This is a genomic window from Clostridium sp. SM-530-WT-3G, assembly GCF_012843905.1.
GTDB lineage: Bacteria > Bacillota > Clostridia > Clostridiales > Clostridiaceae > Clostridium.
In genome coordinates this window covers 1-46,870 of sequence record NZ_JABAGC010000024.1, presented here as the reverse complement: position 1 = coordinate 46,870, position 46,870 = coordinate 1, and the positions used below count along the sequence as shown (strand labels likewise).

General features: G+C 29.1%; 43 protein-coding genes, 1 pseudogene and 1 riboswitch. Of the genes and pseudogenes, 13 read left to right on the top strand and 31 right to left on the bottom strand.

Annotated features, from left to right (window positions below; all coding sequences use genetic code 11):
- Window positions 1–175: 175 nt before the first annotated feature.
- The 7 genes from HF850_RS09815 to HF850_RS09790 form a co-directional block, all read right to left on the bottom strand.
- Window positions 176–1,411 carry a U32 family peptidase gene (locus tag HF850_RS09815; protein WP_169105260.1) on the bottom strand — a complete coding sequence of 412 codons (1,236 nt, stop codon included), beginning with the start codon at window positions 1,409–1,411 and terminating at the stop codon, window positions 176–178.
- 401 nt (window positions 1,412–1,812) lie between these two features.
- The gene (locus tag HF850_RS15820) at window positions 1,813–2,244 is read right to left on the bottom strand and encodes a hypothetical protein (RefSeq protein WP_243159459.1); all 432 of its coding nucleotides are present in this window, start codon (window positions 2,242–2,244) and stop codon (window positions 1,813–1,815) included.
- Between the two features lie 21 nt (window positions 2,245–2,265).
- Complete coding sequence (locus tag HF850_RS15815; protein ID WP_243159458.1) at window positions 2,266–2,541, bottom strand: hypothetical protein; 276 nt, start codon at window positions 2,539–2,541, stop codon at window positions 2,266–2,268.
- Between the two features lie 45 nt (window positions 2,542–2,586).
- Entirely contained in the window at window positions 2,587–2,907 is a 321-nt protein-coding gene (locus HF850_RS09805) for an MATE family efflux transporter (protein ID WP_243159457.1), read from the bottom strand.
- 261 nt (window positions 2,908–3,168) lie between these two features.
- On the bottom strand, window positions 3,169–3,858 hold the full coding sequence (locus HF850_RS09800) for a forkhead N-terminal domain-containing protein (RefSeq protein ID WP_169105258.1): 690 nt from the start codon (window positions 3,856–3,858) through the stop codon (window positions 3,169–3,171).
- Between the two features lie 299 nt (window positions 3,859–4,157).
- On the bottom strand, window positions 4,158–4,337 hold the full coding sequence (locus HF850_RS09795; RefSeq protein WP_169105257.1) for a hypothetical protein: 180 nt from the start codon (window positions 4,335–4,337) through the stop codon (window positions 4,158–4,160).
- A gap of 251 nt (window positions 4,338–4,588) precedes the next feature.
- Window positions 4,589–5,179, bottom strand: coding sequence for a hypothetical protein (locus HF850_RS09790; RefSeq protein ID WP_169105256.1), 591 nt, complete (start codon window positions 5,177–5,179; stop codon window positions 4,589–4,591).
- 224 nt (window positions 5,180–5,403) lie between these two features.
- Between HF850_RS09790 and HF850_RS09785 the strand changes: the two genes are divergently transcribed.
- Genes HF850_RS09785 through HF850_RS09765 form a run of 5 tightly spaced genes read left to right on the top strand, consistent with a single transcriptional unit; the run spans window position 5,404 to window position 8,855 of the window.
- On the top strand, window positions 5,404–6,486 hold the full coding sequence (locus HF850_RS09785; protein ID WP_169105255.1) for a hypothetical protein: 1,083 nt from the start codon (window positions 5,404–5,406) through the stop codon (window positions 6,484–6,486).
- Window positions 6,487–6,510: 24 nt separating this feature from the next.
- Window positions 6,511–6,816: a hypothetical protein gene (locus tag HF850_RS09780; protein WP_169105254.1), complete on the top strand. Its 306-nt coding sequence runs from the start codon at window positions 6,511–6,513 to the stop codon at window positions 6,814–6,816.
- A gap of 25 nt (window positions 6,817–6,841) precedes the next feature.
- Window positions 6,842–7,042 carry a hypothetical protein gene (locus HF850_RS09775; RefSeq protein WP_169105253.1) on the top strand — a complete coding sequence of 67 codons (201 nt, stop codon included), beginning with the start codon at window positions 6,842–6,844 and terminating at the stop codon, window positions 7,040–7,042.
- A 36-nt stretch (window positions 7,043–7,078) separates the two neighbouring features.
- On the top strand, window positions 7,079–7,507 hold the full coding sequence (locus HF850_RS09770; RefSeq protein WP_169105252.1) for a hypothetical protein: 429 nt from the start codon (window positions 7,079–7,081) through the stop codon (window positions 7,505–7,507).
- A complete protein-coding gene (locus HF850_RS09765; protein ID WP_169105251.1) occupies window positions 7,500–8,855 on the top strand; it encodes a hypothetical protein in 1,356 nt (451 codons plus the stop codon). Before HF850_RS09770 ends, HF850_RS09765 begins: the two co-directional genes overlap by 8 nt.
- An 88-nt stretch (window positions 8,856–8,943) precedes the next feature.
- On the opposite strand, the gene HF850_RS09760 is transcribed toward HF850_RS09765, so the two are convergent.
- The 13 genes from HF850_RS09760 to HF850_RS09700 form a co-directional block, all read right to left on the bottom strand.
- Window positions 8,944–10,248, bottom strand: a complete 1,305-nt coding sequence (locus HF850_RS09760; RefSeq protein WP_206151640.1) for an NCS2 family permease — start codon at window positions 10,246–10,248, stop codon at window positions 8,944–8,946.
- Between the two features lie 128 nt (window positions 10,249–10,376).
- Window positions 10,377–10,477: riboswitch (purine riboswitch) on the bottom strand.
- Window positions 10,478–10,780: 303 nt separating this feature from the next.
- The gene (locus HF850_RS09755) at window positions 10,781–11,431 is read right to left on the bottom strand and encodes an SMI1/KNR4 family protein (protein WP_169105250.1); all 651 of its coding nucleotides are present in this window, start codon (window positions 11,429–11,431) and stop codon (window positions 10,781–10,783) included.
- 193 nt (window positions 11,432–11,624) lie between these two features.
- Window positions 11,625–13,619 carry an FAD-dependent oxidoreductase gene (locus tag HF850_RS09750; protein WP_169105249.1) on the bottom strand — a complete coding sequence of 665 codons (1,995 nt, stop codon included), beginning with the start codon at window positions 13,617–13,619 and terminating at the stop codon, window positions 11,625–11,627.
- Window positions 13,620–13,966: 347 nt separating this feature from the next.
- Complete coding sequence (locus tag HF850_RS09745; RefSeq protein WP_169105248.1) at window positions 13,967–14,917, bottom strand: flavodoxin domain-containing protein; 951 nt, start codon at window positions 14,915–14,917, stop codon at window positions 13,967–13,969.
- Between the two features lie 135 nt (window positions 14,918–15,052).
- A complete protein-coding gene (locus tag HF850_RS09740; protein ID WP_347564425.1) occupies window positions 15,053–16,423 on the bottom strand; it encodes an MATE family efflux transporter in 1,371 nt (456 codons plus the stop codon).
- Between the two features lie 247 nt (window positions 16,424–16,670).
- The gene (locus HF850_RS09735) at window positions 16,671–16,841 is read right to left on the bottom strand and encodes a hypothetical protein (protein WP_169105223.1); all 171 of its coding nucleotides are present in this window, start codon (window positions 16,839–16,841) and stop codon (window positions 16,671–16,673) included.
- 261 nt (window positions 16,842–17,102) lie between these two features.
- Window positions 17,103–18,665 (bottom strand): phytoene desaturase family protein, encoded by a 1,563-nt coding sequence (crtI, locus tag HF850_RS09730; RefSeq protein ID WP_169105246.1) that lies wholly within the window; start codon window positions 18,663–18,665, stop codon window positions 17,103–17,105.
- 77 nt (window positions 18,666–18,742) lie between these two features.
- Entirely contained in the window at window positions 18,743–19,261 is a 519-nt protein-coding gene (locus HF850_RS09725) for a chromate transporter (protein ID WP_169105245.1), read from the bottom strand.
- A gap of 124 nt (window positions 19,262–19,385) precedes the next feature.
- Window positions 19,386–19,928 carry a chromate transporter gene (locus tag HF850_RS09720; RefSeq protein WP_169105244.1) on the bottom strand — a complete coding sequence of 181 codons (543 nt, stop codon included), beginning with the start codon at window positions 19,926–19,928 and terminating at the stop codon, window positions 19,386–19,388.
- A 428-nt stretch (window positions 19,929–20,356) separates the two neighbouring features.
- The gene (locus tag HF850_RS09715; RefSeq protein WP_169105243.1) at window positions 20,357–20,749 is read right to left on the bottom strand and encodes an HsmA family protein; all 393 of its coding nucleotides are present in this window, start codon (window positions 20,747–20,749) and stop codon (window positions 20,357–20,359) included.
- 343 nt (window positions 20,750–21,092) lie between these two features.
- Window positions 21,093–22,538 carry a sodium:alanine symporter family protein gene (locus HF850_RS09710; protein ID WP_169105242.1) on the bottom strand — a complete coding sequence of 482 codons (1,446 nt, stop codon included), beginning with the start codon at window positions 22,536–22,538 and terminating at the stop codon, window positions 21,093–21,095.
- 276 nt (window positions 22,539–22,814) lie between these two features.
- Window positions 22,815–23,792, bottom strand: a complete 978-nt coding sequence (locus HF850_RS09705; RefSeq protein WP_169105241.1) for a pyrroline-5-carboxylate reductase — start codon at window positions 23,790–23,792, stop codon at window positions 22,815–22,817.
- Window positions 23,793–23,972: 180 nt separating this feature from the next.
- Window positions 23,973–25,157, bottom strand: a complete 1,185-nt coding sequence (locus HF850_RS09700) for a pyridoxal phosphate-dependent aminotransferase (RefSeq protein ID WP_169105240.1) — start codon at window positions 25,155–25,157, stop codon at window positions 23,973–23,975.
- A gap of 464 nt (window positions 25,158–25,621) precedes the next feature.
- Between HF850_RS09700 and HF850_RS09695 the strand changes: the two genes are divergently transcribed.
- Window positions 25,622–26,167, top strand: a complete 546-nt coding sequence (locus tag HF850_RS09695) for a hypothetical protein (protein WP_169105239.1) — start codon at window positions 25,622–25,624, stop codon at window positions 26,165–26,167.
- Window positions 26,168–26,247: 80 nt separating this feature from the next.
- On the opposite strand, the gene HF850_RS09690 is transcribed toward HF850_RS09695, so the two are convergent.
- From HF850_RS09690 to HF850_RS09675, 4 genes are all read right to left on the bottom strand, one after another.
- Window positions 26,248–27,429, bottom strand: a complete 1,182-nt coding sequence (locus HF850_RS09690) for a M20 family metallopeptidase (protein WP_169105238.1) — start codon at window positions 27,427–27,429, stop codon at window positions 26,248–26,250.
- 346 nt (window positions 27,430–27,775) lie between these two features.
- On the bottom strand, window positions 27,776–28,471 hold the full coding sequence (locus HF850_RS09685; RefSeq protein ID WP_169105237.1) for an arginase: 696 nt from the start codon (window positions 28,469–28,471) through the stop codon (window positions 27,776–27,778).
- 48 nt (window positions 28,472–28,519) lie between these two features.
- Complete coding sequence (locus tag HF850_RS09680) at window positions 28,520–28,864, bottom strand: arsenate reductase family protein (RefSeq protein WP_169105236.1); 345 nt, start codon at window positions 28,862–28,864, stop codon at window positions 28,520–28,522.
- A 226-nt stretch (window positions 28,865–29,090) separates the two neighbouring features.
- Window positions 29,091–29,261 (bottom strand): hypothetical protein, encoded by a 171-nt coding sequence (locus tag HF850_RS09675; RefSeq protein WP_169105235.1) that lies wholly within the window; start codon window positions 29,259–29,261, stop codon window positions 29,091–29,093.
- Between the two features lie 471 nt (window positions 29,262–29,732).
- Here HF850_RS09675 and HF850_RS09670 point away from each other — a divergent pair, with 471 nt between their 5' ends.
- Together HF850_RS09670 and HF850_RS09665 are read left to right on the top strand one after the other, a co-directional pair.
- A complete protein-coding gene (locus HF850_RS09670; protein ID WP_243159460.1) occupies window positions 29,733–30,581 on the top strand; it encodes a M15 family metallopeptidase in 849 nt (282 codons plus the stop codon).
- Window positions 30,582–30,663: 82 nt separating this feature from the next.
- Window positions 30,664–31,791, top strand: coding sequence for an amidase domain-containing protein (locus HF850_RS09665; protein ID WP_169105234.1), 1,128 nt, complete (start codon window positions 30,664–30,666; stop codon window positions 31,789–31,791).
- Window positions 31,792–32,014: 223 nt separating this feature from the next.
- On the opposite strand, the gene HF850_RS09660 is transcribed toward HF850_RS09665, so the two are convergent.
- From HF850_RS09660 to HF850_RS09645, 4 genes are all read right to left on the bottom strand, one after another.
- Window positions 32,015–33,409, bottom strand: coding sequence for a peptidoglycan binding domain-containing protein (locus HF850_RS09660; RefSeq protein ID WP_169105233.1), 1,395 nt, complete (start codon window positions 33,407–33,409; stop codon window positions 32,015–32,017).
- A 297-nt stretch (window positions 33,410–33,706) separates the two neighbouring features.
- Complete coding sequence (locus HF850_RS09655) at window positions 33,707–34,843, bottom strand: hypothetical protein (RefSeq protein ID WP_169105232.1); 1,137 nt, start codon at window positions 34,841–34,843, stop codon at window positions 33,707–33,709.
- The gene (locus HF850_RS09650; protein ID WP_169105231.1) at window positions 34,836–35,327 is read right to left on the bottom strand and encodes a sigma-70 family RNA polymerase sigma factor; all 492 of its coding nucleotides are present in this window, start codon (window positions 35,325–35,327) and stop codon (window positions 34,836–34,838) included. Before HF850_RS09650 ends, HF850_RS09655 begins: the two co-directional genes overlap by 8 nt.
- Window positions 35,328–35,489: 162 nt before the next feature.
- Complete coding sequence (locus HF850_RS09645; RefSeq protein WP_169105261.1) at window positions 35,490–35,924, bottom strand: iron dependent repressor, metal binding and dimerization domain protein; 435 nt, start codon at window positions 35,922–35,924, stop codon at window positions 35,490–35,492.
- Window positions 35,925–36,104: 180 nt separating this feature from the next.
- On the opposite strand from HF850_RS09645, the gene HF850_RS09640 reads away from it, so the two are divergent.
- A complete protein-coding gene (locus HF850_RS09640; RefSeq protein ID WP_169105230.1) occupies window positions 36,105–36,356 on the top strand; it encodes a FeoA family protein in 252 nt (83 codons plus the stop codon).
- 166 nt (window positions 36,357–36,522) lie between these two features.
- Window positions 36,523–38,670 (top strand): ferrous iron transport protein B, encoded by a 2,148-nt coding sequence (feoB, locus tag HF850_RS09635; RefSeq protein WP_169105229.1) that lies wholly within the window; start codon window positions 36,523–36,525, stop codon window positions 38,668–38,670.
- 128 nt (window positions 38,671–38,798) lie between these two features.
- Here the strand turns inward: feoB and HF850_RS09630 are convergent, their stop codons facing one another.
- Both HF850_RS09630 and HF850_RS09625 read right to left on the bottom strand, forming a co-directional pair.
- On the bottom strand, window positions 38,799–40,439 hold the full coding sequence (locus HF850_RS09630; RefSeq protein ID WP_347564426.1) for a ribonuclease J: 1,641 nt from the start codon (window positions 40,437–40,439) through the stop codon (window positions 38,799–38,801).
- Window positions 40,440–40,728: 289 nt separating this feature from the next.
- Window positions 40,729–41,157, bottom strand: coding sequence for a hypothetical protein (locus tag HF850_RS09625; RefSeq protein ID WP_169105227.1), 429 nt, complete (start codon window positions 41,155–41,157; stop codon window positions 40,729–40,731).
- Window positions 41,158–41,508: 351 nt separating this feature from the next.
- Here HF850_RS09625 and HF850_RS09620 point away from each other — a divergent pair, with 351 nt between their 5' ends.
- Both HF850_RS09620 and alr read left to right on the top strand, forming a co-directional pair.
- The gene (locus tag HF850_RS09620; RefSeq protein ID WP_169105226.1) at window positions 41,509–43,056 is read left to right on the top strand and encodes a PLP-dependent aminotransferase family protein; all 1,548 of its coding nucleotides are present in this window, start codon (window positions 41,509–41,511) and stop codon (window positions 43,054–43,056) included.
- Window positions 43,057–43,252: 196 nt separating this feature from the next.
- Window positions 43,253–44,419 (top strand): alanine racemase, encoded by a 1,167-nt coding sequence (gene alr / locus HF850_RS09615; RefSeq protein ID WP_169105225.1) that lies wholly within the window; start codon window positions 43,253–43,255, stop codon window positions 44,417–44,419.
- Window positions 44,420–44,636: 217 nt separating this feature from the next.
- On the opposite strand, the gene hdcC is transcribed toward alr, so the two are convergent.
- Window positions 44,637–46,097, bottom strand: coding sequence for a histidine-histamine antiporter (gene hdcC, locus HF850_RS09610; protein WP_169105224.1), 1,461 nt, complete (start codon window positions 46,095–46,097; stop codon window positions 44,637–44,639).
- Between the two features lie 361 nt (window positions 46,098–46,458).
- On the opposite strand from hdcC, the pseudogene HF850_RS15810 reads away from it, so the two are divergent.
- Window positions 46,459–46,633: pseudogene (locus HF850_RS15810) on the top strand (IS1595 family transposase); the annotation flags it as partial.
- Between the last annotated feature and the right edge of the window lie 237 nt (window positions 46,634–46,870).

Sequence of the window (46,870 nt, the reverse complement as noted above, 5' to 3'; positions counted from 1 at the left end):
AAAACCCAAGCTTATTTTAGCTTGGGTTTTGTTGCGTTCAAAAAAGGAGCTACGCACTTTAGTGCGACAGCCCCTTTAATATAATTATTTTATTTCTTACTTCTATCACCGCGACAGAATATAATTGAGAACTATTTTCTTCACAACATTCTGCTAAAACTCATTTAATAAAATCTTAAGCCTTTTTCACTCTTAAAATATCATGTTCATGTAATTCTACATCTGAACCTAAATCAATCCATAAGATTTGTTTAGCATGTGGTGCACTTTCTTGAGGTTCACCATCTTCAGTGTAGATTCCTTTAACTTCACATAATATATTAGAACCATCTGGTTTCATAAGCTCTATAGTTTCTCCAACACTGAACTTATTCTTTTGTTGTATCTTACATTGACCTCTTTCATTTACATCTAAAACTTGGCCTAAGTAAACATAATTTGTTATATGAAGATTTGCATCATATATTTGTGCATCTGCACCTACTTTTCCAAAGTAGAATCCTGTAGTAAAGTTTCTGAAAGTACATTTTCCTATTTCATCCTTATACCATTCAAGATTTGCTTTGTACTTTTCAGGAGATTCTAAATAATCATCAATTGCTTTTCTATAAGTTCTTGCAACCGTTGCAGTATACAATGTTGTTTTCATTCTTCCTTCAATCTTAAAGCTGTCAATTCCTGCTTCAATCATTTCTGGAATATGTTCAATCATGCATAAATCTTTTGAGTTAAATATGTAGCTTCCACGTTCATTTTCGTATACTGGGAAATATTCTCCTGGTCTCTTTTCTTCCATAACAGAATAATTCCATCTGCATGGGTGTGAGCATTCCCCTCTATTTGCATCTCTTCCAGTCATATAGTTACTTAATGAACATCTTCCTGAATAAGCCATGCACATTGCTCCATGTATGAAGCTTTCTATTTCCATTTCTTCTGGGATGCGTCTTCTTATTTCTGCAATTTCTGCTAATGAAAGTTCTCTAGCTGCAACAACTCTCTTTGCTCCAAGTTCCCACCAGAATAAAAATGTTTCATAGTTTGTATTATTTGCTTGTGTACTGATATGTCTTTCAACATGAGGTATTATTCTTTTTGCTAATGAGAATATTCCTGGATCTGCAATAATTAAAGCATCTGGATTTAACTCTCCAAGCTCTTTAAGATATTCTTTAACCTGTTCCATATCCTCATTATGAGCCAATATATTAACAGTAACATGCACTTTTACATTATGACGATGTGCATATTCTATTCCTTCTTTTAATTCTTCCATTGAAAAATTAGTTGCTTTAGCACGTAAGCTGAATACTTCTCCACCAACAAATACTGCATCTGCACCATAAGCTACGGCTACCTTTAAGTTTTCAAGATTACCTGCTGGAATTAATAATTCTATATTTCTTCTCATAGTATTTACCTGCTCTCCTTTGCAAACTTTATGATAAACTAACTATCTCAAAACAGTCAGTTCAATAATTCATATATAAAATAAATTTTTTTACTATTAAATTATTATAGACTTTAATAATATAACATTAGTTTCTTTTTGGCTACTACTATACATTAATTAATGTACTAAAAATATAAATCTATACTCTTTCTATAATAATTAATATCCAAATAAAAAATTAATCTGCACCATTTTTTAAATAATACAGATTAATTCATTAATTTTAAATATATTTTTTTGATAATTTAATAATATTTTTTTCTCAACATATAATTATAATCTTTAATGTCATCAACATTTATCTTTTATTCTAAATATAATAACCGATTCAATCCTTTAATTTTCTTTCAATTTTAAATCTATATATCTTCTTTCTTTATATTGAAGATACGCCTTTTCCCTGGAGTTCTAAGGCATTGATTACATGTAATACATTTTGGTACATCATACTCTCCATCCGACCACTTATTTATTAAATCAGGCTCCCTAACTAAAGTACGACACAAACCAAAGTATTTAATATTATGATCATTAAGAAGTTCATTCATTAAATCACCGCTTCTATTACCACCAGTAAGAATAACTGGAATCGAAATAGCTTTAGCTAACTTTTTCGCATGTTCTCTAAAATATGACTGCTTATCTTCAGATGATATTATATGCTTTCTTATTGCATCTAAATTATGCTCTGCAACATATTTTGAAAAATCATTTCCTCCAGAAACTTCAATTGCATCAATTCCTGCCTCTTCAAGTATCTGAGAAACTTTAATACTATCCTCGCTAGTCAATCCACCTTCCTCCATAAAATCTTAAGAATTGTACTTTATTAATATAGGGTAATCATCTCCTACCTGTTTTCTTATTTCCTTATATATTTCTAAAACAATTCTTGAACGATTTTCAATACTTCCACCATATTCATCAGTACGTCTATTATAATATGGACATAAAAACTGGCTTATAAAATATCCATGTGCTCCATGAATTATAACTCCATCAAAACCTGATTTTTTAACTCTAACAGCTGCTTTTCCAAAAGCTTTAACTAACTCATTTATATATGTAGTATCAAATAAATCTTTCATTAATTAATCACTCACAATCCTGTAGTTTATTAAGAATTATTTTACTCAACTTATAAGAATATATGCACTACTACCATATTTATAAGCAACTTCTTCATTTTTAGCACCTAAATTTCTACTTATAAGACTGTTAGCCCCCATTCCTACTCCAAATCCTACGGCTTGTATTATAGACATAAGTGAAAATACAACTCCTACTGCCGCCGCTGCACTTGTTCCAATCTGAGCCACAAAATAAGTATCTGCTGTATTATAAATTGTAGATATAAGCTGACTTAAAACCGTGGGAATAGCTAGTGATGTTATTAACTTAGGTATTGGCGTTTCAAGCATCATTTCATATTGTTTTTCTTTATTACTCTTCATCATTAGTACCTCCTACTTTTTACAATTTTAAATTATATTACTTATTGCACTTAATTTCTTTATATCCATAATTCAAAATTCAGTATTTTTTTCACTAAACAATAGTAATCCTTAAACTTTCTTTTTAAAATCCCTAAAAATACAATAATAGCTGTAAACTACTTACCATAAAAATGTACTGTAAGCATAAAGCTCACAGTACATTTTATATTAGAAACTCAATTATCTAATGCTAAACTTTTTTCTTATGTGTATCAAAAATTATAGTGGTAAGAATGGGTTTCCTGGATATATAGGATAAGGTGGATATCCTGGGTATATAGGATAAGGTAATAATCCTACTCTATTTATTCTTCTTATAGGATAATTTCTATGTCCATATCTCCTATATTTATTGTATCTATTATAGTCTCTAACTCTGCGTTTCATATTTCCGTTACTAGTAGTACTATTTTTATTATACATATTACTGCTAGTATTCATATTACCATTAGAATTCATATCAGACATGGTACCATTACCACTGATATTGATTCCTCCCATGCTATTCATGCCGCTACCGCCTGCACTCATTCCACCCATAGCAGATGGATTCCCCATGTTATTCATATTACTGCTACCAGTGTTCATTCCGTTCATACTAGATATATTGTTCATACCATTCATACTGCTACCAGTTGTATTCATGTTATAATCCATTTGATCCATGTTATTAATACCGCTATTATATGTCATTCCGTCTATGTTAGTCATACTTTCAATATCTTCTTCGTCAACCTGCATATCTTGTGGAACTAATATTCCTACATTTTCATCATCTACTCGGTCAATAATACCATTAACCATGCTTCCATCATCTAGTATCAACATAGCATCATAATACATACATCCTATGCATTTATTTTTTATTGCTCTCATATCTCTTTCTTTGTCAAATCTTTCAAATGCCATTTTTTAAAGCACCTCCTTTTTCTTTAATATACTATTTCAAAATTCTCACTTTTGTTACTTTTTTTAATAAATAAGAATTGTTTTTTCAATAAATTAATTGAATCTTCTTAGTTTTCACACCTTCCAAGAACATTCACCTAAACTTCTATTTCCAATCACCCTTATTTCCATATGACAAAAAACCTTAATACCATTCGGATTCAATCATCTCAAATTTATAGTTTCTGCACAACAAAAATGACCTGACACATTACTATGCCAGGCCATATTAATCATCTATTTAAACCTAAATATAATTCCTACATCATCCCTAGTCTCTTTAGTTCATCTATATCAGCATTTTCAAGCTTTTCTCTAATATCTGTACCACTATTTTTAACTCTTACAGGCACTAAATTTATTTCACTGCTATTTCTATCAATTAATATTAAAATAAAACTTATTGCAAATAAAATTGCTACTAAACCTACTATAATCATAGTTAAAACCTCCAACCCGTTTCTACATTTCTATTATAATATAGAATTATGTCAAATTTATGGCTATTTACAAAAAAAGTATAACTCAAAATATTTATATCCAATATAAAAATTCACATAATATTCGATATTTTATCCTTTCATTTTATAAATCAATAATAATATTTAAAATCAAATAAGAAATCACTAAAAAATAGCGTTATTTTGTCACACTATTTATTTAGTGATTATATCTAAATTTATAATTTTATTTAGTTGGTTACCTTCTTTTTTCCCCAGGTAAACTGTTTTTGTACTTTAGAAGCTTTTATTATAGGCTGCTTAACCCCATCATACATTTCAGATTCAATAGTTCCAGTAACTAAAACCCATTCATCATCCTTTGGCATTTCACCATCATATGTAACATTTATTCCAACTGTAACTTCATCTGTATGGTCTTCATGAGGCATATCATAATACCTAAGAACAGAAAAATTATTACCATTTACATTTCTAACAAAGCCTTCTATAGTTATACTCTTACCTTCATATGCACTTACATTATCAAATATTTTATCCAAGTCAGTTATAAACCCTTCATCCTTAATTACAATTTTATCTGAAGTTTCACTTGATGATGAATCACTTGATGATTTGTTTTCAAGATCATACTTTTTCTGTTCTTCAATTTCATCCTGCTGAGCCTTTTTCTTTTCTTCTTCTGTCATATTCGATGAACTGGTAGAACTATTATTTGATTGTGTAGTGCTTCCATTTTTATTTTCATTAGAACTACATCCTGTCATTATCCCTAATGTCATGCAGCCTAATAATAATAATCCGATTATTTTCTTCTTCATATGTCCATTCCTTTTTCAAAATCTGTATATATTTATCTCAATTTAAACACTAATGTTATCATTACTATGTTTTTTATATTATAGCATAATAAAACATTACTAATGTATTTATTATATGCAATTCAAGTTTTTTTGTATTAAATATTAAAAATAAAATTCATTAACATATTTATACCTCTTAACATATTATGTATTATACTTGATCAAACTAGGAGGATACTTTAATGAACAATATACAAAACCCCAATCTTATTGCTTTTTCTGAAAGTATTGAAAAGTATCTAAAACAGGATTTTCAAAATATTAAAGAAAGCTATTTTAATGACGAAAATAATCTTCCAAATATTGATAAATTGCTTCTTGATAATAAAGATAATATTCCTGTTATAGAACTAACCCTTAATCAAAAAAACAGTCAAGAAATTCTTGACCCAGAAACTGACAATGAAACTCTTTTTAATATGGAATCTAATTTACCAGATTATAAAGACACTATTGAAAAAGAAATTGATAAAGAAAATATTTTTGAAAAAACAAATGAAGAATTATATGGAGATGATTTTAAGATGAAAAATGATTTTGATTACGAAAAATTTTACAAAGAACCTATGAATTGTAAATATGATGACAAATATGATGATAAAAACATGTGCATTTATGGATGTAAATGTGATGATAAGTGCAAACACGGCTACGATTGCAAATATGATGATGACTGTAAATCTATATATAGCAGAAAACCTTGTAAAGGTTCAGATGATATTTTTGAACCTGTATGTTGCAATGCTATCTGTAATGTTCCTAGAATGGACATGATAACTATGGTTGCTGAAGGTCAAGGAACTATTGGTAATGCAGATGCTGAAGCAGACGCAGGTGCTGAAGCTAACGTCGTTAAGGGCTTCAAATGTGGTAAAGGCTGTAAATGTGGCAAAGGCGGTACTGGTAAAGAAAATAAAATTGCTTTTAAATTCTTTATTGGTAAAAAACACAGTAAATATATAGGCAATATGTGCTTAGTAAATTATGACGAAGAAATGTTCTTAACTTCTGATAAAATAGAATGCTTCCACAGCCCTAATCATACTAAGTTTGTTGCAATATTCCACTTTGAAGAAGGAGAAAATATGAGTAGAGAAATAGCTGTTTATGGAACTACTCAAATTTGCAGTATACCTCCTACTTTATTTATCTATAGTGCACCTCACTGTGGTGAAGATGATGAAATTGCTATGGGTGGATCTTTAACAAACGGTACAATTACAATAGCAACAAGCGAAGAAAATAATGGAATGATGATGAATTAGTTTAATAATTAAGGAGGAATAATCATGGTAAATACTTTAGAAGATACTGAAAGTATTTTTACTAGCTTAAACCATGCAAAAAGTAAGAAAGATACAAATTTCGTATTTATATTAAAACCAAACCAACTTAATATATTAGGTCAGGTATTTAGACCAGTATTTAGCGGTAAAATTGCTGAATTAACTGATTCTTACCTTGTTATAGAAAAAGTTAATATAAAAATGCCTAATGCACCTGAATTCATCTTTCCAACATCATTAACTATTCCGTTAGAGCAAATAGCTGTTTTCTTTGAATATGATTCTGATAAAAGATTTCCATTATATTAAAGGAAGTGATTAAATTCTTGAAAAAATGTTATTTAATAAATTAGAAAACTGTAAGAAACAAGATTCAGTAATATTTATGCTAGAAACCTTCCCTTACTTTATAGTGGGTCATATAGTATTTGTTACAGAAGACTATGTTGGAGTAAAAGCTGAATTCGGTACTTCTGATGAATTATTAGGTACTATCTTCCGTATTAATATTTCTACTATAGTTGCTTTTGGTTAGTATTCTATACTTGAAATATTATGAAAGGAGGAACTTATGATAAGACAATTTGAAGTTTCTGCAATAGAACTCCCTATCGTTTATAATAGATACGGTGATGTTGATCCTAATGGACTTATGTATGTACTTCGTGAAAATGAATATAAAGTCAAAGACTTAGTTTCCAAATGCACAGATACGTATATAAACCTAGTTCAGCCTCTTGTAATAAGAGCTAATGTAGGAGACATTGTAGAAATTAAATTTACTAATAAACTATGTTTTCCTGCTTCAATGAGCGTTGCTGGTCTTTTATATGATATTATGACCTCTGACGGTTCTGAAGTTGGAAATAATGAAAATTCTGTAGCCATTCCAAATGAAACAATAATATATAGATGGCATGCAGATGTGGAAGGATGCTTCAAATTTATGGATTTAGGTAATACTTTAAGTTCTGAAATAGGAAGCAGTGTTCATGGCTGATATCCATAATCCTTTTACACCTGATTTCAGAGAATTCGTAACAATATTCCATGATGAAGCTCCTGTAAAAAATAGATTTTGTGAAACACCAATGGACCCTATGAGTGGTGGTCCTGCTATGACTCACTCTATTAATTATAGGTCTGAGCCTATGAGAAATAGAATGCATTTAATAATGGAAGGTATTGTATGTCCTGAATGTGAAGGTGAGGAAGTTCACCATGATTCATGGGCATTTGGAGATCCTCCAGAAACTATTCTTCCAAGAGCATATGTAGCAGACCCAGTAAGATGGCATGTAGTTCATGGTGCAGCCAAGGAAACTCATGTGTTCCATCTTCACCTTCATCAATGGTATGACGAAAGAAATCATTCTGATTCAAGGCTTGTAGATTCAAGAGGATTTGGTCCTGGACAAACATTTTCTTTTGATATTCTCTATGGTGCTGGATCACTTCAGAAAGCTTATGGAGATGTAATTTACCACTGTCACTTATATCCTCACTTTGATGAAGGTATGTGGGGAATATTAAGAGTTCATGATGTATTAGAAGATGGTTCAAGATGCTATCCTGATGGTTCTCCTCTAACTCCGCTTGTTCCACTTCCAGATAGAAAGCCTCCAAGAAGACCTACTCCTAAAAGACCTGGATTCCCATTTTTTATTCCTGGAAAAGTTGTATGTAAATCTCCTGTACCTCCTATTGGGTGGGATCGTATTCTTCCTATAACTCAATTAGAAAAAAATGCTCTTGCTCCTAACTGGAAGGAAGGTGCTTTATTTACAAATGCAACTCCTAAAAATGCACCTATAAGAAGATATGATGTAGTTGCAATACAGATGCCACTACTCTACAACACTGCAGGATGGAATGACCCTGAAGGAAGACTATATGTACTTGCTGAAGATGAATATGCTGTCACACATGGTTTAAAGAAACCAGAACCTTTGTTTATAAGAGCTACAGCTGGTGAATGTATAGAAATTCATTTTACAAATAAACTTCCTGAACAAATTGGTCCTAATGCATTTGAGCATTTAGTTAATACTCTATTCTGTGGAACACATGTTCATTTGGTTAAGTTTGACCCACTTTCAAGTGATGGTTCTAATGTAGGTTGGAATTACTTTACTGGTGCAGCTCATAATCAGACTGTAATCTTTAGGTGGTATGCAGATATAGATCTGAAGACTATATTCTTCCATGATCATTTATTTGCAAATACTAATCAGCCTCATGGTTTATATGGTGGATTAATTGTTGAAAATGCTGGCTCTAAGTTCTTCAGTCCTGAAGGCCATGTTCTATATAAAGCTGGTACTCAGGCTCTAATAACAAAAATATAACCCATTAGTTATTTATTAAAGTATATTTTTTCTCTTAGAATACATACTTTAATCATGAACTAATGGGTATAATAAAATAATTATTTAATTATTTAACAAAGAAATAAATTAAGAATAATACTGTAAGAACATACATAATAGGATGTATTTTCTTAGCCTTTCCTTTAAATACCATAAATATTACATATGTTAAAAATCCACATGCGATTCCTTCTCCTATGCTATATGTAAGAGGCATTAAGATTATAGTAAGGAAACTTGATATTGAAATTTCAGGTTTACTCCATTCAATTTCTGAAAGAGATGAACATAAAAGTGAACCTACTATTATAAGTGCTGGTGCTGTCATTTGTGATGTTACCATTGATAAAAGTGGTGAGAAGAATAAACTCACTAAGAAACATCCTGCTGTAACAACACTTGAAAATCCTGTTTTAGCTCCTGCTGCTATCCCTGATAATGACTCCATACATGAAGTTGTATTTGTAGTACCAAATATTGCTCCAAGACAAGTAGCTACTGAATCTGAAAGTAAAGCTTTTGAACCATTTTCTATACTTCCGTCTTTCTTAAGAAGACCAACCTTAGAACCTACTGCAACAAGAGTACCTGCTGTATCAAAGAAATCCATGAATAATAATGTGAATATTACCATAGCCATTTGTGGTGTAAATACATCTTTAAGATGAGTTATAGCCACTCCAAATGTAGGTGCCATTGATGGAGGTATTGATACTATTGAGCTTGGGAAACTTACTAATCCAATAGCTAATCCAGCTATAATAGATACTATAAGTCCACAGAATATAGCTATTTTAATTCCTCTTACCATAAAGATACCCATTACTATAAGTCCAAGTATTGCTACTAAAACTCCTGGATCTTTTATATTTCCAAGTGCTACATATGTTGAATCACTTCCAACTATTATTCCTGCATTTTTAAATCCTACAAAAGCAATAAATAATCCTATCCCTGCTGATACTGCATATTTCATATTTTGTGGAATTGCTTGTATTATGTATTGTCTAAGTCCACTTGCTGAAACTATTACAAATATTATTCCTGATACAAGAACTCCTGCAATTGCAGTCTGCCAAGGTATATCCATACCAATACATACACTGAAAGCAAAGAATGCATTAAGTCCCATACCTGGTGCTAAGACCATAGGAAACTTGGCTATTGCCCCAATTATAAAAGTACCAATTGCTGCTGCAAGTGCTGTAGCTACAAATACACTTTCTTTAGGCATTCCAACTTGTGATAATATTTCTGGTATAACAAAAAGTACATAAGCTATTGTAAGGAATGTTGTAACTCCCCCAATAAACTCAGATTTAAAATCCGTGTCCTTTTCTTTGAAATTAAAATAATTAGAAATAAAATTCATACATACTGCTCCTTTATCTTAAGTTAACGTAACTATGCATAAAGGATAAAATTGAAATGATTTTTAAGATTCAATATAAATAAAATGCTTTCTTAATACATACTAGCCTTAATTATTTTTCTATATTGAAAATAAGAATCCAATATCGTAGTCAGGCCATAACGGTGACCTGGTAGAAACTGTTGATCCATTCTATCAACTTTATACGATAGCTTTTGTTTTATTTATGTTTTTTATATTTTTTTAATCCTACTGAATTTAAGTATGATAATAATATAATTATACTACCTTGTCTACATTTTTCAGCTTGTAAATATTTGTTTTATTTATAATTTGATTTTTATAACGGTTTATTTTTAATAATTTTATTATTCAATAATATATTTCTTAAAAAACAATATTTATTCCACTATATTTTTACTATTTTAAAAATACACGTTATATATAATCTATATATAATACAGACTATAATTTATAAATAATTATATAAAAATGAGCATTGGCCTTCTAACCTCTGCTCATTTTAAATATTTTATTCTTCTATTTTATAGAACTTATTAAGTAAGTCCTCATCAGAAGAATTATCCATTTCCTCTTCTATTTCATTCATAGTCTTATCAATTAATTCAATATCCTTATTTTCAAACATATTCTTATGTTCATCATTTAAATATTGAGCATGTGCAATAATATCTTCATCTATTTCCTGCTCTTCTACAATTACAGCAAAGCACATCTGCCATGTTAAAAACTTCTCAAAATCTGACCCATAGCTTATAATATCATTTTCATCATTTCTATATAAAATTATATCTCTGAACTCCTTATCTTTATAAGCAAAGGCATATACATCTCCCCCCTCTGTATGAGCAAAAGGGATAAGTGAAAGCCCAAATTTTTTACTCAGCAAATCAGTGTTAGTCCAGTTTCCTTTTGATTCAGATTCTTTTAATCTAGTTAATATATAATCCTGTTCTTCTTCAATTTCATCAAACAATAATGGCTCCCAGTCTACTTCCACTCCCCACATAAATGTTCCATGGGAATTTTCTAATTCTTCTCTATGTTCATCTATCCAGGAGTCAGGCTGTGTCATCCATTCCATAGCACCAGTGTCATAAATTTTTCTAAACAACTCTGGAAACTTAATTCCTTGAGACTTTTCTAATTCTTCAAGTTTCATATATATGTCATCCTTTCATTCATTTAATACATTCTACTTATTTTATATTACATACATCTTATGTTTACCACAATTATTTATAAATACTCAATAATTAAGAAATGGTAAATAACAGTAAGTTTTTATCAATAAAAAAGCCACCCATAAAATGAGTGGCTTTTTCTATATTAATTTTTACTTTTAACTTATATTATTAAATATGGTTTGCAACTTCGAATGCATCCCAGATTGCATACATTATGTTAGATACTTTTCTAGCATCTCCAAGTAAATGAATGTTTGGAACTTCAAATTCAAGTTCTTTATAAAGACTGTTTTCTTCCTTATATCCAACTGCTAAAATTACTGAATCACATGGAAGTTCTTCTATTCCATTTGCAGTTTCCATTATAAGTTTTCCATTTTCATATTTCTTAACTTTTGAATTTGCCTTAACTTCTATATTGTTAAATGGAATTAATCTTTCAAGCATATCCTTATTAGCTGAGCATAAAGGTCCATTTACAGCAAGAATCTTATCTAATGCTTCAACTATAGTTACTTTCTTACCTTTCTTAGCAAGGTCAAGTGCTAGTTCACATCCAACTAAGCCTCCACCTACAACTACAGTATTATCTCCACAGTCTTTTTTACCAGTTAATACATCTGCTGCTGTAAATACTTTTTCATCATCACCAAGTGAGAATACCTTTGGAGTAGAACCTGTAGCTATGATAACTACATCATAATTACCGCCTAATACTTGTTCCTTAGTAACTTCAGAATTTAAGTTAACTTCAACATTTAATTCTTTTAAAGTACGTGCATACCAGTCAGCTAATGCTATATCATCTTCCTTAAAGTCAGGAGCTCCACCTGGAATTAAGTTTCCACCTAATCTATCGCTCTTTTCAAAAAGAACTGGTTCATGTCCTCTAATAGCAAGAACTCTAGCAGCTTCACATCCAGCTACTCCACCACCTACTATTAATACTCTCTTCTTAATAAAAATAGGATTATAAGCATTTATTCTTTCTTTACATGCTTGAGGATTTACAGCACAGTTTAACATTGAGTAATGTTGAACTCTTCCCATACATCCTTCTTGGCATGATATACATGGTCTTATTGAATCAACTTTATTAGCTCTTAATTTATTTACATAGTCAGGATCAGCTAATAATGGTCTTCCAAGACTTATCATATCGCAAGTTCCATCTTCAATAGCTTCAAGAGCCATATCTGGATTATCCATTCTTCCTGCACATATGATTGGAACATCTACAGTTTCCTTCATTAATTTTGCAAAAGGTCTATAAAGTCCTTTTTCTTGGTACATTGGTGGGTGACTCCACCACCATGAGTCATATGATCCAGCATCTACATCTAAAGCATCATATCCATATTCAACTAATAATTTAGCTGCTTCAATACCTTCATCTAAATCTCTTCCCTTTTCTACGAATTCTTCTCCAGGAAGTGCTCCATCTCTAAAATCTTTAATAAAGCTCTTTGGTGAATATCTTAAAACAACTGGGAAATCTTCTCCACAAGTTTTCTTAATTTCTTCAACTATTTCTTTTGCAAATCTTAATCTATTTTCTAAGCTTCCACCATATTCATCAGTTCTATGGTTAAATAATGAAATAGCAAATTGATCTATAAGGTAACCTTCATGTACTGCATGAATTTGAACTCCATCAAAGCCTGCTCTTTTTGCATTAGCAGCTGCTTCACCAAATTTTTTAACTATTGATTTTATTTCTTCTACAGTTAATGCTCTACATGTTTTATCAAGCCATCTGTGTTGTATTGCTGATGGAGCCACTGGTGGATATTCTCCAACATTTGTAGGAATGGTAACTCTACCAAATCCACCTGACATTTGTAAAAACACCTTTGCATTATAAGCATGTATTCTTTCAGTCATTTCTCTTGATGTTCTTACAAAGTGCACCGGATTATGTGTTGGACATGGAGTACTTGGCATACTATGTTCTTCAACTTCATTATCAACAAAAGTAACACCTGTAATTATAAGACCAGTACCACCTTTTGCTCTTTCTGTATAGTAATCAATTCCTCTTTGATTAAATCCACCTTCAGCATCTGCTAAACCTAATGGTCCCATTGGTGCTAAAGCAAATCTGTTTTTTATTTCACAATTACCAATCTTAATTGGCTCAAATAATTTTTTATACTTATTCATAGTTAATCCCCCTTAAACGTTAACAAGTATTTAATCTAGTTAAAAAACCTAAATACCGCCTTGCCGAGATTGATTTTATTCCGTTTTTTATAACATGTCAATATTGATATGTTTCTATTTAGAGGATTTTTTTTAGGAAAATTGGATATTTTTTTAACAATCTTTAGTTTTACAATTATATTCCGTCTTTGTTTTTATAAATTTTATAATTTTATTATATATATTTTTTATATTTATTATTTTTTTTAAAATCAATCTACTAATTTCGACAATTATATTTGCAAAAACAGGCCCTAATCCTGTTATTATACAGGACTAAGACCTATTATATATATATTAAAATAATACTAATAAGTTTTTTCTAATTTCTGCTTTACATCTACTTCAAACTTTTTAAAATCCGAATTCAAAAATTCAAACTTAACTGGATAAACCTTTAAAAGATTTAGATTTACAGGAAGTTTATTTATATTTTCAAATTTCAATTTCTTTACTTCAAGCAATTCTTTATACTCATCACTACCAATTGAAATAAGCTCAGCTTTTCCAGTTATCTGAAGGCCTTTTAAGTTTACCATTCCACTGTAGTCATCATATATACAGATTGAAACATTTGGATTCTGTAAAATTCCCTTAAACTTTAATCCACCTTCAGTAAAGAAATAAAAACATCCGTTAACATATGAGTACTCAATAGGAGTTGACCTTATAAATTCACATACTCCAGATGTAAGTGTACATGTATTTTTGCTAGATATATAATCATCTATTGCTTTCTGAAGCTCATATTCATCTAGCTTTTTATTATGTTTTTCTAATAACTCTTTTATTATACATGCTTCTTCGCATACTTCTTCCACCTTGAATTTTCCCATATCCATAAATTTTATATTATGCTCTCCAAGGAATTTTTCCAATACTCCTCTATCCTCTTCCGTAAGCTTGTTTATTCTCAATTCGCCTTCAATAAACTTTGTAAAATCAGCTTTTCTTCCAATTGCATCTTCTATTAATTTTCCATAATTATTTATATCATTTTCCATGAGACCTACTCCCACTAATCCTAAAGACTTTCCATTTAATGATTTATTTAAATCCTTAAGATACTTCATTGTCTTTTGTCCAGTGATATAGCCATGAAATGCAAATACTGAAATAACATTATCATACATACTGATATTCTCTGGTGCATCATCAATACTATAAACTTTTGCATTTCCAATAATAAGTGCTAAAATTTCTGCCGTCCTCTTTGATGTCCCATAATATGTTTCATAAGTAATAATATTATTCTTCATAGTAATCACCTCATAAATAAATATTGAACATCTTTACTTTTTATTCTTAATTATTGTAATAACTTCTGTTTATGTTAAATTATTGTGATTTTTTATATGTCCTATTTACATAAACTATACTCCCTTTTACCATATCTAATCAACTGCTAATTCACTTAATTTTAATTCTTTAAGGAATGGTAAAGTACATGGAATGGTGATAAGGCATACAAGCATATCTGATATAGGTTGTGCTATCTCTATACCTTTTAATCCAAATATATTAGACATTAAAAATATTACTGGAATAAAGCATACTCCACTTCTAAGAGCAGCTAAGAGTGTTGCTATTTTGCTTTTACCTATACTTTGGAACATCATATTACTACATACTGCTATAGGACAAAAAATCATACCTATAAGCTGTGCTCTTAATGCAACTGTTCCTATTTTAATAACATCTGAATCATCACGGAATATTTGAATTATGTTTCCACTATCCATCATAGCTATTCCTGTTATAACTGCTATAATACATGTACTAGATGCGAATGAAAATATAAATGCTTTTCTTACACGCAAATATTTTCTTGCCCCATAGTTAAAAGCAGCAACTGGCTGAAGCCCCTGGGCCATACCAAGACAAATAGAAAATATAACACTACAAACTCTTGATACTATACTCATTGCAGCTACTGCAGCATCTCCATAAAATCCTGAGAATTGATTAAGCATAGTAGTTGAAATACAGCTTAATGACTGTCTTGTAAAGCTTGGAAAACCAGTTTTAAGTATTAAAATAACATCATTAAAATCTTTAGTAACTTTTGTAAACTTAAATTTGCTTGTTGTTTCTCCTCTTAAAAACATACAATATAATATTATTGAACTTATATACTGAGATATTGCAGTAGAAAGTCCAGCACCTGTCATACCCATATTAAATCCAAATATTAATATAGGATCTCCAATAACATTAAGAATTGCTCCACTAGTAAGCCCAATCATAGCAAGAGAAGCTTTTCCTTCATATCTTAGAATATTATTCATTACACATCCAGAAACCATTGCTGGTGCTGAAATTAAAATATAAAAGCCATATATCCTTGAATAAGGAAGGATAGTTTCCGTACTCCCTAAAAATCTCATTAAAGGATTTATAAATATAATACCTATTATTCCTATTGCTGCCCCTCCCAATATAGCTAAGAAGAAGCTTGTTGAAGCAAATTTTATTGCATTATTGCTATCTTTCTCTCCTAATTTACGACTTATTATACTTCCTGAACCATGGCCTAGCATAAACCCTAATGCCTGAAAAATTGCCATAATTGAAAATACTATTCCTATTGCTCCACTAGCACTAGTCCCCAGCTTACTTACAAAATAAGAATCAGCCATGTTATATAAATTAGTAACCAGCATACTTATTATAGTTGGAACTGAAAGCGCTCCTATAAGCTTTGGCAGGGGTGTTTCCGTCATTAGTTCATATTGTGGTACTTTTGCTCTTTTCGTTAATATCACGTTTTCCATCTCCCGTCTTTTTTACAACAAAAAAGCACATAGTTTTAACAACGCTACCAACATTATTAAAACTATACGCATTATAGTCCCACTAATTATATTCCTATTTTTTATTATTTTCAATTTATTTTACTTATACTTTACCTTTTGTTAATATTACTTTTCATCCAATTATAAATTTATTTTCCTAATACAACTAAATTATCAATTTTATAAAATTTATTCTTTGTTAAATTTTTGAATTTTTTTAAGATTCTTTATCTAACTTTTCAGTTAATCTATTAAGTTCATCTATAGCTGCAACAAGCTCTATTTCATATTCTTCAAATCCATCTCCTTCATCTTCTGCAATCTGTTCTTCATAAAATCTTATTTTAGCTTTTAATTTTTCAATTCTATCTATATAATCATTACTCATATGTCTTTTCTCCTTTGTCTGCTTCACACATTACTTTTACATAAATCTATATTAAAGTCTTATATTTAATACATTTTTATATAAAATTTTAAACGACAATAATTATTATTTAATTACTTTTATTATAACATTATTCAATTAAATTGTAAACAATTATTTCAGTTAGCAAGTAACAATGAACAGTTAACAGTTTATATTATTAAGATTTTACCCAAATAAAATTATCCTCCCTACTAACTGGTAACTGTAAACTGTTAACTACTAACTAAAAAGATTGTCTTTACATATGACCTCTGCCAACACTTTAGTCCCATTAATTATTATAAATACTCCATTGCCAGGATGGGTAGATGAGCCTATAAAGTATAAACCATCAATAATTTTTTCTTTTATAGGTGGTCTAAATACAAGGCTTTGATTTAATTTATGGCTCAATCCAAATGCACTTCCCTCATATGCATTAAATATATTTTCTAAATCCTCAGGTACAAGGTAATCCTCATACTCTATATATTCTTCTATATTTTCAAGTCCTTTAATTTTCTTAATTTCATTAATAGTCTTATTTCTTAATTCACTTATATTTTCTTCATTCCACTTTATATCTTTATAAAATAAATTAGGAACTCTCACCATTATATTCATAACAGATTTTCCTTTACTGCATAATGTATCATCAACTGCACTTGGATAATAAATATAGGCAGATGGACACTCTGGAATTTCTCCTTCAAATGCCTGTTCTATAGATTTTTTTAGTTCACTGCTTATATAAATATTATGTACATTAAGGTCATTAAACTTTTTTGAAAGCCCTAAATATATAATAAATACAGAACATGAAGATCCCTTTATTTTAACTATCTTTTCTCTTTCTAACTGCTGTTCTATATTTTCATGAAATAAATTTCTTACTGCATATGGATAATCTGCATTACATACCACTATATCACTTGTATATATTAAGTCTTCTGTTTTAACTGCTGTAACTCTATTATGTTTTACTATTATCTGTTGTGCTTCAGTATTTGTTTTAATCTTTCCACCCATTTCGTGAATAAGCTTTACAAGGGCTAAAATATACTTATAAACTCCACCCTTAATATATGAAACACCGTAGTTGTGAGTAACTGCAGGTATCATAGTATATATATTGGAACTTTCATAAGGATTCACTCCTATATACATTGTTAAAAATAAAAGATAATCCTTGAATTTCTGATTTTTTATGATTTTAGATATATATCTGTCTGAAGTTTTAATAGGTCTTATTTTATTTAATGATTTTAAAACGTCCTTATTTAAAAGTTCCCTGAAATTAATCATTGGCCTACATAAAAGCTTTCTCTGTGCTATAAGATATTTTCTAAGCGACTTATTTTGAAATTCTTTGTACTGTTCAAAAAGGTTTGAATTAAAATGATTTCTATATTTCTTAACTTTATTATTAGCCAAATTAATTTTAAAGCTTTCACTTTCATTCTCTAGCTTATCAAGCTCATGCTTCATCTTATCTAAATCTTCATATGCATAAAACTGAACTCCATCATAATAATTAACATTGTAAATAGGATCTAATTTTATAAATTCGAAATAGTTTCTATAATCTCTTCCTGCATAATCAAAGACTTCACTATATGTATATGGTGTCATAAGTATACTGGCAGTAAGATCAAATCTAAATCCCTGTGCTTCTTTTACATTAACCTTTCCACCAATAGTACTTTCCTTTTCAAGGATTGTTACATTAAAACCTTGCTTTAAAAGCCTGACTGCAGTACATAATCCCCCTATTCCGCTTCCAATAATAACTACATTCTTCATTCTTATCAGTCCCTATAAAATTATATTTTTAGTTTTCTCTTAAAATACAATAAATCCTGATTTCTAAATACCGACAATTATCTAAAAATAATAAATCCTGCAATCCCTGAAAGTATTGCTAATGTTATAGGATTCATCTTAAATCTAAAGCTTAATATAAATGCTACAATAAATATAAGTACACTTTGAACATTTGCAAAAACATCATCTTTAAGCATTATGGCTGCTGCCGCTATAAGTCCTATTGCACAAAGTCTTATGTATTTTAATATTCCACCTACATACTTATTATTTCCATGTTTATCTAAAAATAAAGATAATATGTATACTATAATTATAGATGGTAGTGCAACTCCTAATGTAGCTGCTGTGGAACCTAAAATTCCTGCTGTTTTGTAACCTACATAAGTTGCAGTATTTATAGCAAGTGGTCCTGGTGTAACCTGACTTATTCCAATTATATTGGCAAATCCCTCTGAAGTAAGCCAGTGATTTGTCTCTACTACTTCACGACTAATAAGCGGAAGCATAGCATATCCTCCACCAAAACTAAATAATCCTATTTTAAAGAATGTTAAAAATAATCTTATTAACATTTTGCTTCTCCTAACATAATCATATTCTGTATATTTCTTAAAATCTGTATTTATAAAATACTTCTCTTATAATTACACATTTTAAGTTCTGGTAAATCATAATACTAATTTGTCATATTAATGATTAATTTTTATCTTTATGAATCATAATATCAACTATACCTATTGCTATAGCTCCTAAAACAATAAGGATAGGTGTAACATTAAACCCTGCAACAAGAACTGCTGCTAATACAGGTATTATAAAATTTTTCTTATTTATTTTGGCTGTTTTACTTAGATTTATTACTGGAACTGCTATAAGTGCAACAACAGCTGGTCTTATCCCCTTAAATACTCTCTGAACTATAGAGTTATTTTCTATATTTAGGAATATTGATGCTACTAATATTATTATAATAAATGATGGTAATATAGCTCCTAAAGATGCTACTATAAGACCTTTTACCCCTTGTACCTTTTTCCCAACAAATGCACTTATATTTACAGCAATAGGTCCTGGTGCTGACTGTGAAAGTGCAACCATATCAAGAAATTCATCTTCTTTTATCCACTTCTTATCTTCTACAATTTCCTTTTGTATAATCGGAATCATTGCAAATCCTCCACCTAAAGTGAAAGCTCCTATCTTGAAAAAAGAAACAAATAATTCTAGTAAAATTTTCATAAGATTCCTCCAATTCTAAAGCTATCTGTAAGCATATATAAAATTTATATGCTACACAGCTATTTTAATTTATATTGTGTAATCAAATCAATTCTTACAGTATTTAACCATAATACAGTTTCTATAAATTACTCTTAATATGTGTGCAAATCAATATGAATTATTCTAATTTTTTAAAGAATGTTCTTATATTAAAGAAAAAAAATAATAGTATAACATTGGTTAAACTAATACCTTAGATACAAAAGACAAAGCTCTGCTCATCTTTTAGAGTTTTGCCTTTTAATTTATATATAAACTTTTTCAACTAAATCTGATACATGATTTTTCTTTATTTACTACTGAACTAAAAAATCCATGCTTACAGAACAAAATTTACACTCTCTTAAACCTTAATTATCCATATATAATTTTATTATCAAACATTATTATTTCATCATTCCTATAGCCATTCCTATGAAATACGGAACAAGCCATATTCCCCAAACTATTATACTGAATTTATGGAATTCTCTCTTCTTAGTTTCATCATTCTTCTTTAATACATATGTAGCCCATAAAGCGTGAAAAATCATAAGTATGATTGCAAGTAATCCAGTAATTTGGTGTATTGTCACTGCACTTACATCTACAACTACTGAGTTTTTAGCTATAAGACTCATTAAAAATGTTCCTGTTGAATCGCATATGAGTCCTAAATAAAAAAATACTAAACAAGTTAAATTCAATTCTTTTGCTTTTCTTTCTCCAAATACTCCAATAGTGTAAAATACCAATGCCAATGTTATAGTCACTATTGCAAAAATCAACTTCATATTCATCTTTTGTTCGTCCTCCTTAATTACATCTTCAAATTAGAATTATTTTTGTTATTTACTTTGTTTAAATAACCAGTCTCTTACCGCTGATAATTGATAAGCATAAACTAATTATATCAAATTATTTTTAAAACATTGTGATTGAATTTTTAAATTTTTCTAATAAAAATACAAGATATATTTAAAAAAGAAAATTAAGTATGAATTTTTTATAATATATAATGAACTACTTATCATAACACTAGAAAAACTCTTTACATTTCTGCATTTCTTCACAAAAAACTCCTTATAATAATTCAGCATTTTTTAAATAAATTCCTCAGAAATAAATTGAGCATTAAAATTATTATGCTAATTCACCTGAACCAATCATATCTTTATTTTTCTTATTTTCTTCTTTCTCCGCTTTGATAACAGCTTGGAATTCCTTAACATCCTTAGCTACTACACCACTTAATGCAAGTAATGATACTAAGTTTGGAATTGCCATAAGACCATTCATAACATCTGAGAAATTCCATACAATTTCTAATGTTGTAGTTGCACCAATATATGAAACTAATGAGAATACAATACGATAAATAATACAGTATTTTGGCTTTTTAACTAAATATTCAAATGCTTTTTCACCATGATATTCCCATCCTATAATTGTTGAAAATGCAAATAGTGCTATACCTAAACTTACTAAAAATCCACCAAACTTACCCAAAACACTTGAAAATGCTAATATTGTAAGTGCTGATCCCGTAACGAGTTCACCTGTTAATGGATCTACTGTTCCTAAAACTCCTGAACCTGCAATTGCAAGACCTGTAATAGTACAAACAACTATTGTATCAAAGAAAGTACCTGTCATATTAATATATCCTTGACGAACTGGATTATCTGTTGTTGCTGCAGCTGCTGTAATTGCTGCTGAACCAAGACCTGCTTCGTTTGAAAATACACCTCTTGCAACACCCCATCTTAAAGACTGCATCATACTTACCATAATAGTACCGCCAACACCACCTGCAACTGCCTTAATATTAAATGCCATTGAGAATATTGCAGCTACTCCACTTGGTATATTACTTATATTACCTAAAATTACTATTAATCCAGCTATAACATAAAATACAGCCATAGCAGGTACAACTACTTGTGAAACCTTTGAAATATTTTTAATACCACCAACAATTATTAATAACGCTAAAGCTGTAATTACTAAACCTGTTACCCAAGTTGGAATACTGAAAGTCTGAGTTAATGCAGATGAAATTGAGTTAGCTTGAGTTAAGTTACCAATACCAAATGAAGCTAACACTGTAAACAATGCAAATAAGAATCCCATAAAGCTTCCAAATGCTTTATTTTTAAAAGCATGTTTCATAGTGTACATTGGTCCACCAGACATTTCACCATTTTCATTTACTTCACGATACTTGATAGCAAGCATACATTCTGCAAATTTAGAAGTAAGCCCAAATGCCGCTGAAATCCACATCCATACAAGTGCTCCAGGTCCACCAAGAACCATAGCTGTTGCAACACCAACTATATTACCAGTACCAATTGTTGCAGCTAAGGCTGTCATAAGTGCTGAAAATGGTGAAATATCACCGCTTCCTCTTTTCTTAGTTCTTGCCTCCTTACTCAAAACACTCTTCAAAGCATAACCCAAGTTCCTCCAAGTGAGAAATCTTAATCTCACTGTTAAAAAAATACCTGTTCCAACCAAAAGGACTAGCATTACAGGCCCCCATACAAAATCATCAATGGCTGATAAAATACTTGAAAATAGTTCCATTATTATTCCCCCTTTTAATTTATAATTACTGAATTTCTAATAATCATCTCGAAACTTTAATTCTAATTCTACTAATCTACTATCTTTGGCATTACATATTCACAATTAAAAATACTAATAAAAAAATCCATAATTACAGAACATAGTTTAGACACCATTGTCCTGTAATCACGGATTTCTTTTTTCCAGTTATTTACTTTTTATTAATTATTATTATATCATATTCAAATTATTTTTCAATTAGAATTAAAATTATTTTTATAAGATTTATAAGTTCTATTTACTTTGTTCAAATAACCAGTCTCTTATTGATGATAATCTATAAGCATAGTCATCTGCCACATCATTATTTCCCATTTCTGAATCACCAGGTTCCATTACACTTCCTTTTTGGAAACGGATCATATTTGCATTTGTTCCTTGCGCAATCATATCTTGCACATCTTTATTTTGTGCTTCTAAAGATTCTTTAGCACTCCATGTTTCATAAGTATAACCTATTCCCTCATCATCAAACATATTCATTACTTCTTCCTGGCCACCAGATGCCTTTGTATCACCTTCAGCTGTAACATAGAAGAACTTATCATTTTCAAGTGCCTTTAATACAGAAACGTCCCAATCACTTGAAACAAAGAAATAAGCTGCAAATAAATCTGAGCATTTACTACTTAAATACATTGAAGTCATACATCCCATACCTTGCCCTGTAGAATAAATACGATTGTTATCAATACTATATTGTTGCTTTAATTCATTAATCAATTTAACTGCTGCACCCATTTGATTAGATGCACTCCAATTATCATTAACAGGTCTCTCACTAAATGCTGGTACTAATACAAAAGATTCATGCTTTGATTGATCTTCATCTGTCACCCATATATTAGCCCCATAATACTGTTGAACAAGTTCTTCTGCAGTTTTTCCAATGCTTGTTTCATCTGGAATAAACATAAGAAGTGGATATGTCTTGCTTGCATCATAATCCTTTGGTACATATAAGTCATATTCAAGGGTAGCTCCTGTATCAGGATCTTTAAAGCTAAGTTGTTGGAATTTGCTAGAATTTTCACTTATTACATTTTGAAATTCTGAATTGTCTTGTGTACTAAGTGATGCAGTACTATTATTTTCACTTTGACTGCTGCTTGAAGCTGTAGAATTGTTACTTTTTGTTGTTGCTATTGAGCATCCATTTAACCCCATACACACTACTATACCTAATGCCATTAATAATTGTATCTTTTTCATAAAAATATCCTCCCAAAAATGATATTCTGTTAATCTAAAATTGGCAGGAATTTTAAAGCTATTTTTTTATAACAGAACCTTCATCTTTTGTTTTTATATAGGCTTTTTCTTTTTATTATAGCTAAAATTTTTTAAATTATTTTGACTAAATTTTTAATAAATTTTTAATGAAAAAACTGTTTATCTATATTCTTCTACTAATTTTTTAAATACAGGGATAGATTTTCTTATGGTTTCTGTGTTTATACAGTATGAAGCTCTAAAGTAACCTGGACATCCAAAATCACTTCCTGGCACTAATAGCAAATCATACTTTTTAGCTTTTTCACAGAATGCTTTTTCATCTTCTTCAAGGGCTTTAGGAAACAAATAAAATGCTCCATCTGGCTTTACACATTCAAACCCTGCTTCAATTAATCCATTGTATAATAAATCTCTATTTAGTTTATACGCTTCAACATTTGAAGGTACATCTGCACACCTTGCAACAACCTTTTGAAATAATGCTGGAGCATTTACATGGGTAAGAACTCTTGCTGCACCTGCAATACTTGCAAATATAACATTATAATCTGGAAGTTCGTCTGGAATTACAATATATCCTATTCTTTCACCTGGAAAAGAAAGAGATTTACTATATGAATAACATACCAATGTATTGTCATAATACTTTGTAATATATGGCACATTTACATCATCATACGCAATTTCTCTATAAGGCTCATCAGATATTATAAATATAGGATGTCCGTATTCTTTTTCCTTATCTCTTAATATATCTGCTAATTTTTTTATTGTATCTTCATTATAAACAGCACCACTTGGATTATTAGGTGAATTTACTATTACTGCTTTAGTATTTTTATTCAAAATCTTTTCAAATTCCTCAAAATTAATTTGAAATTTTTCTGTATCTGCTGGAACAACCTTTAGCTGTGCTCCTGTTGATTCAACAAAGCATTTATATTCTGGGAAGAATGGTGCAAATGCAATAAATTCATCATCCTTTTCACTTAATGCTTTAAAACAGATAGTTATTGAAGCCGCTGCACCTGCTGTAAAGAATATATTTTTGCCTTCAAAGTTTGTCCCAAATCTTCTATTTATACTTTCAGCTATAAGCTTTCTACATTCAGGATTTCCAGGGGCTACTGTGTATCCATGAATATCACAAGGATCTTCATTTTGCAAAATATCAATCATAGTTTTAGTTACAATTTCAGGTGTAGGAACATTCGGATTTCCTAAACTAAAATCATAAACATTTTCTGCCCCTACAACTTTTGCTCTTTCAATTCCATATTCGAAAATAGTTCTTATGGTAGATTTTTTACTTCCTAGTTCATACATTTCTTTTGATATCATACTTAACACTCCTTAATTTTTATGCTAATTTATCAAATCCCCAAACGATATGTAAAACCGTTTAAAATTATAGTTATATAATAACATATTCATTTTATTTTATCCTTATTTTTAACATTTCTAAATAATATCTATTTTAAAAAAACTCTCATTAAATTTTTTCTAATAATACTATTAATCTCTTAAAAATAAAATATATCTTTTTCAATTACATAAATGCAATCGTTAATTTTTTTATAATACATAATTTATACATTTTACGACACATAATTTCCATCTTTATGATTTTTATTTAATTTTATTTATTGTTATAATAATACTTCAAAAAGATGTTCGATTTAAATATTAAACTAAATATTCCTTTCTATTGGAATAATATATGCACATCAAATCGTTTTTTACATATCATCTAGTATAAATATATGTAACTTATAAAAATACATTTCAGAGGAGAGTTGTTACTAATGAACCATCTTAAAAATAATGTTAATTATAAATCATCTATAAAGAATACATTATCTAAAAAACATGTATTAATAGCAATATCAATAGTGATTTTATTAACTATAACTGCATGCTTAACACTTACCATTCTAGTAAAAAAAGATATAAAAGTTAATAAGAATTCTACAGCAAAGATAACTACCCAAAACACTGACTTAGGAGAAAATTCAAAATCTATAAGTACTACAGATACAAAATCTAATGACAAAGAAGTACTTTCAAAAATGACAAAAAAAGATATTACTTTAAAGCCAGTATATTTATTTAATAAGAAATTACCATTTTACAGACAAGTTAATATTAAGGAATCTTCAATTTTAAGCTTTATGAGTACACTTGAGGTTTTCTATTCAATAAGTATTTTATTAATATTTGCTATTATTATAGTCACATTAATTGTTGCACTTTTATATAAACCAGCAACAAAATTATTTGCATATCTAAATATTAAAAAAGTATTTAGAAAAAATAACACACAAAATACTCTTAATAAAAAGGCACTCTAAATTCAGATGATAAAATAATAAAACTGTTTCCAGAAATGATTTATATTTTTCTGAAAACAGTTTTTTATTATTCTGCAATATTAATTATTTTTTAGCCACATAATAGCTGAATATGCAAGCATAGCTGAACCAGTAACCAATATATCTTCATTAAATGCTACTTTTGGATTATGCATTGCTTCACCATATAAAGAATTTTCTTGCTTAGTACCAGCACCTAACATAAGATATACGCTTGGTACTTCATATGAATAAGATGCAAAATCTTCTGATCCCATTCCACCTCCTTCAAATAATACTACTGATTTTTCGCCTAATAAGTCCTTTATGTATGATGTAACTTCTTTTGCTAAATCATCATTATTAGTTAGTGGAGGTACTGATGATAATTCTATTAGTTCAGCTTCCCCTCTAAACATCTTAGCAGTAGATTCTACTATATCCTTCATTCTATTAAATATAAATTCTCCAGTTTCTTTATCTAGACTTCTAATAGTACCTTCCATTACAACTTCTTCAGGTATTATATTAGGTACATCTCCTCCAGAAAATTTACCTATTGTTAATACAGCAGGTTGAGTAGCACATATTTCTCTAGAAGTTATCTCTTGTAAAGCTAAGTATATATGTGCTGCTATATTTATTGGATCTACTCCTAGCTCTGGCATAGCTCCATGACATCCAGTTCCTTTTACAACTATTCTAAATCTATTGCATCCAGCTATACTTGTCCCTAATCCACATAATACAAGATTTGAAGGTGTTCCAGAATGAACATGCATTGCCATAGCTACATCTACATCAGGATTTTTAAGCACTCCTGCTTCTATCATTTTTTTAGCACCTGTAAATCCCTCTTCATCAGGTTGAAATACTAACTTTACTGTTCCTTGTATTTGATCTTGATTTTCTCTTAATAGTTTAGCTGCACCTAAAAGCATAGCTGTATGCATATCATGACCACACGCATGCATACAACCATTTTTTGACTTAAAATCAAATTCAGTTTCTTCATCTACTGGTAGTGCATCCATATCTGCTCTTAATAAAAATGTTTTTCCTGGTTTGCTTCCTTCGATTGTTGCAACTATACCACTTTCACATATTTCCTTTGGCTCATATCCAAATTCTTTTAACTTCTCTATTACGTAAGATTTAGTTTTTGGTAATACTCCACCTACTTCAGGATTACTATGGATAGTCCTCCTAATAGTTATTAAATCTTGTTCTATTTCTCTAGCTTGACTCATAATTTTATTCATAAAAATCCCTCACTTATACTTTAATAAATTTTTTGAAATATTATGTAACTCCTTAAAATAACCTTATTTTATCATATTAAAACCATTTTATTCAACATGATGCAAAGCAGCCATTTGATAGGTTTCATAACTTATCTATAGTATAATGAATAAACTTTTAATATATAAACTTTTATTACGCATTTTTAATTATTAATCTATATGAAATTTTTTAATATGATTTATATTTATTTTTAGTAATTCAGTTTTGTTGAATTTTTTAATGTACTAAAAAAAGTAGCCTCTAAAATCAGACACTACTTAAACTTAACCTAATTCTTCTATATATAATTTGCTATTGTCTATTTTAAAACAATGTACATTCTATCTGCTTTGCTAGGTCTATAGAATTTATATCCCAAACTCTTGTAGGCATGTCCCTAATTTCGCATTGAAAACCAGACTCTTTTATAAATTGTTCAAATTCATAATCAAGCCATGGTGCAGTCCATGCTCCTGACCTACATATATGCATAGCTTTAACCTTTGTATTTTCCCCTATACTATCAATATCCTTGTATCTGATATCGAAATTATGATTTATTTCATCAAAGTCTTCTGGACTTTCATTACTATAAGGACTTAAAATAATACTTCCCTTATTTACAATATGCTCTTTAAAAAGTTTTCCAAGCCAGTTAGCACAATTGAGTTCAAAATTTAATGAATCCATTCCTCCATAACCAAGATCAGTATGAGCATCTATATTATAAACCTCATCACAATCAAATTCTTTCGCAACATAATAGGCTTCTTTATGGGAGTCAGATATTATAAGTTTTGTTGTCATAAAATTAAACTTTTTATTAATCTTGTCCCAAAACCCCTTTAAGCAATCTGCTGTTTTCATTATCTTTGTTATATCTCTTCCTGAATACTTATTTTCCAAATATATCTTATACCAGTGATTTTCTATATTACTTTTATTCTCCATGTAAGATGTGTTCATCATATGTATGTATGGCATGAAATAATCCCAGTCAATTGTAAGTAATATACTCATATATAGCCCCCCAATTTATTCAGTTAGCAGTTAAAAGTTAACTGTTAACTAATTTTTCTCGCTCCATTCTTTCCACTTTTGTTCATCTACGCCTACAATTGCTTCTTTTCCATTTCTAACAACAGGTGTTTTCATTACACTTTGATTTTTAAATAAAAGTTCTTCTTTTACTTCTGCACTTCTAACCTTATCAAAGTTTAACTTCTTGTAATCCTTAGCTTTTTCATTTATAAGGTTATTTACCCCTACAGCCTTTGCTACACTTGTAAATTCACCCTTACTCATTGCTTTTTCCTTTAAATCAATAAATTGATATTGTATTTTTCTCTCCTTAAAAAATCTTTCTGCTTTCTTCGTATCAAAACACTTTTTTGTTCCAAAAATCTGTATCATAAAATCCTCCTTAGTTCAACTGAAAATACTACAATTCTTAATTAGTAAAATCAGCATGTTTTAGACATATAATATTCAAAATATTTAACCTTACCTTCATTGTAACTTATAAGTTTTTATTTTCCAAATTATTATATTATTATACGATAGTTTAAATGATTACGGGCACAAAAAAGTGAATTAAACAATCATTACCGTTTAATTCACAATTTAAAAATAAAAAATACTATTTAACTTGTAGGAATTCTTCATATGTTTCTATCTTATCCTCTCTATGATTTTTCTTTAGCCACTTGTTGTACTTGAGTATATTCCTCTCTACAGTTTTTAATTTAAGTTTCCTATTTCCCTTTTTCTTAAAATCTGCATACATATTGATTTTCATTATATTTCCCATAATCATTACCTCCCTTTTGATATATAATACATCCCTTTCAACTTTTTTAGGTATATTTTCTCTATTATTAATATTAATTTAAGATAAAAATTTTATATTTCTCACTTCTTTCTTCTAAATATAAAGCATAGTCCAATAATGATTTTTTATTCTGTTATTATAAGGTTTAATTATTATTTAATGCTAATTTAAGATTACATACTCTTACAAATCTTTGGATAAAATATTTTTAAGGAAATTTAATGTTTTAAAGGTGTGATAATTATGATTAAACGATTATTTATATCTCTTTTATGTATAAGTCTTCCAGTTGCAGATATCGTAAATACCACATCTGCATATACATATAAACAATATGCTGCAAAATTAAATAGAAACATAATAAGGGATACTTTAAATTTAACTTCTTTTGATAATAATTATTCAAATACATCCGATTCTATAGTAGCTTTTAATACTAAAAGTATCACTATGAATTATGACTCAACTGAGCAAGATTATGATACTCAGATGAAACAAGATTTACTAGTATTAATGATTGCTTATCCTGAGTACATAACTGGCATTGAAAAAGATAATTCTGGAAATGTTTATATTGTCATGAAGTCTGGAAAAAAATTTATTTATGATGATAAAAAAGATAAATCTCCTGAAAATAAAATAGATAATCCTGACCTTCAAGATATTTTAGAAGATAGATATCCATTAGATAAAGATAATAAAGTCCCCCCTAAATCATTTGATCCTGGACGTTGCAGAAATTATGAATTTTTAAATGAAGTCTATGGTGGTTCAAAAGCTGCAATTGAAAAAAATCTTGTAAGTCTTAAATATGGATACCCCTCATGTCAGTTTAATAGCCATAATAATGCAAATGTATGCTTAGAAGCTGCTCTTAAGGAAATTATACCTCTTACAAAAACTCATGGTGCTATAAGCAATCTTTTGTATCCTGGATGTGGAACATATAACTATAGAGTTATTGCCGGTACTGGAAAATTAAGTCCACACTCATATGGCATTGCATTAGATCTTAATACAGATAAACGCGATTACTGGAAATGGGGTTCTGAAGCTGCTGCTGAATCAAGGCTTAAGGAATACCCTGATGAACTTGTAACTGCATTTGAAAATAATAACTTCATATGGGGTGGTAAATGGGGACATTTTGATATAATGCACTTTGAATATAGACCTGAAATAATCTTAAAAGCTAAATACTTTAGCAATTGGAATAAAGATAACAATTGGTATAGTGGAGTCCCTGAAGATGATGAAAAAATTAAGGAATATATAAATACCATTGAAAATTCAATATAAAACTTACTTTTAAAATAATATATTTACACAATAAGGACTATGCTTACAAAATTTAATTCACTCAAGAAAGAAGTTGTATATTATGAATATATATGCTCCATACAGGAAGAAACTGTTGCGGTTTATATCTATTTTTCTTCTATCTATAAGTCTTAGTACATTCTTCGTAAATAAGAATAATGTAATGGCTGAATCTTCTGATGAAATCTGTGAGGATGATGTTAAAAATTGTGTCAAAAATCTATTTCAGATAAGAAATAAAGCTATTCTTACAAAAGATTTAGATTCTATTGAGAATCTTTATGATACTGACAATAAGTTTGGCCAATGGGCTTATGAATATGAAGAAAAAAAGATACAATACATAAATAATTGGGCTGAAAAACAAGGTGTACAATTTATAGATATAATTCCTAACATAATAATAAGAAAAATTACACCTTCCAAAGATAAAGACAGATATTCTTTTTATGTATTATGTAATACTCAATATAAATACATATATCCTGATGAACCTGATAAAATAAATAGTTCAAGGATAGGTACATATCATTCATTAACCTTAAAAAATGTAGATAATGAATGGATTGTTTCAAAGGAATGGTATACTGATCCCTTTGCTGATTCTCTTAACTTAGAAAATATAAAAGTAGATTCAATAAAAGAATATATAAAAACACAACCCCCAAGAGATTTTTCTAATTTAAATGAACGCAGAGTAAACGCAACAAAATATGCAAAAATGTACTGTGGTGCTGCTACCGAACCAGAATACGGATATAAATATAATAAAAACTATAGAAATTTCAACTGTGAAGGTGGAGACTGTGCAAACTTTGCTTCTCAAATACTTCATGAAGGCGGTAAATTCAAAGAAACATCAAAATGGGTTTATGATAAAGGAAGTGCTTCAGGTCCGTGGATAAATGCTGACAAATTCACATACTATATGCTAAACAGTGGAAGGGCTTCTGTAATAGCAAAAGGAAGCTATGAAAAAGTATATAAAGCTTCATATAAACTTCTTCCTGGAGATTTTGTAGCATATGAAAAAAAGGGTGATATAACACATATTTCTGTAGTAAGTGGCGCTGATTCAAAAGGATATTCTCTCGTTACATGCCACAATACTGATAGAAATGATGTTCCTTGGGATTTAGGCTGGAGCGATAAGAAAATAAAATTCTGGCTTATTCATGTAAATTACTAATAATAAGTCTTATGATTATTTATCCTAAAATTCATACTATCAACATTCATATAAAACTTGTAATACATAAAAAATAATGTTTAAAATTTTAAATATAGTAGATAATAAATATTGAAACTCTACATTAAAACAATTATTCACAACATGCCATAAAAAACCTGTAGTTTAGATTTATAATTAAACCAAAACTACAGGTCTTTTAAAACAATTTTTAAAATTAATTTTATTCATAATAACATATAACAGGTATACCCGCTTCTATATTATTAAATATTTTTTCTGCAAGTGCATATGGCGCATTTACACATCCATGAGAACCATTTGTAAGATAAATTTGTCCTCCAAACTTATCTCTCCAGATAGCATCATGAACACCTATATTTCCATTAAACGGCATCCAATATGTTACCTTAGATTCATAATCTTCACCTTTTAATGTTGCATTCTTCTCTTTATATGTAATTCTATATGTTCCTACTGGTGTAGAGTGATTAAGTGCTTTATTACCTGTTACAACATCACCATCAGCAACTAAAGCTCCATCTTTGTAATACCATAAATGTTGTTGTGTCATATCAATCTCTACATATGTATTTCCTACATCATCTATATCTCTAGATATAGCAGTTTGAGAATATTCTGGTTGTCTTTCTTCAACCTTTCCTTCTTTTATATCATTTATTAATTCTTTTACTTCTTTTGACTTGTCTATAATCCATCCATAATTTCCACCACTTACAGTAATCTGCTTTCCTGAAGTTGTAGTGAAGTTACGATTTCCACCAAATGTATTATATTTTCTAGCTAGACCTTCAACATATGAATATACCTTTTTCTCATTAAAAATTACATTCATATCATCATCTACATCAAGCCATTGACTTATTGTAGAACCATCTAAGACTTCATTTCTATCTCCAAAATCATATGTTATCTTAGCTTTTACATATCCATTAAGTTCATCTTTTGCAGCTGCTGTTTTTTCAGAATTTGCAGTATACTCCGGTTTTACATAAGAATCATCTAAATCTAATGTTTCTTGTCCTTCCATTATCGCATTAGCTACATTTTGGCGTAATGCATCAATATCTATTTTATTTCCCTTAACTTCATCTACAATTTCAAATCCATTGCTTCCATATTTAAAGCTTGCATTTTGTGGATTTTCAACTTTTTTATTTTTCACAACTGATAAATTATCAATTTGTTCATTTAGAAGAGTGTCATTAAATGATACTATTCCATTTAATTCAATATTCTCTTTTTTGAATAAAGATACTATCCATAGTAATGGATTCTGCTGTTTCTTCAGCTCTTCAAGTTGTCCTTTAGGATCATAAGATAAATCAATATCACTTCCTTTTATCTCATCGCTCATATTATTTCTACCTTCAAGTTTAATAGAATAATTATTCATCTGAGCTTCTAATGCTTCATTTGCTTCATTAACACTTTTTCCTGAAACATTCACGCAATTTATTGTAGTTCCAAAGTAAAAGTGATTAATAAAATAAGCTGATATTCCCAAATAAATGGCAGCTAACAGACAAAGGGATGCTACTATTCCTTTTTTTAATAGATCGTTTTTACTCTTATTCCTCTTGCTTCGTTTTTCCACAAACTATCCCTCCCTCATGTTATACAATTTCACAGTAAAAACTTGTCCTTTATAGGCAAATAACCCAAAACAAGCTATCAATTACTGTATTATTACATTTTTAGCAAAAATTATACCAAAAATAGTATAAAATATATTTAATAATTACAAATACTAATATAACATATTAAAATAATTTTTTATATATCATTTAATATAAAATAATAATGTATTTCACAAAATATACAAATAGTGTATATTCATTTGCATATTAAACAAACGAAATATACACTATTTATCTTTCCCAAGATTATTAAATTATCTACAGCTTTCAATTATATATATTATTTTGTTATCATCTACATTTCCTTTTGTATACAATGAATAATATTTATTTTCATATTTCCAGTCTGCATATTTTTCTTTTCCATCTTCGCTGATTTTAATAACAGCATTACCTTCTGATGTTTTAATATTTTCTACACTACTGAAATTTTTATTATTATCAGCAATTTCTTTAGATGATATTATAAGCTCTCCATCTCCGTATTCCTTATCTTTATATACTACCTTTATTGAATCATTAGAATCTATTAATGTCTCTTTTATTTCACAATCATTTTTTAATGCTTTGGGAATCTTAAAATCATTTTCTATATCTTCATCTTCAAATGATTCGTCAACTATTCTTTTTGAAGATGAAATATTATTTTTATTATCCATTTCCGAAACTGTATCTTTAGCTATATCATTCTGTAAATATTCTTTCCCATGATTATTTTCTGATATAACTGAAGGTTCGTTCTTATTGGAAGTATCCTCTTTATAAGCATTATTTTCTTCATAACTATCATTTACTATTTTATTTTGAGTATTATCAGACTCAATCTGATTATTATTCTGATTGTCTGTACTATTTACCTCTTTATTTACTGTGTTCCTAACACTTTTTTCAGTACTAGATATCTGATTGCTTTTATTAGTTTTTATTCTATTAGATTCCTGTTTATTTTCTCGCGCAATATTATTTGAAGAAGCCTCTTCACTCTTAGTTTCTGGTTCATAATCTAAAGAAATAGAATTATTGACAGAACTATTATTATTTATATCATTATTACTAGTATTGTATTTATCTGTGTTTTCTAAAATATTGTTATTATCATTAACCTCTGAATCATTGTTTACTACCGTTTCATTACTAGAATCCATATTTTTATTATTAATATTAAAAAGCTCAGGAAACTTAATTTTTAATCCTACACATACAATAAGAGCACAACATGCAGCCCCAACTCCAGCAAACCTTCTCTGGCCTCTGCCATGTCTTTTATTTATATCAATAATATTATTATTTATTTCCTCTTCACTTACCTGTGATACTTTTTCAAGTATTTTTTTCTTTAGTTTATCATCCATAGTAATCTTATTCATGGATTCGATATATTTCTTACTCAAAATCATACTCCTCCTTTAAGATATCTTTTAGGATATTCCTTCCCCTATGTAATAATGATCGCACTGTAGATTCCTTTTTTCCAACAATCTCAGCTATCTGCGCTGTTGAATAATCTTCATAATAAAACAAATGTATAACCTCCCTATATTTAAGTGGGAGCTTCATAACCGTATCAAGTACATCATTATTTTTATATTTATCGTAATAGGGCATCTCAACTAATTCGTCTCTCTTTTTAAACCAAGAGGACTTTAATTTATTCTTGCACAGATTTCTCGTTACTGTTATAAGCCATGATTTTTTATGTTCATTGCTCTCAAATTTATCAATATTTTTCATAAGTTGAACAAATACATCCTGTACTATATCTTCAGCATCATGGATATTTTTCATATAAGAATATGCTAATCTCAGAATCATATCTCCATAACAGTCTAAATCTTTCTCGATTATTTCATGCGTACGTAACGAAATATCATTCAATGAAGATATCCTCCCTTCTATATAAAATACAATTAGCAATAATTAAATGTTGCAAAATAAAAAATAAATTATATGTATAGCTGAACTATAACACATAATTTATTCTTAAATAAAAACATTTTCTTACAAACATATTATGTTAATACATCCATAAAAAAATCATTAATATTTTAATTTTTTATCCTTCTTAAATCTATTATATTCCTCAAGTATATCTTTATTTTCTTCTAAAAACTTATTAAAAAAATACATGTTTTCGACTGTTTCACTGCTTATAACATGTTCAATTAATTCTATTTCTGATAATGTATCATCAGTTTTTCCAATATATTCAAAAAACTTATCTATTATATTATGCCTAATTAAAAGATAACTCCCTATCCTTTTTCCTTGTTCTGTAAGCATTATTACTCCATATCTTTCATATTTAATAAGATTTAATTCGCCTAATTTCTTCATCATTTTAGATGCAGAAGAATCTCTTACATTAAGCTTTTGAGCAATTCTATTTAATCTTACAAATTCTTCATTTTGGCTACACCTATATATCATTTCAAGGTAATCCTCCATTGATGGTGTAAGTAGCTTTTTATTCATATTTATATTTTCATATCCTCGTACTGTATGAAAGTCTTTCTTAGATTTTCCCAATATAAAAACATCCTTTCAAAAATAAATGTCAATTTTGTCCTAATCTTCATATGTTAGTTTAGAGAAAGATTTTTTCTTTAGACTAAAACCTTAGTAAAAACTTTTAAAACACGAAAGGAAATTGCTATGAATAATAAAAAAACCAGTTATACTAAAACTTTAAACAATGTAAATTTAGACACTGAATGTTATGTAAAAAATATTAATGCTGAAGGTTCTATCCAAAGACGATTTCTAGATTTAGGAATAATTAATGGTACAAGTATCATTCCCCTTTCTAAAAGTCCATCTGGTGATCCTATAGCTTATTTAATACGTGGTACCGTAATAGCTATAAGAGCAGAAGATGCCTCAAAAATAATTGTTGAAGCGATGTAAAGTAGATTATTTAAGTCAACTTAAATATCTCTAATTATAAATATTAATGAACTCCTATTAAAATTCCTAAATAGCAGAATATAATCTTAAATTTTTCAGTATTATTCACTGATACTGCATACTTTAATAGGAGCTTATATCAATATGTAAAGGAGTTTAATACGATATGGGACTAACTATGAAATCAACTGGATCTAATTTATTAGATGAACAGCTGAACTTAACCCGTAAAGATAATAATAAAATAATAGCTCTTGCTGGAAACCCCAATGTTGGTAAAAGTACAGTTTTCAATAATCTTACTGGATTAAATCAGCATACTGGAAACTGGCCTGGTAAAACAGTCAGTAATGCCAGTGGTAAATATACTCATAAGGATACTGAATTCACTCTTATAGATATCCCTGGAACTTATTCTTTAATGGCTAATTCTGTTGAAGAAGAAGTTGCACGTGACTTCATATGTTTTGGAAACCCTGACCTTACAATAGTTGTTGTAGATGCAACATGCTTAGAACGAAATCTAAACCTGGTTCTTCAAACTATTGAAATTACAAATAACGTAGTGGTTTGCCTCAACTTGATGGATGAAGCAAAGAGAAAAGGAATTTCTATTAATATAAAAAAATTATCCAATATGCTCGGAGTACCTGTAATCCCAACAAGTGCAGCTAAAGGACAAGGGCTTGATGCTCTTATGGATACTGTATATAATATTACAGTCAACAAAATCATACAGATGCCAATAAAAATCAAATACAATGAGATTATTGAAAAATCTATTTCAATAATTTACTCAAAAATCTACACATCTCTAAAGGGAATAATAAATCCTAGATGGGTATCAATAAAATTACTAGAAAATGAAGAGACCTTATTAAACTCACTAAATGAATATCTAAAATTTAATATAACTGATGACTCTGAAATCTCCGAAGCTATAAAGAATGCAAAAAAATTTCTTTCTGAAAATCAAATAGATAATAATAAATTAAGATATGAAATAGTATCCACATTAGTAAATAAGGCTGAAAACATATGCAAAGAATGTGTTACTTTTTCAACAAGTCAATATAATTCAAGAGATAGAAAAATAGATAAGGTTTTAACTTCTAAAAAGTTTGGAATTCCATTAATGATACTTCTTCTTGGTGTAATATTCTGGCTCACTATAACTGGTGCAAATGTACCTTCTCAAATACTTTCAGCTGGTTTATTCTGGATACAAGACAGGCTCACTGAATTCTTTGTATATATAGGTACTCCTGCATGGGTTGAAGGTATACTTATACAAGGTATGTATAGAACTTTAGCCTGGGTTATTTCTGTAATGCTACCTCCAATGGCTATATTTTTCCCTCTATTTACTCTTCTTGAAGATTTAGGTTACCTTCCTAGAATTGCTTTTAACTTAGATAACTTTTTTAAGAAATCATGTGCATGTGGAAAACAGGCTCTTACAATGTGTATGGGATTTGGATGTAATGCAGCTGGTATCGTAGGATGCAGAATTATAGACTCTCCAAGAGAAAGATTAATAGCCATAATAACAAACAATTTTGTTCCATGTAATGGACGTTTTCCTACTCTTATTGCAATTATAACCATGTTTTTTGCTGGAATGTTTACAGGTCCATTTCAATCAGTAATTTCTACAGTTATTCTTACTGGTGTAATACTTCTAGGTATTTTTATGACACTAATGATTTCAAGACTGCTTTCAAAAACAATATTAAAAGGAGTACCTACTTCATTTACTTTAGAGCTTCCTCCTTATAGAAAACCTCAGGTTGGCAAAATAATAGTTCGTTCTATATTTGACAGAACATTATTTGTTCTTGGAAGAGCTGTAGTTGTAGCAGCCCCAGCTGGAATAGTAATCTGGCTTATGGCTAATATAACTATAGGAGGTGTTAGTGTACTAACACATTGTGCAACATTTTTAAACCCATTTGCTAATATGATAGGCTTAGATGGATATATATTAATGGCATTTATTCTTGGATTCCCAGCAAATGAAATTGTAATTCCAATAATTATTATGAGCTATATGGCAACAGGTACAATTTTAGATTTAGAAAGCACTTCAGCACTTCATAACCTTCTAGTAGCTAATGGATGGACATGGCATACAGCTGTATGCGTAATGTTATTTTCACTTATGCACTGGCCATGCAGTACAACCTGCTTGACAATAAGAAAAGAAACTCAAAGCTTAAAGTGGACTGGCATCTCATTTTTAGTTCCTACTATAACAGGAATAACCATATGCTTTATTTTTACTACTATTGTAAGACTACTAGGCATTGCATAAAATTATTTAATAATCTATATCTCAATTAATATTAAGTTTATTCTCATATAAAATAATCGTTACCATTTGTGGCAACGATTATTTTATGTTGTATATTCTTATTCAAAAACTCTTCTTTTGACTATATATTATAATTCAATGATAACTGGAAGAATCATAGGTTTCTTTTTCATTTTTGCATAAATAAATTTATCCACTTCACGTATTATACTATTTTTTATTTCAGGCCATTGACTTATATTATTATCAAAGCATGTTTGAACACATTTACGTACTATTTCTCTTATTTCATTCATAAGTTCTTCACTATCTCTTACATATACAAATCCCCTAGAAACAATATCAGGTCCACATACTATGCTCTTCTCCTGTTTATCTATTACCACTACAATTGTAAGCATTCCATGTTCAGCAAGGTTCTTTCTGTCTCTAAGAACCATATTTCCTACATCACCAATTCCCATTCCATCAATAAGTACTCTTCCTGATGGAGCCTTACCTACAATCTTACCGCTATCTCTTGTAAGTTCAAATATATCTCCTGTATCAAGTATAAAAGTATTTTCTTTTGGTACTCCCATACTATGAGCTATTTTACAATGAGCAAAAAGATGTTTATATTCACCATGTACTGGAATAAAGAACTTTGGTTTAAGCAGTGTCTGAACTAAACGAAGCTCCTGTTCACAAGCATGACCTGATACATGTATATCTTCAATTGCTTTATATATAACATTTGCGCCTTTTTCAGTAAGATCATTAATTACATTATCTACAGCCTTTTCATTTCCTGGTATAGGTGATGCTGATATTATTACCATATCACCTTCTTGAATATGAATTTTCTTATGAGTAGATGATGCTATTCTTGTAAGTGCAGCCATTGATTCTCCTTGGCTTCCAGTTGTAACAATAGTAATCCTGTCATTTTGATATTTATCTAAATCATCTAAGCTTATTATCATATCTTGTGGTATAAACAAATATCCAAGCCTTATTGCTGCTTCAGATATCTTTTCCATACTTCTACCACTAAAAGCTATCTTTCTATTGTACTTCATAGCACAATCACTTATCTGCTGTAATCTGTGTACATTTGAAGCAAAGGTTGATACTATTATTCTTCCATTAGCCTTTGCAAATAAATTCTGAAGTGTTTCTCCAACAATTTTTTCAGACATGGTATATCCCTTATGCAATGCATTTGTACTATCTGCCATAAGTAAGAGTACACCTTTTTTTCCTAATTCAGCATACCTTTGAAGATCTATTATTTTATTATCAATAGGTGTAAAATCGACTTTAAAATCTCCTGTATGTACTATCGTTCCTATAGGTGTATGTATAGCAAGGGATGTACTGTCTGGTATACTATGATTAGTTCCTATAAACTCAACTCTCAAGTATTTAAAATTAATAGTATTACCTGCACTTACTGTATTTAATGTACACTCACTTAATATATTATGATCTATTAATTTAGTTTCAATAAGACCTATGGTAAGTTTTGTAGCATAAACAGGCATATTAATCTGCTTTAAAATATAAGGCACAGCTCCAATATGATCTTCATGACCATGTGTTATAAAAAGCCCCTTTACCTTATCCTTGTTTTTTATAAGATAAGTAACATCAGGTATAACCATATCTATTCCGTACAAATCTTCATCCGGAAATGCAAGACCACAGTCCACAACAATTATTTCATCTTTATATTCAAATGCAGTTATATTCTTTCCTATTTCACCAAGTCCACCTAAAGGAATTATCTTTACTTTATTCTTTAAAGGATATAATTTCTTTCTTTTCTTCGGATATCTTTTTACTTTTTTTGAAGTTTCTTCTTTTTCATTTTCATCTATATCATCATTTTTAATTTTTTCAGCTTCAGTATCCACTATATACCTCCAAATTTATAGATTTATAATATTAGTTTTTCATAAACTCTATTATTAAGTTTAGTTTTTACTAATCTCTATAAAATATAAGCAAATATTAAAGTGTAAATTTTATCTTATATGAAAAGTATAATTTTATAATTATATTTTTCCTTAATTTTTATAAATAATCCTTACATAAATCGCATAGTGTATTTTTTTCGCTTTCTTCAACTGTTCCTTCAACTATGATCTTACTTCTTGATAATGCAAAACATGATCTAGAAATATGATAAGTTCTTCCTTTTGGTGTCCAATATACAGTTTTGTCACTTGTCTTATCTATGTACTCGCTTTCCTCTAAATGGTCCTTGCCCTCAACAAAATTTCCATTATTATCTTCATTATTTAAATTTAGTTCATTTTTTCTTGTGCCTTTTATATAAACTCTATTTTCTATTTCATAGCTTTTATCGTTATCTTTAAAGATTCCTATAGGAAGGCTTTCAACTATGGTAACTATAACTCTCCTTTTAGCAATTCCAAATTTAAATAATAAATACAATAACATAATTATGACTACAAGCATAATTAAAATTATTTCTACCATTATATTTATTCTCCTTTGTTATATCTATGTATACATTAAAATGTCACTTATCTATTATATTGTATTTTACTGATTTTGAACATGTTTCTATTTATTTTTTACAAATATTGTTTATGAAGAATTCTTTATTTTTGAATTTTCCATATAAATAACTTGTGTTTTATTTATATTAAAAATGTATTATTTATTAATTATTTTACCTGTATAGCACATATGTTAATTATTTTTTAAGTGCTAGAATTGGTAAAAGACACTATGCTATAATTTTACTGCTTAAAGCATTGAAAAATATATTTCTAATGTTTTATTATATTTTTATAAAGCTTATAAAGCTGAAAATGAGGTGAGCATTTGGTATTTTCTAATCTAAAATTAAACAGCAACGAACCAATTCACGTTCAGATTGAAAATCATATAATACAAGCAATAAAGAACGGTACTTTAAATAAGGGAAGTAAGCTTCCTTCAACTAGAGAAGTAAGTAAATTTTTAAATATAAGTAGAAATTCAGTTATTTCTGCATATGAAGAATTAGAAAGCAATGGTATTATTACTACTAAAAGAGGAATAGGTACCTTCTTATCTATTGAAACTGAACACAAAAGTATTGAACACACTATAGATTATTCTTCAAAAATAAATAATTATGGTAAAAGTTTAAGAAACTTAGATATCATAAAGACAGAGCTTCCATATAAAAAAGGGATGATTTCATTTAAATCAATTTCTCCTGAAAGCAACCTTTTTAATCTGGATGATTTTAAGCGTTCTCTTTTAGATGCATGGAACTATGAAGAAGTAAATCTTTTAAATTACGGATATGCTAAGGGTTATAAACCTCTTATTGACTACCTTTTTAAATATATGAATGAAAAACGAGTGAATACTTCTAATAAAGACATCCTTATTACAAATGGATTTACAGAGGCATTTGATATAATAATATCTACCCTTACAAAACCTGGTGATGTAATTATATGCGAAGAGCCTACTCATAATACAGCCTTAAAAATAATGAAATCGTATGGATTAAAAATAATACAGATTCCTATGGATTCTGAAGGCATTATACTTTCTGAACTTGAGGATGCATTATCAAAATATACTCCAAAGCTAGGATATCTCATTCCTTCATACAATAATCCAACTGGTATAGTTACCAAAACTGAACGAAGAAACGAAATATATAAAATATTTATGAAGTATTCTGTTCCTATTATTGAAGATGGATTTAATGAAGAACTTCTTTATTCAAGTTCTCCCATAGATCCTATTGCTTCTTTATGTGGCGAAGGTAATGGAGTCATATACCTTGGAAGTCTTTCAAAGATATTATTTCCTGGCCTTAGAATTGGATGGATATGTGCAGATTCAAATCTTATAGATATTCTTGAAAGCGCAAAACGTGGAAGAAACATACATTCTTCCTTCTTAGACCAAAGTGTGTTTTATTATTATTTAAAAAGTGGTGCATTTAACAGACATGTAAAAAATGTACGCAAATACTATAGGGAGAAATTTAAACTCGTTACAAGAATGATAGATAAATATATTCCTTATGAATATGTTACAGGTGAAGGTGGATTGCATGTATATATAAAGCTAAAAGATGATATTGATGCACGTCATCTTTTAGAATTATGCTACAAAGATAATGTAATCTTTATGCCTGGAGATATTTTTTACGAATCATATTCTCCTTCTGTTAATAAGCATTTAAATAATACAATTCTGTATGAAAATACTGACAAAAATAATTTTAACGCCATAAATAATAAAACTGAAAGACCAAAAGGATTCAATTGTTTTAGAATTGGATTTGGCAGAGTCAGTGATAAAGATATAGAAAAAGGGCTTAAAATAATAGGAAAAAACATAAAACTCATGAAATCTAAATAATATAAACAAAAAAATCTATTTATAAAAAACATAAACCACCATCACTTAAATTTTAAAGTTTGGTGGTTCTTTCATATAATTACCTTTAGGAATACAATATAATTAATGACAAATGTCTAAATAATAGATACATAATGTGTATTTATTTCAACATTGTAATTTTTGAAGTATATATTATTTTAAGGTGGTAATTTTTATGGAAAAGATACTTCGACCTGTATGGGCTGAAATAGATTTAGATGCAATTGCATACAACATGAAGAATATAAAAAGGCTAGCTGGCAACAAAGAAGTAATAGCTGTAGTAAAAGCTGATTGTTATGGTCACGGTGCTGTAAATGTAGTACCTACTTTACTTGAAAATGGCGCTTCAAGACTTGCAGTAGCAGTTCTCACTGAAGGAATTGAACTTAGAAAAAATAATATAACAGCACCAATTATGATTCTTGGATATACTCCTTCTTACTTAGGTGAAGAACTTATTAATTATGATATTGAACAAACTGTATATGATTTAGATCATGCAAAAGAATTATCTGACATAGCAGTTTCTATGAATAAAAAAGCAAAAATTCATATAGCTTTAGACACTGGAATGGGTAGAATTGGTTTTATTCCAAACGAACAATCACTACAAGATGTTATAGAAATCTCAAAACTTCCTGGAATACAAATTGAAGGAATGTTTACCCACTTCTCTACTGCTGATGAAAAAGATAAAACTTATACTCTTGAACAATTTAAAAAATATATGGATTTCTCTAATGCACTTACTGATCTTGATGTAAATATTCCAATGCACGATGTCTCAAACAGCGGAGCTATAATGGATATGCCTGAAACTTATCTTGACGCAGTAAGAGCAGGAATAATACTTTATGGATATTATCCTTCGGATGATGTAATAAAGTCTAACCTACCTTTAAAACCTGCTTTAACATTGAAAGCAAAAGTTGCACATGTAAAAGATATGGATAAAGATATGTATATAAGCTATGGAAGAACATTTAAAACTACAAGAAAAAGCAGAATTGCCACAATTCCTATAGGTTATGCTGATGGTTACACTAGATTATTTATGCCTGGTGCCAAAGTACTAATTAATGGTAAATTTGCTCCTGTAGTAGGTAGAATCTGTATGGATCAGTTTATGATAGATGTTACTGATGTTGGTGAAGTTAAAACTGGAGATGAAGTTATTCTTCTTGGGAAAGATGGTTCTTTAAAACTTGATGCAGATGACTTAGCCAAATCTTTAAATACTATAAATTATGAAGTACTTTGCATGTTCAAACATAGAATTCCTAAAGTATATATGAAAAATAATACTCCTATAAAAGTAGTAAATACTCTTAATTTATAATAATAGATCTTCTAATAATAAAAATACCTAAGGATTTATTCAATTAAGTCCTTAGGTATTTTTTTATTTTAATACATCAATTAAATAAAGCTGTCGTACAACTAACTACAAATAAGTTATATGACAGCCTTACCCTTTTAAGCTTTTCACTTAAATTTATTATTAATTATGTTTTCAATATAATCTTTTTATTCAGTAATTATATACTTAAGAAAATCTAGCCTTTAATTAATAAATAAACTCCGTATAGTGCAACTGCTACAATTACAATTGCAAATACAGCTTCACCTTTACTAAATAAGCTCTTACCATTTTGTTTTCTAGCTACCATATAAACTGGAATACCTATAGCATAGAAAATGAATGAAATAAGTGTTTCTTTAAGACCTGCTGAAATTCCCATGAATATAATATATGCAAATGAAAGAATACCAATTAATAATGCACTATTTCTAGTATGTTTTGAATTTCCACTAAAATCAGCACTATCCTTATCTTTACTAATCTTGAGTAGATACATAGATGAGAATAGATATGGTGGAACAGTCATAACACCAACTATAGTTAAAAGAGCTTGATATGCATTGCTATCAAAGTGAGCAATTAAAATAACTATTTCAATTATAACAGTTGCTACAATAATTGAGAATGCAGGAACTCCTTTTTTAGAAACTTTAGCAAATGCCTTAGGGAATGATCCATCATCTTCTGCAGCATGTTGTGGAAGTTCAGCTAACATTTGTATCCATGAAATCCAACTTGAGAAAACTGCAAATAATAATGCAACAGTTATTACATCACGTCCGATAGTACTATGCCATAAATTTGTAAGCATATATGCAGTAGATGGTGAAGTCATAGCACTTAATTGGCCATATGTGAATACACCTAATGAAAGCATACCAACAGCAGCATACATAGCTAAACAAACAATAAAACCTATAATAGTTGCCTTAGGTATTTGTTTTTGGTCTTTTGCTTTACCAGACATAACAACAGCACCTTCAATACCACCAAATAACCATAATGTAGTCATCATAGTACCCATAACTTGATGTGGTATACTACCTAAAGCTGTATCATGTAATGAAGCAACAGTTCTAGTGGCACTAGCATTAGCAGTGAAAGTATGTAAATTAAAATGCATAATAACGGTTACTAAGAACACTGCTACAACTGCAAGCATGAAAGCTGTAGCTACTTTTTGAATTCCACTTGAAACTTTTACTCCTTGAAGAACTAAAGCAGTAATTACCCATGTAATTATAGATGCACCAATAACTGAAGGCCAGTTATTACCACCAGTAAATGTACCTGGGAAGAAATAATCTAATGTACTCATAACTAAAACTGCATATGCAGCATTTGCAGCACATTCACAAATAAAGTAAGCCCATGCAGTAAAGAAACCACTAAATGGTCCAAAACCAACTTCAGCATATTTGTATAATCCAGCAGTTAAGTCTGGCTTAGTATCACTAAGAATAACGAACATTTTTGCAATAAACCAAATACCAATACCAGTAATAACCCAAGAAATTGCTTGAGCTTCAACACCAGCTGTAGCAGACATATTTTTAGGTAAATCAAATACCCCTGATCCAACCATAGCACTAATACAAAGTGCAATAAGTCCAACTAAACCAAGCTTACCAGCTTCTGTCTTTTTATCTTCCATATCCGAATCGTCCTTTCGACATAATTTTTGTAAGAATTAGATGGACGACTTCTTGACTATTACTTTACATCCTGATTTTAAATAAGTCTATTGCTATAAATTTAAACTTTAATTTTATATTAGGTATATTTTTATTAATTTATTTTAAAGTCCTTAATTTTTAATATACATAACATTTTTTTATATAAAAATAAAGTATTTTATCAAAAATATCAGTGTCGTATCTTGTCACACCAAACTCTCTTTATATAACTAAAAAGAATATATCAAGATACTTTTCGATATTTTTTATAATATTATTATATTTTATTTATTACAAAAGAGAATTTATGTAAATATATAAAGGTAAATGAACCTCTTATCTAAGCTCTGTTTTAAATAGTGAGTTAAAGAAATGGGATTTTCTAAAGGTAGAGTTTGCTTTCATTATAATAATAGAACTTATATGGTTATAAATAAAAAATGGTGTGCAAAGATATTTATGTAGAAATTACAGAAAATCATTCTCCGATTTAACTAATTCTGATACTTACAGAAGAAATCATATAAATATACTTAATATCTATACTATAGTAAAAAAATTAAAAATTAAATAATCTCAATTATTTTTGCCCTATTAAAAGAAAAGGTTTAATCATAGTATAATATATATGTTTTTGAACAAACTAAAAATACTTAGCTTTAATATTTGTAAAAACAATCGAGTAGGAGGTAGACAATTATTTTGTCTACCGACCTCTCAGTCGAGTAAATAAGAGGAATTGCACCTCAAA

Bases quoted from the DNA above. Each gene is read 5' to 3' on its own strand.
- HF850_RS09760 (WP_206151640.1), bottom strand. From the start codon at position 10,248: ATGAATTTTATTTCTAATTATTTTAATTTCAAAGAAAAGGACACGGAT.
- HF850_RS09705 (WP_169105241.1), bottom strand. From the start codon at position 23,792: ATGAAAAAGATACAATTATTAATGGCATTAGGTATAGTAGTGTGTATG.
- HF850_RS09715 (WP_169105243.1), bottom strand. From the start codon at position 20,749: ATGAATATGAAGTTGATTTTTGCAATAGTGACTATAACATTGGCATTG.
- HF850_RS09815 (WP_169105260.1), bottom strand. From the start codon at position 1,411: ATGAGAAGAAATATAGAATTATTAATTCCAGCAGGTAATCTTGAAAAC.
- HF850_RS09670 (WP_243159460.1), top strand. From the start codon at position 29,733: ATGAATTATGACTCAACTGAGCAAGATTATGATACTCAGATGAAACAA.
- hdcC (WP_169105224.1), bottom strand. From the start codon at position 46,097: ATGGAAGATAAAAAGACAGAAGCTGGTAAGCTTGGTTTAGTTGGACTT.
- HF850_RS09775 (WP_169105253.1), top strand. From the start codon at position 6,842: ATGTTATTTAATAAATTAGAAAACTGTAAGAAACAAGATTCAGTAATA.
- HF850_RS09755 (WP_169105250.1), bottom strand. From the start codon at position 11,431: ATGAAACTTGAAGAATTAGAAAAGTCTCAAGGAATTAAGTTTCCAGAG.
- HF850_RS09680 (WP_169105236.1), bottom strand. From the start codon at position 28,864: ATGATACAGATTTTTGGAACAAAAAAGTGTTTTGATACGAAGAAAGCA.
- feoB (WP_169105229.1), top strand. From the start codon at position 36,523: ATGGGACTAACTATGAAATCAACTGGATCTAATTTATTAGATGAACAG.
- HF850_RS09735 (WP_169105223.1), bottom strand. From the start codon at position 16,841: ATGAGTAATGATTATATAGATAGAATTGAAAAATTAAAAGCTAAAATA.
- HF850_RS09725 (WP_169105245.1), bottom strand. From the start codon at position 19,261: ATGTTAATAAGATTATTTTTAACATTCTTTAAAATAGGATTATTTAGT.
- HF850_RS09790 (WP_169105256.1), bottom strand. From the start codon at position 5,179: ATGAAGAAGAAAATAATCGGATTATTATTATTAGGCTGCATGACATTA.
- HF850_RS09795 (WP_169105257.1), bottom strand. From the start codon at position 4,337: ATGATTATAGTAGGTTTAGTAGCAATTTTATTTGCAATAAGTTTTATT.
- HF850_RS09645 (WP_169105261.1), bottom strand. From the start codon at position 35,924: ATGAATAAAAAGCTACTTACACCATCAATGGAGGATTACCTTGAAATG.
- HF850_RS09640 (WP_169105230.1), top strand. From the start codon at position 36,105: ATGAATAATAAAAAAACCAGTTATACTAAAACTTTAAACAATGTAAAT.
- HF850_RS09765 (WP_169105251.1), top strand. From the start codon at position 7,500: ATGGCTGATATCCATAATCCTTTTACACCTGATTTCAGAGAATTCGTA.
- crtI (WP_169105246.1), bottom strand. From the start codon at position 18,665: ATGAAGAATGTAGTTATTATTGGAAGCGGAATAGGGGGATTATGTACT.
- HF850_RS15815 (WP_243159458.1), bottom strand. From the start codon at position 2,541: ATGAAAGATTTATTTGATACTACATATATAAATGAGTTAGTTAAAGCT.
- HF850_RS09800 (WP_169105258.1), bottom strand. From the start codon at position 3,858: ATGGCATTTGAAAGATTTGACAAAGAAAGAGATATGAGAGCAATAAAA.
- HF850_RS09785 (WP_169105255.1), top strand. From the start codon at position 5,404: ATGAACAATATACAAAACCCCAATCTTATTGCTTTTTCTGAAAGTATT.
- HF850_RS09770 (WP_169105252.1), top strand. From the start codon at position 7,079: ATGATAAGACAATTTGAAGTTTCTGCAATAGAACTCCCTATCGTTTAT.
- HF850_RS09745 (WP_169105248.1), bottom strand. From the start codon at position 14,917: ATGAAGAATAATATTATTACTTATGAAACATATTATGGGACATCAAAG.
- HF850_RS09805 (WP_243159457.1), bottom strand. From the start codon at position 2,907: ATGAAGAGTAATAAAGAAAAACAATATGAAATGATGCTTGAAACGCCA.
- HF850_RS09720 (WP_169105244.1), bottom strand. From the start codon at position 19,928: ATGAAAATTTTACTAGAATTATTTGTTTCTTTTTTCAAGATAGGAGCT.
- HF850_RS09700 (WP_169105240.1), bottom strand. From the start codon at position 25,157: ATGATATCAAAAGAAATGTATGAACTAGGAAGTAAAAAATCTACCATA.
- HF850_RS09710 (WP_169105242.1), bottom strand. From the start codon at position 22,538: ATGGAACTATTTTCAAGTATTTTATCAGCCATTGATGATTTTGTATGG.
- alr (WP_169105225.1), top strand. From the start codon at position 43,253: ATGGAAAAGATACTTCGACCTGTATGGGCTGAAATAGATTTAGATGCA.
- HF850_RS09685 (WP_169105237.1), bottom strand. From the start codon at position 28,471: ATGAGTATATTACTTACAATTGACTGGGATTATTTCATGCCATACATA.
- HF850_RS09750 (WP_169105249.1), bottom strand. From the start codon at position 13,619: ATGAATAAGTATAAAAAATTATTTGAGCCAATTAAGATTGGTAATTGT.
- HF850_RS09665 (WP_169105234.1), top strand. From the start codon at position 30,664: ATGAATATATATGCTCCATACAGGAAGAAACTGTTGCGGTTTATATCT.
- HF850_RS09780 (WP_169105254.1), top strand. From the start codon at position 6,511: ATGGTAAATACTTTAGAAGATACTGAAAGTATTTTTACTAGCTTAAAC.
- HF850_RS09695 (WP_169105239.1), top strand. From the start codon at position 25,622: ATGAACCATCTTAAAAATAATGTTAATTATAAATCATCTATAAAGAAT.
- HF850_RS09625 (WP_169105227.1), bottom strand. From the start codon at position 41,157: ATGGTAGAAATAATTTTAATTATGCTTGTAGTCATAATTATGTTATTG.
- HF850_RS09690 (WP_169105238.1), bottom strand. From the start codon at position 27,429: ATGAATAAAATTATGAGTCAAGCTAGAGAAATAGAACAAGATTTAATA.
- HF850_RS09675 (WP_169105235.1), bottom strand. From the start codon at position 29,261: ATGGGAAATATAATGAAAATCAATATGTATGCAGATTTTAAGAAAAAG.